Below are 46,674 nucleotides of genomic sequence, written 5' to 3' on the forward strand. Positions count from 1 at the left end.
CCACAGCACGTGCGGATTTTGGCCTCGCGCGAGATCACGGAAAAATTCCGGGTTGCGCGCAGCGGTTTCGTGCGCCCATGCGACATTGGCGACTAGCAGACGTTTCGGACGGTTCATCGAGAGCGGCTCCGTAAGTGGGCGCATCGATTCATGGCCGGATTCACGGCGTGCGGACCACGGCAAGCGCAGTCAGCACCGAATCAATGCTTACGAAAACCTTTCTATCAAAAAATAAATCCGCCGTGCGCGAAATAAAATTCGCTGTCATGCGACATAAATAAAAAAAGCCGCCTGAGGAGGCGGCTTCGCGGATTCATGGGCAATGGGTTCGAGCGGATGCTCAGAACAGGTTGCGGCGATCCGGATCGTGCAGCGGGTCAGGTGTCTTCTGCGTGAGACGCACAATGCCCTGATCGTCGAAATAGAAGCTGTACATCATGTACCAGACGTTGTCTTCCAGATAGCGATACGTCCAGACCTCACGCTTCATCAGCGGGAAGTACGAGGTTTCGACCGGACGGCCGAAGTTCACCAGCACGTCGCTCTTCGTCCACTTGCCGATTTCCGCGCGGTAGAACTCGTTAGGCTGAAGCACCTGGCGTACCGAGACGATCTTGCCGGATGCGTCGATATCGGCAGCGGTGGTGGTTTCGCCCATTGGCTGGGTCGGCCACATCAGCCGCTTGCCGCCGTTGGGCAGGTCGTAGCTTTCACGCGGTGCGCCGAGGCGGGCGATAATGGTCGATGCGTCCGCGCCCTGGGTGTATTGCTGCCAGGGTTGGGCGCACCCGGCGAGCGCAACCGTGAGCGCGAGCGCGCTCAGGCAGACGAGCGCGGCGCGGCGCAGAGGTGTGGCGGACTGCGCTTCGATCGAGGCCGCCGTGAATGGGTGGCGGTTGAACATGAATTCCTCCGATGGCGTTTGATTGGCGGTTTTTATCATCGAGACGCATTATTTTGACACGGGCGAAGGCAAAAGATCTGCGCTTCGTGCGAGGTGTCGCTGGATACACAATAACGAATTCGCCGGCTTGCTTATTCCGTCTGGAACGCCCTATGATCCGCGCTTCGACGAATCAAGCGGGGCAATGACGATGGCGAAGTGGCAACGGGCGGCAGCAGCGGCAGTCGTCGCGCTGGCGGCGATTTCGATGACCGTGGCGGCTCACGCCGCAGGCGAGGCGGCGTCGGGTCCGGCTGGTAAGCCGGTCAATAAGCCCACGGGTACGCCGATCCAGCTGGCGCTGATCGAAGGCATGTCCGGCCCGTTCGCGAATGCAGGCGCGGCGGTGGAGCGCAATCTGCGCTTCGGCGTCGAACAGGTGAATGCGCAAGGTGGCGTGAAACTCGCCGACGGCGCACATCCGCTCGAACTGGTCGTGCTCGACAGCAAAGGCAGCACGGAAGAGGCGCTGGTGCAACTGCGCGCCGCCGCGGACCGGCACATCGGTTACATCATGCAGGGCAACAGTTCAGCCGTGGCGGCCGCGCTGATCGGCGCGATCGACAAGCAGAACAGCCGCGAGCCGGACAACCGCGAACTGTTCCTCAACTATTCCGCCGACGATCCCGCACTGACCAACGCCAATTGCAGTTTCTGGCACTTCCGCTTCGACGCGCACGCGGGCATGCGCATGGATGCGCTGGCCGACGTGATCCAGCGCGACAAGGCTGTGAAGAAAGTCTATCTGCTGAACCAGGACTACAGCTTCGGCCACGATGTCAGCAGTCTGGCGCGATCTGCGCTCGCCGCGAAGCGCCCGGACATCGCCGTGGTCGGTGACGAGTTCCATCCGATTGGCCGCGTGAAGGACTTCGCGCCGTACATCGCGAAGATCCGTGCGAGCGGCGCCGACGCGGTCATCACCGGCAATTGGGGCAACGATCTGACGCTGCTCGTCAAAGCGGCGCGGGAGCAGGGCCTGGACACGCGGTTCTACACGTTCTACGGCAATAGCCTTGGCGCGCCGGCCGCACTGGGCGATGCCGGCGTCAAACATGTGATCGCGGTGGCCGACTGGCATCCGAATGCCGGCGGAGCGGCCTCGGATGCATGGTATGCGGCCTTCCGGGCGCGTTTTCCGGCTGCCCAGGACGACTACCCGGTGCTGCGCATGGTATTGATGATCGAAACGCTCGCCGCGGCAATGAATCGCGCCGGGAGTGCCGACCCGACCGCCGTCGCCCGCGCCCTGGAAGGAATCAAGTTCGACAACGGCTTTCATGCTTCGTGGATGCGGCCCGACGACCATCAGCTGATCCAGCCCCTTTACGTGATGGAGATGGACAAGGCCGGTACGCCGGGCGTCAAGTTCGACAACGAAGGTTCAGGCTACGGTTTCCGCACGGTGCTGGCGTTGCCGCCCGAGCGCACGGTGCCGGCGACCGTCTGCAAGATGAAGCGGCCGTAAGGCGTCCCCGGCCGGCGTGGATTGCCCCGATCCCGCCCGGTACAGCAGGGTTCGCGGCCGGATTGGGCTGTGCTACAATACGGGTCCCGTTGTGAGGCATGCTTGCAAAGATTCTATGAATTGCACGGATTGCACACACGGGTAACCCACGGCACGGCCTTTCTTCCGTGACCGCCTGTCTAGTTCTCAAGGAAATCGACATGTCCGCAGTTGAAACAAGCAAGAAGTCCGACGTCGTTGCGCAATTCGCACGCGCAGCTAACGACACGGGCTCCCCCGAAGTTCAGGTCGCGCTGCTCACGACCCGCATCAACGAACTGACCGTTCACTTCAAGGCTCACACGAAGGATCACCACAGCCGCCGCGGTCTGCTGCGCATGGTGAGCCGCCGTCGTAAGCTGCTCGACTACCTGAAGGGTAAGGACGCGGATCGTTACCGCGCACTGATCGAGAAGCTGGGTCTGCGTAAGTAATCGGCCAGTCGTTCAGCAAGATGCCTGTGTCAGTTCCACTGATACAGGCATTTTGTTTTTGCACGGTGCGCTTCATGTGATGCGCACCGCCTGCCGGCCGCGCCAGCGTGACGATTCATGTGGCGGCTAGCAGGGAAATAGCAGTAAAAAGTAGAAATACGGCCGGGCTTCAGGGCGGAGCTTTGTGTCATTCCAGCGGTTCGCGCGCGTACATCACGTAGAGCGTGGTTCTCTGGAATGGCATAACACTACTCTTCCCATGTGGCGCCGGTCCTGGCGTTGCCGCGCCGCTTCTGGTCCGCGCGGCATAACGATGAGGAAAAGAAATGACTATGTTCAACAAGATCGTCAAAGAATTTAAGTGGGGACAACACAACGTTCGCCTCGAAACGGGCGAAATCGCTCGCCAGGCGAGCGGTGCGGTGATCGTCGACGTCGAAGACACCGTCGTGCTGGCTACCGTGGTCGGCGCCAAGACTGCCAAGCCGGGCCAGGACTTCTTCCCGCTGACCGTCGATTACCTCGAAAAGACCTACGCCGCAGGCAAGATCCCCGGCGGTTTCTTCCGCCGCGAAGGCCGTCCTTCGGAAGGCGAGACGCTGATCTCACGCCTGATCGACCGTCCGCTGCGCCCGCTGTTCCCGGAAGGCTTCTACAACGAAGTTCAGGTCGTGATCCACGTCCTGTCGTTGAACCCCGAAATCCCCGCTGACATCCCCGCGCTGATCGGCGCGTCGGCGGCGCTCGCCGTGTCCGGCCTGCCGTTCAACGGCCCGGTCGGCGCAGCACGCGTGGCCTACATCAACAACGAATACGTGTTGAACCCGACGCGTCCGCAAATGAAGGAATCGGCGCTCGACCTGATCGTCGCCGGTACGGAACGCGCGGTGCTGATGGTGGAATCGGAAGCGCAGCAACTGAGCGAAGAAGTGATGCTCGGCGCCGTGGTGTTTGGCCACGATCAAATGCAGATCGCGATCAACGCGATCCACGAACTGGTCGCCGAAGGCGGCAAGCCGGAATGGGATTGGCAGCCGGCGGCGAAGAACGAGCCGCTGATCGCCCGCGTGACGGAACTGGCGCAAGCCGACCTGCTCGCCGCGTATCAGATTCGCGACAAGCAGGCTCGCTCGGCCAAGCTGAAGGAAGTCTACGCGGCGACGTCGGCCAAGCTGGAAGAAGAAGCGGCGGCAGCCGGCACGGTTGCGGCAGACAAGGCTAGCGTCGGCAATGTGCTGTTCGACATTGAAGCGAAGATCGTCCGTTCGCAGATCCTGAACGGCGAGCCGCGTATCGACGGCCGCGATACGCGCACCGTGCGCCCGATCGAAATCCGTACCGGCGTGCTGCCGCGTACGCACGGCTCGGCGCTGTTCACGCGTGGCGAAACGCAAGCCATGGTGGTCGCAACGCTCGGCACGAAGGGCGACGAGCAGAACATCGACGCGCTCGAAGGCGAGTATCGCGAACGCTTCATGCTCCACTACAACATGCCTCCGTTCGCAACCGGCGAAACGGGCCGCGTCGGTTCGCCGAAGCGCCGTGAAATCGGTCACGGCCGTCTGGCCAAGCGCGCGCTGGCCGCGTGCCTGCCGAGCGCCGACGAATTCGGCTACTCGATCCGCGTCGTGTCGGAAATCACCGAATCGAACGGTTCGTCGTCGATGGCTTCGGTGTGCGGCGGTTGCCTCGCACTGATGGACGCCGGCGTGCCGATGAAGGCGCACGTCGCCGGCATCGCGATGGGCCTGATCCTCGAAGGCAACAAGTTTGCCGTCCTGACCGACATCCTCGGCGACGAAGATCACCTCGGCGACATGGACTTCAAGGTGGCGGGTACCGAGCAGGGCGTGACCGCGCTGCAGATGGACATCAAGATCCAGGGCATCACGAAGGAAATCATGCAGGTCGCCCTCGCGCAAGCGAAGGAAGGCCGTATGCACATCCTCGGCAAGATGACCTCGGCGGTGTCGGGCGCGAACACGGTGTTGTCGGACTACGCACCGCGCATGATCACCATCAAGATCAATCCGGAAAAGATCCGCGACGTGATCGGCAAGGGTGGTTCGGTGATCCGCGCGCTGACGGAAGAAACCGGCACGACGATCGATATTTCGGATGACGGCGTTGTCACCATCGCGAGCACGAGCAGCGAAGGGATGGCCGAAGCGAAGAAGCGTATCGAGAACATCACGCTGGAAGTTGAAGTGGGTCAGGTGTACGAAGGCACCGTGCTCAAGCTGCTCGATTTCGGCGCGATTGTGAACATCCTGCCGGGCAAGGATGGTCTGCTGCACATTTCCGAAATCGCCAACGAGCGTATCAAGGACATCAACGACTACCTGAAGGACGGCCAGCAAGTGAAGGTCAAGGTCATTCAGACGGACGAAAAGGGCCGCGTGCGTCTGTCGGCCAAGGCGTTGCTGAACGACGCCCCGAACGGCGCGCCGCAAGGCGAATCCGCGCCGCAGTAATGCGGTAGCAGGGCGACGGCCGGCAGCGCGAATGCGTGCCGGCCGTTTTTCATGAAGGTTGCAGGGTGGATTGCGTTGCCGGCAGGCACAAGCTGCGCAGGCAGGTGCGAACCGGCGCAAACGGGTACTCTGTCTGGATGAGGCGTTTTGTCTCGATTCAGACGATTTCCGACGGTAGGCAACGCAATCCAATCTTGGAGTTGACGCAGATGAAAGCGATCGAAATCACCGAATTTGGTGCGCCGGAAGTGCTCAAGCTGGCGGAGCGGCCCATGCCGCAGCCGAAAGCGGGCGAGGTGCTGATCAAGGTGGCGGCATCGGGCATCAATCGCCCGGACGTGTTCCAGCGCAAAGGCGGCTATGCACCGCCGCCGGGCGCTTCGGACCTGCCGGGGCTGGAAGTGGCGGGGGAAATCGTCGGCGGGACCATTGACGAGAAGAACAATCCGTTCGGTCTGAAAGTGGGTGACCGCGTGTGCGCGTTGCTTGCAGGCGGCGGCTACGCCGAATACGCGACCGCGCCGCTGTTGCAGTGCCTGCCGGTGCCAGCGGGCTTGTCGGATGTCGAAGCGGCCTCGCTGCCGGAAACATTCTTCACGGTGTGGAGCAATGTGTTCGATCGTGCGCAACTCGGCAAGGGCGAAGGCGCACCGAACGAGACGCTGCTGGTGCAGGGCGGCTCGAGCGGCATTGGTGTGACGGCGATCCAGATCGCGCACGCACTGGGTTTTCGCGTGTTCGCCACGGCCGGATCGGACGAAAAGTGTCGCGCGTGCGAGGCGCTCGGCGCTGAGCGGGCGATCAACTACAAGACTGAAGATTTCGTCGAGGTCATCAAGTCGCTGACGAACGATCGCGGCGTCGACGTGATTCTCGATATGGTGGCGGGCAGCTACGTGCCCCGCGAGCTATCCGCGCTGGCCGACGGCGGCCGCATCGTGCTGATCGCTTTGCTGGGCGGTGCGAAAGCGGAGCTGAATCTGAACGAAGTCCTGCGCCGCCGCTTGACGGTGACGGGGTCGACGTTGCGTCCGCGGCCGATCGAGTTCAAGGCGAAGATCGCGGCGCAATTGAAGGAGCACGTGTGGCCGCACCTCGAAGATGGCCGCATCAAGCCGGTGGTGCACAGAGTATTTCCGGCCGCGCGAGCCGCTGAAGCACACGCGCTGATGGAAAGCAGCACGCACGTCGGCAAGATCGTGCTGACTTGGGGTCAGGACGCTTGACACGGTCGGTTTGACCCGATCCACCCCACGCAGTAAAATTGCGCGTTTTGCGCACGCCGCATGAATCCGAAAGGCGGGCACAGGCGCAAACCAAGTCCGCCGCCAATACAAGACGAGACGATGTCGAAACAACGAGCCAAGCTGGTAGTCGGTAACTGGAAGATGCACGGGCGCCTCGCCGGGAATGCAACGCTGTTGCAGGCCGTGGCGCAGGGTGCGGGCGAATTGCCGGCTGATGTGCGCGTCGGTGTCTGTGTGCCGTGCCCTTATCTCACGCAGACTCAGTCGTTGCTGGAAGGCAGCAGGGTCGTGTGGGGCGTGCAGGACGTCTCCGCATTCACGCATGGGGCCTATACCGGCGAAGTGGCGGCGCAGATGGTGGTGGATTTTGGCGCCACACTTGCGATTGTTGGTCACTCGGAGCGCCGTGCTTACCATCGTGAAAGCTCGGACCTGGTGGCGGTGAAGACGCAACGTTCACTGGAGGCGGGTTTGACCCCGATCGTCTGTGTCGGTGAAACGCTCGAGGAGCGTGACGCCGGTTCGACGGAGCAGGTGGTCGGCGCGCAACTGGATGCGGTGTTGGCAACGCTGTCGGCGGACGATGCGGCACGGATCGTCGTCGCGTACGAGCCGGTTTGGGCAATTGGTACTGGCAAGAGCGCCACGTCGGCGCAGGCGCAGGCGGTGCATGCTTTCTTGCGGGCTCGTCTGGCCGCCAAGGGCGCGGCGGTGGCAGACGTACCGGTGTTGTATGGCGGCAGTGTGAAGCCGGAGAACGCGGAAGAACTGTTCCGCGAGCCGGATATCGACGGTGGCCTGATCGGCGGCGCGTCGTTGAAAGACCAGGATTTCCTGGCGATCTGCAAGGCGGCGGCCGCGACGAGCGTCGCCGGTTAAGCAGGGCGCCTTGGCGAGGATGACCCAATCCCGCGCGGCACAATTTGTGTGGCGCGGTTAAATAAAGACTCAGGTGAGTGTGATGCTGTATTTGAAAACATTGATTATCGTCGTTCAGCTGTTGTCGGCACTTGGGGTGATCGGCCTCGTCTTGCTGCAACACGGCAAAGGCGCCGATATGGGCGCTGCTTTCGGTAGCGGCGCATCGGGCAGTCTGTTCGGCGCGACCGGTTCGGCAAACTTTTTGTCGCGTACCACGGCCGTGCTCGCAGCCGTGTTTTTTGTAACGACATTGACGCTTACCTACCTTGGCGCGTATCGCGCAAAACCGTCGGCAGGCTTGCTGGGCACGGCTGTGACCGCTCCGGTTGCGGCGTCTTCAGTGTCTGCGCCGGCAGGTGGTTCGGCCGTCTTGCCGGCGTCGGCTGCGTCCGTCCCGGCAACCGATGTGCCGAAATAAATTTTTCGTTCAAAGTGCTTTTGTGCGTTGAACAAACTGTTTAGACCAGTTACAATCTAAGTCTTGAAGCGATTCGCGGGTTTTATAAGTTGTTTTCCCGGATTGCAATTAGTGCCGACGTGGTGAAATTGGTAGACACGCTATCTTGAGGGGGTAGTGGCGAAAGCTGTGCGAGTTCGAGTCTCGCCGTCGGCACCAAATGTTATCTAAATGCCAGCCGCTTGCTTCGCTTCGGCTGGCATTTTCACTTCTGACGCATGGCTTGCGTTGGGTGGCGTGTGCATTGCCGAAGTGATTTCGCGTCAAGAGTGCTATGCTCTTGGCGGCATTCAGAACCAACCGATAGAGGATAGTCTTGAACCTCGCAGCCTATTTCCCCGTCTTGTTGTTCCTTATTGTGGGCACCGGTTTAGGCGTAGCACTGGTCAGCATTGGCAAGATCCTCGGTCCCAACAAGCCCGATACCGAGAAAAACGCACCGTACGAGTGCGGCTTCGAAGCATTCGAAGATGCGCGCATGAAGTTCGATGTGCGTTACTACCTCGTCGCCATTCTCTTCATCATTTTCGACCTTGAAACCGCGTTCCTGTTTCCGTGGGGTGTGGCCCTGCGCGACATCGGCTGGACTGGCTTCATGGCGATGATGATTTTCCTGCTCGAATTCCTGCTGGGCTTTGCCTATATCTGGAAGAAGGGCGGCCTCGACTGGGAATGATGGATTAATCGCCGGTTTGCGTGGGTGGCCATGGCTTGCCGCCCCGTCTGGAGTGGAAAGCAAATGAGTATCGAAGGGGTCTTGAAGGAAGGGTTTGTCACCACCACGGCAGACAAACTGATCAACTGGACGCGCACCGGCTCGTTGTGGCCGATGACGTTCGGTCTCGCGTGCTGCGCGGTCGAGATGATGCATGCGGGCGCTGCCCGTTATGACCTTGACCGTTTCGGCGTGGTGTTTCGTCCGAGTCCGCGTCAGTCGGACGTGATGATCGTCGCCGGCACGCTGTGCAACAAGATGGCGCCGGCTTTGCGCAAGGTCTACGACCAGATGGCCGAGCCGCGCTGGGTGATTTCGATGGGCTCGTGCGCGAACGGCGGCGGCTACTACCATTATTCCTATTCGGTGGTGCGCGGCTGCGATCGGATCGTGCCGGTCGACGTCTATGTGCCGGGTTGCCCGCCTACGGCGGAAGCGCTGGTGTATGGCGTGATCCAGCTGCAGGCCAAGATCCGTCGCACCAACACAATCGCCCGTCAATAAGGCCAACGCCTCCCCCACAATATGGCAAGCAAACTCGAGACCCTGAAAGCGAACCTCGAGGCGGCCTTTGGCGGCCTCCTGTTGAGCACCACCGAGGCAATCGGTGAGTTGACGATCGTCGTGAAGGCGAGCGACTACATCAATGTGGCAACGCGTCTGCGCGACGACCGCTCGCTCGGTTTCGAGCAACTGGTCGATCTGTGTGGCGTCGACTATCAAACTTACGCCGACGGCGGCTATGACGGCCCGCGCTTCGCGGCCGTTCTGCATTTGTTGTCGGTGCAGAACAACTGGCGTCTGCGCTTGCGTGTATTCGCGCCGGACGACGAAGTGCCGATCCTCGCGTCAGTCGTCGATGTCTGGAACTCGGCCAACTGGTACGAGCGCGAAGCATTCGACCTGTACGGCATCGTCTTCGAAGGCCACCCGGACTTGCGCCGCATCCTGACCGACTACGGTTTCATTGGTCACCCGTTCCGTAAAGATTTCCCTGTCTCCGGCTATGTCGAAATGCGTTACGACCCGGAAGAGAAGCGCGTCGTCTATCAGCCTGTGACGATCGAGCCGCGGGAAATCACGCCGCGCGTGATCCGCGAGGATCGCTATGGCGGTCTGAAACACTAAGAGAACGCCATGGCAGAGATCAAGAACTACACGCTCAACTTCGGCCCTCAGCATCCGGCGGCACACGGTGTGCTGCGCCTCGTGCTCGAACTCGACGGCGAAGTCATCCAGCGCGCCGATCCGCACATCGGTCTGCTGCATCGCGCGACCGAAAAGCTCGCGGAAACCAAAACCTTCATCCAGTCCGTGCCGTACATGGACCGTCTCGACTACGTGTCGATGATGGTCAACGAACACGGCTACGTGATGGCGATCGAAAAGCTGCTCGGCATTGAAGTGCCGGTGCGTGCGCAGTACATCCGCGTCATGTTCGACGAAATCACACGGGTGTTGAACCACCTGATGTGGATCGGCGCACACGCGCTGGACGTCGGCGCGATGGCGGTGTTTCTGTACGCATTCCGCGAACGCGAAGACCTGATGGACGTGTACGAAGCGGTGTCCGGCGCACGGATGCACGCAGCGTACTACCGTCCGGGTGGCGTGTATCGCGATCTGCCTGACGCCATGCCGCAATACAAGGCGTCGAAGATCCGCAATGCCAAGGCATTGTCGAAGATGAACGAGAACCGCCAGGGTTCGCTGCTCGACTTCATCGACGATTTCTTTACGCGTTTCCCGAAGTGTGTCGACGAATACGAAACGCTGCTGACCGACAACCGGATCTGGAAGCAACGTCTGGTTGGGATTGGCGTGGTCACGCCAGAGCGCGCGCTGAACCTCGGTATGACCGGCGCGATGCTGCGCGGCTCGGGTATCGAGTGGGATCTGCGCAAGAAGCAGCCGTACGAAGTGTACGACAAGCTCGATTTCGACATTCCGGTCGGCGTGAATGGCGACTGTTATGACCGGTACCTGGTGCGCGTCGAAGAAATGCGCCAATCCACGCGGATCGTGAAACAGTGCATTGAGTGGCTGCGTAAGAATCCCGGTCCGGTGATGGTCGACAATCACAAGGTTGCGCCGCCGTCGCGTGTCGGCATGAAGTCGAACATGGAAGATCTGATTCACCACTTTAAGCTCTTCACGGAAGGCTTCCATGTGCCGGAAGGCGAGGCGTACGCCGCCGTCGAACATCCGAAGGGCGAGTTCGGTATCTACCTGATCTCGGACGGCGCGAACAAGCCGTATCGCCTGAAGATTCGCGCGCCGGGCTATGCACACCTGTCCACACTCGATGAAATGGCGCGCGGTCACATGATCGCCGACGCCGTGACGATCATCGGTACGCAGGACATCGTGTTCGGCGAAGTGGATCGCTAGGACGTATTCATCCGCGCGCGTCTTCAGCCTGCACCGAAGCGCGCGTCAAGCAAAGGAACGCCGGGTCTGTCGCAACATGCAACGCGCGACAGGTTTTCGTTCGGTAGGAATTGAAAGAGTCGTGTCTGAAAATGATCTCAGCTGAAGGCCTGAAAGAAATCGATCGTGCGATCGCGAAGTATCCCGCCGATCAGAAACAGTCCGCCGTGATGTCGGCGCTGGCTACTGCTCAGGAAGAGCATGGCTGGCTGTCGCCCGAACTCATGCAGTTCGTCGCGGACTATCTCGGCATGCCGGCGGTCGCGGTGCAGGAGGTGGCTACCTTCTACACGATGTATGAGACCTCGCCGGTCGGCAAGTACAAGATCACGCTCTGCACGAACCTGCCGTGCCAGCTCGGCCCGGACGGCGGCTCGGACAGTGCCGCTGAATATCTGAAGCAGAAGCTCGGCATCGACTTCGGCGAAACCACCCCCGACGGCAAATTCACCCTGAAAGAAGGTGAGTGCATGGGTTCGTGCGGCGACGCACCGGTGATGCTGGTGAACAACCATCGCATGTGCAGCTTCATGAGCCGCGCGAAGATCGACCAGCTGCTCGAGGAACTTTCGAAATGACGTCTTTACACGATCGTCACATCAAACCGCTGATTCTCGCCGGCCTCAACGGCGACAACTGGCATCTCGAAGACTATGTGGCGCGCGGCGGTTACGCCCAGCTGCGCCGCATTCTGGAAGAAAAAATTCCGCCTGAGCAGGTGATTGCCGACGTCAAGGCGTCGGGTTTGCGCGGCCGTGGCGGTGCGGGTTTCCCGACCGGCCTGAAGTGGAGCTTCATGCCGCGTCAGTTCCCGGGTCAGAAATATCTCGTCTGCAATTCGGACGAAGGCGAGCCGGGCACGTTCAAGGATCGCGATATCCTTCGCTTCAACCCGCATTCGCTGATCGAGGGTATGGCCATCGGCGCGTACGCGATGGGCATTACGGTCGGCTACAACTACATCCACGGCGAAATCTGGGAAGTCTACAAGCGCTTCGAACAGGCGCTGGATGAAGCCCGCCGTGCCGGATTCCTCGGCGACAACATCATGGGTTCGGGCTTCTCGTTCGAACTGCATGCGCACCACGGTTACGGCGCCTACATTTGCGGCGAAGAAACCGCGTTGCTCGAATCGCTCGAAGGCAAAAAAGGCCAGCCGCGCTTCAAGCCGCCGTTCCCGGCGAGCTTCGGCGTCTATGGCAAGCCCACTACGATCAACAACACCGAGACGTTTGCGGCGGTGCCGTTCCTGCTCGCGATTGGTCCGCAGAATTACCTCGAGATCGGCAAGCCGAATAACGGCGGCACGAAGATTTTCTCGGTCGCAGGCGACGTCGAGCGTCCGGGCAACTATGAAGTTCCGCTCGGCACGCCGTTCGCGACGCTGATGGAACTCGCCGGCGGCATGCGCGGCGGCAAGAAGATCAAGGCCGTGATTCCTGGCGGCTCGTCGGCGCCGGTGATCCCGGGCGACATCATGATGCAGACCGACATGGACTACGACTCGATCGCCAAGGCTGGCTCGATGCTGGGTTCCGGCGCGGTCATCGTGATGGACGAGACGCGTTGCATGGTGCGCTCACTGCTGCGTCTGTCGTATTTCTATTATGAAGAGTCGTGCGGTCAGTGCACGCCGTGCCGCGAAGGTACCGGCTGGCTGTATCGCGTCGTGCATCGCATCGAACACGGGCAAGGCCGTCCGGAAGATCTGGATCTGCTGAACTCGGTTGCTGAAAACATCATGGGCCGCACGATTTGCGCGCTCGGCGACGCAGCGGCCATGCCGGTTCGCGGCATGCTCAAGCACTACTGGGACGAATTCGAATACCACGTCGCCCATAAGCATTGCCTCGTCGGCGGTCATGCCGGCGCGGCAGCGGCGTCAGAAACAGTGGCTGCCTGAGTACGCCGAATAGCGCACCAGAACACGTCAACCGCGGGATTCGTCGTCCGGAACGGGCGATGAATAGGGCGAACGATTGAGCGGTAACAGGTTAAGGAAGATTGACCATCATGGTTGAACTTGAAATAGACGGCAAGAAAGTAGAGGTGCCTGAAGGCAGCATGGTGATCCAGGCTGCGCATAAGGTCGACACGTACATTCCTCACTTCTGCTATCACAAGAAGCTGTCGATTGCGGCCAACTGCCGGATGTGTCTGGTCGATGTCGAAAAGATGCCGAAGGCCGTGCCCGCATGCGCCACGCCGGTGTCCGCCGGCATGATCGTGCGCACCAAGTCCGAGAAGGCGGTGAAGGGCCAGCAAGCCGTGATGGAATTCCTGCTGATCAACCACCCGCTGGATTGCCCGATCTGCGATCAGGGCGGCGAGTGTCAGTTGCAGGATCTGGCCGTGGGCTACGGTAAGTCGTCGTCGCGTTATAGCGAAGAAAAGCGCGTGGTGTTCCACAAGAACGTCGGCCCGCTGATCTCGATGGAAGAAATGTCGCGCTGCATTCACTGCACGCGTTGCGTCCGCTTCGGCCAGGAAGTCGCCGGCGTGATGGAACTCGGCATGCTGGGCCGCGGCGAGCATTCGGAAATCACGTCGTTCGTCGGCAAGACGGTCGACTCCGAACTGTCGGGCAATATGATCGATCTGTGCCCGGTTGGCGCGCTGACCAGCAAGCCGTTCCGCTACAGCGCCCGCACGTGGGAACTGTCGCGCCGCAAGTCGGTGAGCCCGCACGATTCCGTCGGTGCCAACCTTGTGGTGCAAGTCAAGAACAACCGCGTGATGCGTGTTCTGCCGTTCGAAAACGAATCCATCAACGAGTGCTGGATTTCGGACAAGGACCGCTTCTCGTACGAAGCGCTGAATAGCCCGGAACGTCTCACGCAGCCAATGCTTAAGCAAGGCGGCAAGTGGGTCGAGACCGATTGGCAAACGGCGCTTGAATATGTGGTCAAGGGGCTGAAGGGCATCAAGGGTGACCATGGCGCGAGCGCGCTGGCCGCGCTCGGCAGCGCTCACAGCACCGTCGAAGAACTGTTCCTGTTGAAGCAGCTGGCGCAGGCGGTCGGTACGCCTAACGTCGACTTCCGTCTGCGTCAGTCGGATTTCTCAGCACCCGTCAACGGTGCACCGTGGCTTGGCACGGCGATCGCCGATCTGTCGAACCTGGACTCGGCGCTCGTGATCGGTTCGGACCTGCGCCGCGATCATCCGCTGTTCGCCGCGCGTCTGCGTCAGGCTGCCAAGAGCGGGACGAAGCTCACGCTCGTGCAAGCCACCAATGACGACGCGCTGATTCCGCAAGCGCAACGCGTGGTTGCCGCACCGTCCGCATGGCTCGATGCACTGGCTGGCATCGCCGGTGCGGTGTCGGAAGCGAATGGCGCGGCGCTGCCGGAAGCCTTCGCTGGCACGCAACCTACGGACGCCGACAAGCAAGTCGCGAAGTCGCTCGCTACCGGCGAACATCGCGTGGTGTTGCTCGGCAACGCCGCGGTTCGTCATCCGGACTTCGCCGCGATTCACGCCGCAGCGCAATGGATCGCAGACGCGACCGGCGCTACGCTGGGTTTCCTCACGGAAGCCGCTAACACGGTCGGCGCGCATCTCGTGAACGCATTGCCGGGTGAGGGTGGTCTGAACGCCCGCGAAGTGTTCGAGCAACCGCGCAAGGGTTATGTGCTGTTGAACGTCGAACCCGAGTTCGACACAGCCAATCCGGTGCAGGCTTTGGCCGCGCTGAAGCAGGCTGAAATGGTCGTCGTGATGTCGCCGTTCCAGATTGGCGCCGAGTACGCTGACGTGCTGCTGCCGATCGCGCCGTTCACGGAAACGGCCGGCACGTTCGTCAACGCCGAAGGTACCGTGCAGACGTTCAACGGCGTCGTGCGTCCGCTTGGCGATACGCGTCCGGCGTGGAAGGTCTTGCGCGTGTTGGGCAGCCTGCTGGGCGTCCCGGGTTTCGAATTCGATACATCGGAAGAAGTGCGCACGGCAGCCCTCGGCGACGGCGAGATCAAGTCGCGTCTGTCGAACAAGACGGGCGTCACGGTAGCACGCGGCAACGCAGCGAAAGCAACGGAAGGCAAGTTCGAGCGTATCGCCGATGTGCCGATCTACCACGCCGACGCGCTTGTGCGTCGCGCCGAGTCGTTGCATCTGACGGCGGCGGCGCGCGCTGCAAACTCGGTCGGCCTGCCGGCCGCGCTGTTCGACAAACTGGGTTTGAAGGAAGGCGACGCAGTGCGCGTGCGCCAGGGCGAGCAATCGGTGCAGTTGCCGGCCGTGCGCGACGCAAATCTTGCGGAGACGGTCGTCCGCGTATCGGCGGCTACGCCTGCCGGTGCAGCGCTGGGCAGCCTGTTCGGTGAACTGGTGGTGGAGAAGGCGTAAATGAGCTTGTTCGATACGATCAACTCGGGCGGCACCCAGCTTCTCGGTGTGGCATGGCCCACGGTGTGGGCACTGGTGCGCATCCTGGTGGTGGCCGTTGTGATCCTGCTGTGCGTGGCTTACCTGATTCTCTGGGAACGTAAGCTGATCGGCTGGATGCACGTGCGTCTCGGCCCGAACCGCGTCGGCCCCGCAGGCTTGCTGCAGCCGATCGCCGACGTGCTGAAGCTGTTGCTGAAAGAAGTGATTCAGCCGGCCCAGGCGAGCCGCTGGATTTACATGATCGCGCCGATCATGGTGGTGGTGCCGGCCTTCGCGGTCTGGGCGGTGATTCCGTTCCAGGCCGGTGCGGTTCTCGGCGACATCAACGCCGGTCTGCTTTACGCAATGGCGATCTCGTCCATCGGCGTGTACGGCGTGATTCTGGCGGGCTGGGCGTCGAACTCGAAGTACGCATTCCTCGGCGCCATGCGCGCGGCCGCTCAAATGGTTTCGTACGAAATTTCGATGGGCTTCGCCCTCGTCGTCGTGCTGATGACGTCGGGCAGTCTGAATCTGTCGGACATCGTCGGTTCGCAGGAACGCGGCATTTTCGCCGGTTACGGCCTGAACTTCCTGTCGTGGAACTGGCTGCCGCTCTTGCCGATGTTCGTCGTGTACTTCATCTCGGGCATCGCCGAAACGAACCGTCACCCGTTCGACGTGGTGGAAGGTGAATCGGAAATCGTCGCGGGCCACATGATCGATTACTCGGGGATGGCGTTCGCGCTGTTCTTCCTCGCCGAGTACATCAACATGATCGTGATCTCGGCATTGGCTGCAACGCTGTTCCTCGGCGGCTGGAGCGCACCGTTCGGCTTCCTGTCGTTTATCCCGGGCATCGTTTGGCTCGTCGCCAAGGTTTTCTTCCTGTTGTCGGTATTCATCTGGGCGCGTGCCACGTTCCCGCGCTACCGCTATGACCAGATCATGCGTCTGGGCTGGAAGGTTTTCATTCCGGTTTGCGTGGTGTGGCTCATCGTGGTCGGCTTCTGGATCATGTCGCCGTTGAATATCTGGAAATAAAGGGCGGATGAACCCATGACCGCAATCCAAAACTTTTTCAAGACCTTCTTCCTGACGGAACTGCTCAAAGGCCTCGCGCTGACCGGACGTTACACGTTCCAGCGCAAGATCACAGTGCAGTTCCCGGAAGAGAAGACGCCGATTTCACCGCGTTTCCGCGGCCTGCATGCGCTGCGCCGCTATGAAAACGGCGAAGAACGCTGCATCGCCTGCAAGCTGTGCGAAGCAGTGTGCCCGGCACTCGCCATTACGATCGAATCGGAAACCCGTGCAGACAACACGCGCCGCACGACGCGTTACGACATTGATCTGACCAAGTGCATCTTCTGCGGTTTCTGCGAAGAGAGCTGCCCGGTCGATTCGATTGTCGAGACGCACATTCTCGAATATCACGGCGAAAAACGTGGCGACCTGTATTTCACGAAGGACATGCTGCTGGCCGTTGGCGATCGTTACGAAGCAGAGATCGCCGCGAACAAGGCAGCCGATGCACCGTATCGTTGAAGCGCTTCTTCTGTTGAAGCAGTAAATGCAGCAGTAACACGGCCTGTTGTCGGGCCGAGCGCCGCGGTTTGACCGCCGCGGCACGGCGCACCTGTGCGGCAGTTCTGGCGGTTCGGCCGCTTTTACCCGCCACGTGCCAAAGAACAATGCCTGACGATGGCCTAACGATGAACCGGTAATCATGGAATTCACGACCGTACTGTTCTACATCTTCGCGCTGCTCCTGGTGGTTTCAGGGCTGAAGGTGATCACCTCGCGCAACCCGGTTTCGTCCGCACTTTTTCTGGTGCTGGCGTTCTTCAATGCAGCCGCGATCTGGATGCTGCTGCAGGCCGAGTTCCTCGCGATCCTGCTGGTGCTGGTGTATGTCGGCGCGGTGATGGTGCTGTTCCTGTTCGTCGTGATGATGCTGGACATCAACATCGACGTGCTGCGAAAAGACTTCAAACGCTTCGTGCCAATGGCCACGCTGGTGGGCGCGATCATCGTGATCGAGACCGCACTGATTCTGTGGCACGGTTACGGCGCGACCGCTACGGCGCTGCGCGACACCACGGCTGCCGCGAATGGCATGGGCGACTGGTCGAACACTCGCCTGATCGGCAAGGTCATCTACACCGACTACATCTTCGCGTTCGAAGTCGCCGGCCTCGTGCTGCTGGTGGCGATCATCGCGGCGATCGCGCTGACTACGAGTCACAAGAAAGACAGCAAGCGCCAGAACGTCAGCGAGCAGGTCAAGGTGCGTGCTCAGGACCGCGTGCGCGTCGTGAAGATGGCATCTGAAAAGACCGCGGCAACAGTCGCGGCGGAAGAAGCCGCCGCAGCGGCAGCAGCGGCGGCCGACTCGGCACCCGCTAAAAACAGCTGAGCGGACAGGAGATAGAAATCATGTTGACCCTTGCTCATTACCTTGTCCTCGGCGCGATCCTGTTTGCGATCAGCGTGGTGGGCATTTTCCTGAACCGCCGCAACGTCATCATCATCCTGATGGCGATCGAGCTGATGCTGCTGGCGGTGAACACCAATTTCGTCGCGTTTTCGCACTACCTCGGCGACATCCATGGCCAGATCTTCGTCTTCTTCGTGCTGACGGTTGCAGCAGCGGAAGCAGCGATCGGCCTGGCGATTCTGGTGACCCTGTTCCGTAGCCTCGACACGATCAATGTCGAGGATCTCGATCAGCTCAAAGGTTAATTTCAGGTAAAGCGGTTATGTCAACGATACTCAATGAAAACCTGCTGCTGGCGATCCCGCTGGCACCGCTGGCCGGCTCCCTGATTGCGGGGCTGTTCGGGAAAGCGGTAGGGCGAGCCGGTGCGCACTCGGTTACGATCCTCGGCGTCGCGATCTCGTTCATCCTTTCGGCTGTCGTCTTCTTCCAGGTGATGGACGGCGCGAGCTTCAATGCGACCGTCTATAACTGGATGCAGATCGGCCAGACCAAGTTCGAGATCGGCTTCCTGGTCGACTCGCTGACGGCAATGATGATGTGCGTGGTGACCTTCGTGTCGCTCATGGTGCACATCTATACGATCGGCTACATGGCCGACGACGACGGCTACCAGCGTTTCTTCTCCTACATCTCGCTGTTCACGTTCTCGATGTTGATGCTCGTGATGAGCAACAACTTCCTGCAACTGTTCTTCGGCTGGGAAGCAGTGGGTCTGGTTTCGTACCTGCTGATCGGCTTCTACTTCACGCGCCCGACCGCGATCTACGCCAACATGAAGGCGTTCATCGTGAACCGCGTCGGCGACTTCGGTTTCCTGCTCGGTATCGGCCTGCTGTTCGCGTTCGCCGGTTCGATGAACTACGGCGATGTATTCGCGAAGCGTACTGAACTCGCGGCATTGAGCTTCCCGGGTACCGACTGGGGTCTGCTGACGGTGGCCTGCATCTGTCTGTTCATCGGCGCGATGGGTAAGTCGGCGCAATTCCCGCTGCACGTGTGGCTGCCGGATTCGATGGAAGGCCCGACGCCGATCTCCGCGCTGATTCACGCGGCTACCATGGTGACGGCCGGTATCTTCATGGTCACGCGCATGTCGCCGCTGTTCGAGTTGTCGGATACGGCGCTGTCGTTCGTCATGATCATCGGCGCAATCACCGCGTTGTTCATGGGTTTCCTCGGGATCATCCAGAACGACATCAAGCGCGTGGTCGCTTACTCCACGCTGTCGCAGCTCGGCTACATGACGGTCGCGCTGGGCGCATCGGCCTACTCGGTCGCAGTGTTCCACCTGATGACGCACGCGTTCTTCAAGGCGCTGCTGTTCCTTGGCGCGGGTTCCGTGATTATCGGCATGCACCACGATCAGGACATCCGCAACATGGGCGGCCTGCGCAAGTACATGCCGATTACCTGGATCACATCGCTGGTCGGTTCGCTGGCGCTGATCGGTACGCCGTTCTTCTCAGGCTTCTACTCGAAAGACTCGATCATCGACGCAGTGAAGCTGTCGCATCTGCCGGGTTCGGGCTTCGCCTACTTCGCGGTCGTGGCGAGCGTGTTCGTCACGGCGCTGTATTCGTTCCGTATGTACTTCCTGGTGTTCCACGGCAAGGAGCGCTTCCGCGGTCCGAAGCATCCGGAATCGCCGATGGGTATCGAAGCGGCCGCGCATGCGCATGACGCTCACGGCCATGATGCACACGGCCACGGCCACGACGACCACGCGCACGAGCCACATGAAACGCCGTGGGTGGTGTGGGTGCCGCTGGTGTTGCTGGCAATTCCGTCGATCGTGATTGGTGCGATCGGTGTGGGCCCGATGCTGTTTGGCGACTTCTTCCAGCACGGTGTGGCGTTCGACAAGGTGATTTTCATCGGCGAAAACCATCCGGCGCTGCATGAAATGGCGGAGGAATTCCAGGGCTGGGCTTCGATGGGCCTGCATTCGGTTTCGGGCTTGCCGGTGTGGCTGGCACTCGCGGGTGTGGTGGTCGCGTGGTTCCTGTACCTGGTTCGTCCTGATCTGCCGGCTGTCATCAAGCGCGCGTTCGGTCCGATCTACACGCTGCTCGATAACAAGTACTACATGGACAAGATCAACGAAGTCGTGTTTGCGCGGGGCGCTGTGGCAATTGGCCGTGGTCTCTGGAAGGAAGGCGACGTCGTGGTCATCGACGGTATCGTCAACGGCAGCGCACGCTTTATCGGCTGGTTTGCCGGCGTGATCCGCTTCCTCCAATCCGGCTACATCTACCACTACGCGTTTGCCATGATTATCGGCATGTTGGGGCTCCTGACCCTGTTTGTAACGCTCGGCGGCAAATAAGGCGAGGGACACTAATGCACGCTTATCCGATTCTCAGTATCGCGATCTGGTTACCGATCCTCGTAGGTCTCCTGGTTCTGGCCATTGGCTCCGACCGGAATCCGGCTCCGGCGCGCTGGATCGCGCTGATCGGCTCGGTCGTCAGTTTCCTAGTGACGATCCCGCTGATTACCGGCTTTGATTCGAGCACCGCCGATCTGCAGTTCGTCGAAAAGGCGAACTGGATCGAGCGCTTCAATATTACGTACCACCTGGGTGTCGACGGCATCTCGATGTGGTTCGTCGTGTTGACCGCATTGATTACGGTGATCGTCGTGATCGCCGCGTGGGAAGTCATCACGAAGAACGTCGCGCAGTATCTCGCTGCATTCCTGATTCTGTCCGGCATCATGGTCGGCGTGTTCAGCTCGGCCGACGGCATGCTGTTCTATGTCTTCTTCGAAGCGACGCTGATTCCGATGTACATCATTATCGGCGTGTGGGGTGGGGCGAACCGCGTGTACGCGGCGTTCAAGTTCTTCCTGTACACGCTGATGGGTTCGCTGTTGATGCTGGTTGCGCTGCTGTACCTGTACATCCAGACCGGCACGTTCGATCTGGCTACATGGCAGAACGCGCAAATCGGCATGACCCCGCAGATATTGTTGTTTATAGCGTTCTTCATGGCCTTCGCCGTGAAGGTGCCGATGTGGCCGGTTCACACGTGGTTGCCTGACGCCCACGTGGAAGCGCCGACCGGCGGCTCGGTCGTGCTGGCCGCGATCATGCTGAAGCTGGGCGCCTACGGTTTCCTGCGCTTCTCGCTGCCGATTACGCCGGACGCAAGCCACTTCCTCGCACCGGTCGTCATCACGCTGTCGCTGATCGCTGTGATTTACATCGGTCTGGTCGCGATGGTGCAAGCCGACATGAAGAAGCTGGTCGCGTATTCGTCGATCGCGCACATGGGTTTCGTGACGCTGGGTTTCTTTATCTTCAATCAGCTCGGCGTGGAAGGCGCGATCGTGCAGATGATCTCGCACGGCTTCGTGTCGGGCGCGATGTTCCTGAGCATCGGCGTGCTGTACGACCGTATGCACTCGCGTCAGATCGCCGATTACGGCGGTGTCGTGAACGTGATGCCGAAGTTCGCGGCGTTCGTGATGCTGTTCTCGATGGCCAACTGTGGCCTGCCGGGTACGTCCGGTTTCGTCGGCGAGTTCATGGTGATTCTGGCTGCTGTCCAGTACAACTTCTGGATCGCGGGCGGTGCGGCTGTCACGCTGATCCTCGGCGCGGCCTACACGCTGTGGATGTACAAGCGCGTGTACTTCGGCGCGATCGCCAACGATCACGTGAAGGGCCTCGTCGACATCAACCGCCGCGAGTTTTTCATGCTGGCAGTGCTCGCAGCACTGACGCTGTTCATGGGCCTGTATCCGAAGCCCTTTACCGATGTGATGCACGTATCCGTGGAAAACCTCCTCTCCCACGTCGCGCAGTCCAAGCTGCCGTTGCCACAGTAATGCAGAGCGGAGGAATTTAAAGATCATGCAAAACGCCCCTATGACTGCCCTGTTACCCGACGCACTGGTGATGCTCGCCGTTGTCGTTGCGTGGCTCAACGACACGTTCGTCGGCCAGGCTGGTCGCCGCACCACGTATTTCATCGCGTTCTTCTCGACGCTGATTTCCGGCATCTGGTTCGCGGTGAACGCGTTCGATCCGCAGGTGCACTACTTCTTTGGTCACATGTACGTGGTGGATTCGTTCGCCAGTGTGATGAAGGCAGTGGTCACGCTCGGTTATGCCGTGTCGATCGTCTATTCGCGCCGGTATCTCGAAGATCGCGGGCTGTTCCGCGGCGAGTTTTTCCTGTTGGGCATGTTCTCGTTGCTCGGCCAGCTCGTGATGATCTCCGGCAACAACTTCCTGACGCTGTATCTCGGTCTGGAACTGATGTCGCTGTCGCTGTACGGCGCGATCGCCCTGCGTCGTGATGCGGCGCCTTCGAACGAAGCGGCAATGAAGTACTACGTGCTCGGTGCGTTGGCTTCCGGCTTCCTGTTGTACGGTATTTCCATGCTGTACGGCGCAACCGGCTCGCTCGATCTGAACGAGGTGTTCAAGGCGATCGGCACGAGCCACTACGATCCGAGCGTGTTGCTGTTCGGCGTGATCTTCATCGTGGCGGGCGTGGCGTTCAAGATGGGCGCGGTGCCGTTCCACATGTGGGTGCCTGACGTGTATCAGGGCGCTCCGACGGCGATGACGCTGATGGTGGGTGGTGGTCCGAAGGTGGCTGCGTTCGCCTGGGGCCTGCGCTTCCTCGTGATGGGTCTGCTGCCGCTGGCTGTCGAATGGCAGCAGATGCTGGTGATTCTGGCGGCGCTGTCGTTGATCGTCGGCAACATCACCGGTATCGTGCAGCGCAACGTCAAGCGCATGCTCGCGTATTCGGCGATCTCGAACATGGGCTTCGTGCTGCTTGGCCTGCTGGCCGGCGTGGTGGATCAGAAGACGACCGGCGCGGCCAATGCGTACGGCTCGGCGATGTACTACAGCATCGTCTACCTGATTACGACGATGGGCACCTTCGGCGTCATCATGCTGCTGGCTCGCCGCGATTTTGAGGCGGATACGCTCGAAGACTTCAAGGGTCTGAATCAACGTAGCCCGGTGTTCGCGTTCGTCATGATGGTGATGATGTTCTCGCTCGCTGGCATCCCGCCCGCGGTCGGCTTCTACGCCAAGCTCGCGGTGCTGCAGGCAACCATGAATGCCGGCTTGACCTGGCTGACCGTGTTGGCCGTGATCACGTCGCTGTTCGGTGCGTTCTATTACCTGCGTATCGTCAAGCTGATGTACTTCGACGAACCGCAAGACAAGTCGCCGATCGTTGCCGATACCAGCACGCGTGCTTTGCTCGCACTCAATGGTGTTGCCGTACTGGTGCTCGGTATCGTGCCGGATCCGCTGCTGAAGGCCTGCCTGCAGGCTATCCAGCACACGCTGCTGCTCTGATGTCAGCTGCGGGTTGGTTTATCGTGTTGTTGGCGCTGGTCGGCGCCAACCTGCCGTTTCTGAACCAGCGTCTCTTCGCCGCCGTGCCGTTGAAAGCGGCGAAGAAAAGTGCCTGGATCCGGATTGCCGAACTGATCGTGCTGTACTTTGTGGTCGGTGCGTTCGGTTTTCTGCTGGAAGCGCGCGCGGGTAATCGCTTCGAACAGGGGTGGCAGTTCTACGCGATCACGTTCGCGTTGTTCATCGTGTTCGCTTTTCCCGGCTTTACCTTCCAGTATCTCGTCAAACGTCGCTGACGGTGTCTCGCCGTCGCGCCCCAAGCTGTCCTGAGGTCGCATATGGCTGAACTTCCCAATCACGATGCCGCGCTCACCGAGACCTGTCTCGAGAGCAAAACGATCCATCAAGGGCCGTTCCTGACACTCAAATGCGACACGGTCAGCTTGCCTGATGGGAAGCAGGCCACTCGCGAGTACGTTCAGCATCCGGGCGCCGTGATGGTGATTCCGCTATTCGACGACGGCCGCGTATTGCTGGAAAGCCAGTACCGCTATCCGATGGGTAAGGTCATGGTCGAGTATCCTGCGGGCAAGCTCGATCCGAACGAAGGCGCATTGGCTTGCGCGAAACGCGAGCTGCAGGAAGAGACCGGCTATACGGCGCGCGAGTATGTTTATTTGACGCGCATTCATCCCATCATTTCCTACTCGACCGAATTCATCGATATCTACCTGGCGCGTGGGTTGACTGCCGGCGAGCGCAAACTCGACGACGGTGAGTTTCTTGAACTGTTCACGGCAACTGTTGCCGATGTGTCCGAATGGGTGCGCACCGGCAAGATCACCGACGTGAAAACCGTCATCGGTACATTCTGGCTGGAGAAGGTGCTGTCGGGTGTGTGGCCGATGGCCGCGCCGCAATAGCGAGCCCGGTTCAGAACGCACGGCGGGCGCGAATCGCGCACCGTGCGGGCAATCGGCGAAAAGCCCCTGTTGGTCTATGACCGGCAGGGGCTTTGTCATTGGGGCAGCGTATCGATTCGACGCATTGCATCCGTGCCCGAAGAAGGCTCTTGTCCTATGCCATCCGGCCGTCTCGCCCCACGGCAGTTGCCGTTCTAGTATCGACGTCTGGCAACCAGATTTGCCATCGTACTTATCCTGGATAGCGAAGAGTGTGCGATGGGCTGGATTGCGGACACATACGAGCATGGTTGTCATTTGACAACCATGCTCGTATGCACTAGATTGGAGGGTATAGATGGTTCGTGGAGTCCATTCCAAAAAAGAGATTGAGGCTGCGCTGGCTTATGCGGAAAGCCACGGCTGGCGTATCCGGGGCGGCGGCAAAGGTCATGCGTGGGGAAAGATGTACTGTCCATACAACGACGCGGAATGTCGTTGCGGTGAGTTCTGCATTTCGAGTGTGTGGAGTACGCCGAAGAATCCGGGCAATCACGCAAAGCATCTCAAACGCATCGTCGACAACTGCACGACGCACCGGCAATGAAAATGTTCGAGGGGTAAGCCCGAGACGGAATGAAGGCAGGAGTAGCTTATGGAATATGTATTCACCTTGAAGTATCAGCTTGCTGTGCAAGATTGCGATCTCGACGAGATCGTCGAGCGCCTTGGCGAAGCCGGATGCGACGACGCTACGATCGGCGTTGGGCAACCGGGGCGTATTGCGCTGGTTTTTACCCGCGAAGGCACGTCGGCATTCGAGGCGCTTGTCAGCGCACTCCAGGATATCAAGCAGGCGGTGCCGTCGGCGCGCCTTGTCGAGGCGGGGCCGGATTTCGTCGGCCTCACGGATGTCGCTGAGGTAGCCGGCGTGTCACGGCAAAACATGCGCAAGCTGATGTTGAGCCACGCACTCGACTTTCCGCCACCTGTTCATGAGGGGAGCGCGTCGGTATGGCATCTGTCAGACATACTTGACTGGCTGAATGCGCGTGGCGGGTATGACATCAAGGCGGACATATTCGATGTCGCGAAATCGGCCAAGCAGATCAATCTCGCCAAAGAGGCGCTTCAACTCGAGCGGCGGCTCAACCGCCGGCTCGAATCCCTTGTGGCTTAAGAAGTGCGGGATGGAGGCAGCCTGAGCCCACGAGCGCCATACGATCAGTAAGTCCCGTCATCCATGGATTCAAGGTATGCCGCTCGCGGTTGAATCACCTTCGGCAGCCCGATGCGCAACGCGTTAAAATCGCCCACCACGTTCGATTTGTAGGCGACGCCTGGTGTCGACGCGTCGGCCGTAAAAATTTACGAACGATCGTTCACAAATTTCCATTTTGCGCTAAACTGGCACGCAAGCCCTGATTCCACATGAAGGTCCTCGATTTACAGTGTCCGCATGGCCATCGGTTCGAAGGCTGGTTTGCTTCGGCCGATGACTTCGAGTCGCAGCAGTCCCGCAAGCTCGTCGAATGTCCGATCTGCGGTGCGCATGAAGTGAGCCGGCTGCCGTCGGCGCCCCGGCTGAATCTGTCGGGTGCGACTGACACGAAAGTCCCTGCGGGCGCTGGGGAAATGCAGGCGCGCGTGATGCGCGCATTGCGCGAGGTACTGGAAAAGACGGAGAACGTGGGCGACCGCTTCGCCGAGGAAGCACGGCGCATTCACTACAACGAAGCGCCCGCACGCAACATTCGCGGTGTTACGACACCGGAAGACGCGAAAGCCTTGGTCGAAGAAGGCATCGAAGTGATGCCGCTGCCGGTCCCGGCTGCTTTGAAGGAACCGCTGCAATAGTGCAGTGGCTCTCTGGCAGCGGGCGGTTGCGGCCAGGAGACACTACGCATGAATCTGGACTATTCCCCCGCTGACGACGCGTTCCGCGCCGACATCCGCGCCTGGCTCGAAGCGAATCTGCCTCGCGAGCTGAGCGACAAAGTACTCAACCACAAGCGTCTGAACCGCGAAGACTTCGCAAGCTGGCACAAGCTGCTCGGCACGCGCGGCTGGTCGGTCGTCGCGTGGCCGAAAGAATACGGCGGCCCGGGCTGGGACGCGACCCAGCGGCATATTTGGGACGAAGAGTGTGCGCGTATCGGTGCGCCGTCCGTGCTGCCGTTCGGTGTCTCGATGGTTGCGCCGGTGTTGATGAAGTACGGCAACGAGGCGCAGAAACGCCACTATCTGCCGCGCATTCTCGACGGTACGGACTGGTGGTGCCAAGGGTACTCCGAACCGGGCTCCGGGTCCGACCTGGCCTCGCTGCGCACACGTGCCGAGCGCGTTGGCGATCACTATGTGGTCAATGGTCAGAAGACCTGGACCACGCTGGGCCAGTACGCCGACATGATGTTCTGCCTAGTGCGCACTGACAGCGGCGCGAAAAAGCAGGAAGGCATCTCGTTCCTGCTGATCGACATGAAGACGCCCGGTATTACGGTGCGTCCGATCATCACGCTCGACGAAGACCACGAAGTCAACGAAGTCTTCTTCGAAGACGTGAAGGTGCCGGTCGACAATCTGGTCGGTGAAGAAAATCGTGGCTGGACCTATGCGAAGTACCTGCTCGGGCACGAGCGCACGGGCATTGCGCGCGTCGGGCAATCGAAACGCGAACTCGTATTCCTGAAGCGCCTCGCGCTGGATCAGAAGAAGAACGGCAAGCCGCTGCTGCAAGATCCTGTGTTCGCCGCGAAAGTCGCGAACCTCGAGATCGAACTGATGGCGCTTGAAGTCACCGTGCAACGTGTGGTCGCCAATGAAACGGGGGGGCGTGGGCCGGGACCGGAAGCCTCCATGCTCAAGATCAAGGGCACGGAAGTGCAGCAGGCGTTAACCGAACTGATGTTCGAAGCCATCGGACCACTTGCCGCACCGTTCGACGTGCCTTTCCTCGAAGGTGAGCGCGAGCATAGCCTCGCCGGCGATGATGACGCCGCGCCGCTGGCCGCGTACTACTTCAACTTCCGCAAGACGTCGATTTATGGCGGCTCGAATGAAATTCAAAAGAACATCATCGCGCAGATGATTCTGGGACTTTGAGGAGCGGCGCATGGACTTCACTTTTAACGACGAACAACAGCAATTTGCTGACGCGTTGCGCCGCTACCTTGATAAGAGCTACGGGTTCGAGGCGCGCCAGGCGATCGTGCAATCGGAGAGCGGTGTGTCGGACGCGCATTGGGCGGCCTTCACCGAATTGGGGCTGACCGCGTTGCCGGTGCCGGAAGCGCAAGGGGGCTTTAACGGCAGTCCGATCGATATGCTGGTGGTGATGCAGGAGCTCGGCCGCGCTGTGGTAGTCGAGCCGTATTGGGCGACTGCGGTGGGTGTCGAAGCGCTGCGGCTGGCAGGTAGCGGGCAGGGCGAAGACGCATCGCTGCTCGAACGCGCGGCCCAGGGCGAGATCAAGCTCGCGGTGGCATTTCACGAACCGCATGCACGCTACGACCTGTTCGAAGTCGAGAGCGCCGCGAGCGGTGAGGGCGATCGGCAGACGTTGAGCGGCACCAAATCGGTGGTGTTGCACGGCGCGCAGGCAGATTACTGGATCGTGCCGGCCCGGTTCAATGGCGAGATTGCGCTCTTTGTCGTCGCCCGCGATGCGGCCGGCGTCAAAATCACTGACTATCGCACCATCGACGGTCAGCGCGCCGCGACGCTCAGGTTCGAGGGCACGCCGGCACGCCGGCTCACGGGCAAGCACGCCGGTGCCGCGGCGCTCGAGCATATCGCGGATTACGGGACGGTGCTGCTTTGTGCGGAAGCGGTTGGCGCGCTCGACGCGCTGAACCATGCAACGGTCGAGTACACCAAAACACGCCAGCAGTTCGGTCAGCCGATTGCGCGTTTTCAGGCGTTGCAGCATCGCATGGTCGAGATGCTGATTCACGCCGAGCAGGCGCGTTCGGTCACTTATCTTGCGGCGGTGCGCTATACCAGCGCAGATGCTGACGAACGTCGCCGTGCGGTTTCCGCTGCCAAAGTACGCGTCGGTCAGGCGGCCCGTTTCGTGGGGCAGCAGGCCGTCCAGTTGCACGGCGGCATGGGCGTCACGAACGAAGTCGCAGCGGCACATCTGTTCAAACGCCTTGCTATCATCGAAACCACATTGGGCGATGTCGATCACCATCTTGCGCGGTTCGCTGCGCTGCCCGGTTTTGTCACTGCCGAAGCTTGATCAGCCGGTCGAATCGGATGGGAAGGAGGTGTGGCGATGGGTTTGAGTTTCGAGGACATGGTAGTCGGTACGACTACCGAAATCGGCAAGCACACGTTCACGCGTGAAGAGATTGTCGAGTTCGCGGAGAAGTACGATCCACAACCGTTTCACGTGGACGATGCCGCCGCTGCGGAGTCGCCGTTTCGCGGCCTGGTCGCAAGCGGCTGGCACACCTGCTCGGTCATGATGGGCATGCTGGTGCGTAACGCGATCGCCGGGTCCACGTCGATGGGTTCGCCCGGTATCGACGAGATCCGCTGGTTGAAGCCGGTGCGCGTCGGCGACACGATCACGATGACGAACGCCGTGCTCGACAAGCGTGTTTCGGAGAGCAAACCGGACCGCGGCATCGTGTCGACGCAGTGGGAAGGCATCAATCAGCACGGTGAAACGGTGATTACCGTGCGCTCCAAAGGCTTGTTTGGATTGCGCAATCCGGGAGTTGCGTCGTGACGGGCAGCAGCGCGGCGGCTGCCGCGACGTTCGGCGACGCAGCGGGTTTGCGTGCGCTCATTGGCGCCGAGCCGCTCGTCAGCGACTGGATAACGGTCGATCAGGCGAGCGTCGATCGCTTCGCCGAGGCGACCGGCGATCATCAATGGATTCATGTCGACCCCGAGCGGGCGCGGCGTGAGTCGCCGTTTGGTGGTCCGGTCGCGCATGGGTTCATGACGCTGTCGTTGATTCCGGCGTTGCTTGGCAAGACGGTGGTGCTCGAGCAGCGCATGGGCGTCAATTACGGATTGAATCGTGTGCGGTTCACGTCGCCGGTACTGGTCGGCTCGCAGTTGCGTGCACGGTTTGCCGTGGAATCCGTCACTGACGTCGACAACGCAGGCGTGCAGGTTGAATGGAATGTGACGCTGGAGCGGCAGGGCAGCGAGCGGCCGGTATGTGTCGCGGAGTTCATCACGCGGCACTACTTCTAGGCGTTCATAGCCGGCAGGTTGGCAAAAAGCGCGAGCGGTAGTATTGCCGCTTCGCGCTTTTTTATATCTATGCTTCCAGGGATGGCGATGCCGCAGTTGCATGCGTCTCATCGTCAAACCCAATGAGCGCCGGTGCTATATACCGGCAGCGCGACTACCGCTTGGCGTACTGCGTCGCGCCGAACAGCATCTCTTTGGCTTTGTCATCCATGAGTGGCTTACGGGCCGACGCGAGCACTTCGACGCCGCGCACCACCGCGGGACGTGCGGCAATTTCTTCGTGCCATCGCTTCACATTTGCAAACGCATCCAGTTCGATACCCTGGTTCTGCCACGAGCGTGTCCAGGGAAATGCCGCGATGTCGGCGATAGTGTAGTCATTGCCGGCCAGGTACCGCGTCTTGCCGAGTTGCGTATCCATCACGCCATAAAGACGCCGCGTTTCGTTCGTGTAGCGATTGATCGCGTACTCGATCGGTTCCGGCGCGTAGATGCGGAAATGATGCGTTTGCCCGAGCATCGGACCGATACCGCCCATCTGGAACATCAGCCATTGCAGCGTCGCATAGCGTGCAGCCGGATCGGCGGGCAGAAACTTGCCGGTTTTCTCCGCGAGGTAAACCAGAATCGCGCCTGATTCGAATAGCGCGAACGGTTTGCCGTCGGCATCTTTAGGACCCTCGGAATCGGTGATCGCCGGAATCTTGTTGTTCGGGCTAATCGCGAGGAATTCGGGTTTGAACTGGTCGCCCGCACCGATATCGATGCCATGCGCCGTGTACGCGAGGCCCGTTTCCTCGAGCATGATGTGAACTTTATGGCCGTTCGGGGTTGCCCAGCTATAGACATCGATCATCCTGGCTCCTTCGTTTCGTGAAAGCGGCGCCGCAAAGGGCGCCGCAATTGACAAAAATTAGAGCACAGATCGAGCGATGCTGCTGGCGGCGCCCTCATGTGCCGGGCCCGGACACGCCCTCAAGCGATCAAACGCTCAAACCCGGGTAACCGGCATCTCCATGCGAGCCGCAGCGCCAGCATCCATATAGCGCGCCAGCTCGAGCTTTGCGATCGCGTTGCGGTGCACTTCGTCTGGCCCATCGGCGAAGCGTAACGTCCGCGCGGATGCATACGCATACGCCAGCGGAAAATCGTCGCTGACACCGCCGCCGCCGTGCGCCTGAATTGCCCAGTCGATCACCTGGCATGCCATATTCGGCGCGACCACCTTGATCATGGCGATCTCGCCACGCGCGCCCTTGTTGCCGACCGTATCCATCATATACGCGGTTTTTAGCGTCAGCAGCCGTGCCTGTTCGATCATGCAACGCGCTTCGGCCAGACGTTCCTGCGTGACGCCTTGCGCGGCAACCGGCTTGCCGAAAGCGACGCGTTGAATCGAACGTTTCGCCATGAGTTCGAGCGCGCGCTCGGCGAGACCGATCAAACGCATGCAGTGGTGGATGCGTCCCGGGCCGAGGCGGCCTTGAGCGATTTCGAAGCCGCGCCCTTCGCCGAGCAGCATGTTGCTGGCCGGCACGCGCACGTTCTGCAGCGTGATTTCCATGTGACCGTGCGGCGCGTCGTCGTAGCCGAACACGGTGAGAGGGCGGTGCACGGTGATGCCGGTAGCATCGGCGGGGACCAGGATCATCGACTGCTGCGAATGGCGCGGCGCCTCGGGATCGGTCTTGCCCATCACGATGTAGATCTTGCAGCGCGGATCCCCGGCACCGGATGACCACCACTTGTGGCCGTTGATCACGTAGGTGTCGCCATCGCGCACGATGCTTGTCTGGATATTGGTCGCGTCCGACGACGCCACTTCCGGCTCGGTCATCAGAAATGCCGAGCGGATGTGCCCTTGCAACAGCGGTTCGAGCCACTCGCGCTTGTTGTCGTCGCTACCGTAGCGCTCGATCGTTTCCATGTTGCCGGTGTCGGGCGCGTTGCAGTTGAACACTTCCGGCGCCCAAGGCACCCGGCCCATGATCTCGCAAAGCGGCGCGTACTCGAGATTCGTGAGACCGGCCCCGCGCACTGATTCAGGCAGGAACAGATTCCACAAGCCGGCGTCGCGTGCCTTCTGTTTCAGTTCCTCGATCAGTTCGGTCGGCAGCCATGCGTTGCCGTTCTGACGATTACGCGCGATCTCGGCGTAGAAGGCCTGTTCGTTCGGATAGATGTGCTCGTCGAAGAAGGCGAGCAATTTATCGCGCAGCGCCTGAACCTTCGGGGTGTAATCGAAATTCATGTATGACCTCGCGGATGACGAACGACGTTTGTTCAGGAGCGCAATCAGAAGCGCCGGGTTGCTTAACGTACTTTCTGGGCGTAGCGCCAGGCGAGTTCGGCCATCGGCTTCGCCCGGCGGCCGGCATCGAGCGCCTGAGCGCTGGCTGCAGTGCCGTCGACCACGCGTTTCATGATGCCTTGCAGGATGGCGGCGATGCGGAACATGTTGTACGCCAGATAGAAATTCCAGTCGCCGTGGATCTCGAAGCCCGTGCGCTTGCAGTAGCGCTCGACATATTGCGCTTCGTCGGGAATGCCAAGCGCAGTCCAGTCAAGACCCGCAATGCCGCGAAACTGCGCCGGGTCGACGTGCCACGCCATGCAGTGGTAGGCGAAGTCGGCGAGCGGGTCCCCGAGCGTGGACAGTTCCCAGTCGAGTACGGCCAATACGCGCGGCTCGGTGGGATGGAAGATCAGGTTGTCGAGCCGGTAGTCGCCGTGCACGACCGAGGCGCGCTCGCTCGTTTCCGCCGGCATATGCTGTGGCAGCCATTCGATCAGACGCTGCATCGCGTCGATCGGCTCGGTTTCGGAGGCGACGTACTGTTTGCTCCAACGGCCGATCTGGCGTGCGAAGTAATTGCCCGGTTTGCCGTAGTCGGCAAGACCGATTGCCGTGACGTCGACGCTATGCAGCGCGGCAACCACACGATTCATTTCGTCGTAGATCGCCGTGCGCTCCGCAGGCGTCATGCCTGGCAAAGACTGGTCCCACAGCACGCGGCCTTCGACAAACTCCATTACGTAGAACGCCCGGCCGATCACACTTTCGTCCTCGCACAGCGCGAGCATATTGGCGACCGGCACCCCTGTGCCGGCCAGCGCATGCATCACGCGATATTCGCGTTCGACGGCGTGCGCCGAGGGCAGTAATTTCGCGGCCGGCCCGGGCTTCGCGCGCATCACATACGAGCGCGACGGCGTGACGAGTTTGAAGGTGGGATTCGACTGGCCGCCGGCAAATTGCTCCAGGGTGAGCGGTCCGGAAAATCCATCGACATGCTGGGTTAGCCACGCGGCGAGCGCGTCGCTGTCGAAGCGTTGCCGCTCATTGACCGGACGCGTGCCCTCGAAAGCCGAATAATCCGGTTTGTGTTCTGGTTCGCCGGTCTGTGTGGCTTGCACCATATGTCTCCTCCAGTTCGGGTTCAGCTACGCCGGTATTGAATGAATTGTGCGTAGAGCATTTCCATCGTGGTATTGCGAACGTCGCGATGAAGCGGCGACGGCGGTGAATAATTGATTGTGCGTAGCACCCAGTCGCGTGGCGCGGCTCCGACGTCGAGCGCGTTGATGCAACCGGTGGCCTGCGCCAGATGACCAAAAAAAGTGCGGCCGCCTGCAGTGAGCGCATGCGACAGAATTGCGCGATTCACTCCGCCGTGCAGCACCAGCAGTACGCTGTCCCACGATGTGTCCTCGCGTAGCGCCGACACTGCGGGCAACACGCGGTCGAACAATTCACCGATGGTTTCGCCGTCGAGAAAGCGGGTGCTTTCCGGCACAATCCCGTCGAAGGCGCCGAGAAATGCTGCTTCGATATCCTGCGGTGGAATGTTGCTCAGCTTGCCACCGCGAATTTCCTGCAGCGCGGGTTCGATATCAAGCTCGATCTGCTGACCGGTCTCGGCCAGCACTCGTTGCGCGGTTTCGACCGTGCGCGGCAAACCGCTCACGATCACCCGGTCGAAGCGGATTTGCTGCGCGGCGAAAGCGCGGCCGGCGGCGCTTGCCTGCTCGCGGCCGTTCGCGTTCAACGGCACGGTTTCAGGATCGATCGCACGGCCGGAGTCGTCGAAGTAGGTCACGTCGCCGTGACGCATGAGAAAGATGCGGCGGCGTTTGGGGAGTTGGAAGACAGGCATTGTCTCTTCGTTCACTTAGGTTCGCTCGCGTTCATTTGTAGACCGGCGCACGTTTTTCGAGGAATGCGGAGATCCCTTCGAGTCCGTCGCGATGGTGCAGAGACGCAACGAAGTTGTCGCGTTCGGCGACCAGATGTTCAGCCAGCGGCTGCGCGCCGGCCGCGCCGATGAGCGCCTTGATGCGCGCGATCGAATTCGGCGAAATCTTGCCGAGTTCGTCGGCCCAGGCGACAGCGGTGTCGCGTGCGGAGCCGGCCTTCGCCAGTTTGTTGACGACGCCGAGATCGTGCAGACGTGCGGCGCCAATCGGTTTGCCTTCGATCAGCACTTCGGTCACCAACTGGCGCGGCAACGCGTGTGCGAGAAACCACGAACCGCCGCCATCGGGTGTGAGACCCACGCGCGCGTACGACATCACAAATTTGGCGTCTTCCGCGGCAACGACCAGATCGCACGCGAGCGCGAGCGAAAATCCCGCGCCGGCTGCGGCTCCGTCAACGGCGGCAATCACCGGTTTCGACGATAAACGCAGCGCCGAAATCCATTCGCCGAGCAGGTCGATGCTTTCCGCCTGCACCGACGGATCTTTCGCGCGATTTTCCAGCAGGCGGTTCAGATTGCCGCCGGCGCAGAAGAAATTGTCCGCGCCGTTAATCACGACCGCGCGTATGGACGGATCGCGCTCCACTGATTCAAGCGCTTCGATGCCTGCGGCATACATGTCGGGATGCAGCGCATTGCGCGCGCCGGGGTTCGACAGCGTGAGGACTAACGTCGATTCGCTTTCGGTAGGGCGCGAGGTCAGCAGTTCGGCGCTCATTGTTGGGTCTCCGTTTGAGTATCGGCAGCATCGCGTTGTGTCAGCGACAGGCCAAGTTGTGCGCGCCGTGCAAGCCAGGGCGACGGACGATAGCGTGGATCGCCGAGCACGCTGTGGATATTGCGCAAGATCGTGAGGATCGTGTTCGCGCCGAGCGCATCGCCGAGCGCGAGCGGTCCGCGCGGGTAGCCGAGGCCGAGTGTCACGGCGAGGTCGATGTCCTCCGGCGTCGCGATCTGTTTTTGCGCGATGTCGCAGCCGATGTTGACGATGGTCGCCACGACACGTTGCGCGACGAAGCCGGTCGAATCGCGGATCACGGTGACGGGAACGCCGTCGGCAGCAAAGAGCGCGTGCGCGGCGTCGCGCGCGGCCCGACTGGTGGCCGGTGTCGTCATCAGTGTGCGGCGCGGCGCTATGGCTAGCGGGAATAGGGTATCGATAGCGACAACGCGCGTTGCATCGAGTGCTTCTTCGACGGCGGCGGTGGTCGCGTCATGACCGAACGGCGTTACGACGATCAGCGAGTCCGCTGCGGGCGTGGCGCCTTCGTCGAGCTTGACGCCGGCCTTGGCGATGAGTTGCACGACGGCGGCATGCGCTTGCGGATAGCGCTTGCTGACCCACACGCTATGCGGCAGTTCAGTCGGCGTGGACGCTTCCGCGGGCACTTGCTGCTTGCCGTCTTCATAGCGGTAAAAGCCTTCGCCCGTTTTACGGCCGATCAGTCCGCCCGCGAGCCGCGTGCCCGTGATTGGCGAGGGGGTGAAGCGCGGCTCCTCATAGAACTGGTGATAGATCGATTCCATCACCGGATGCGAAACGTCGAGCGCGGTCAGATCGAGCAGTTCGAACGGGCCGAGGCGAAAGCCTGCTTGCTCGCGCATGATTCGGTCGATGTCGGCGAAACTCGCAACGCCTTCGCCGGCCACCCGCAAACCCTCGGTATTCATGCCGCGGCCGGCGTGATTGACAATGAAACCGGGCATATCTTTCGCGCGCACCGGCGTGTGCCCCATGCGGCGCGCAAGATCCATCAGCGCGTCGCCCACGGCAGGATCGCTGCGCAGGCCGTCGATTACCTCGACGACTTTCATCAGAGGAACCGGATTGAAGAAGTGATAGCCGGCTACCCGCGACGGATTCGTGCAACCCGCGGCAATTGCCGTAATCGACAGCGACGAAGTGTTCGACGCCAGCACGCACCGGCCGCTCACCACTGTTTCGAGCTCGCGGAAGAGCGCCTGCTTCACATCGAGTTTTTCGACGATCGCCTCGACGACCAGATCGCAATCGGCCAGATCGCCGATAACCTGCGCGCCGCTCACGTTCGCGAGCGCGGCGAGCGAGCGGGCCTGGTCGAGCTTGCCTTTGGCGGTTAATTTGGCGAAAGTCTCGGCAACGTAGTCGCGCGCGGCGCCGATCGCGACGGGATTCGTGTCGTAAAGACGCACGGTGAGACCCGCCAGCGCGGCAATCTGAGCGATGCCGCGGCCCATTGCACCGGTTCCGACAATGCCGATAGTCTCGATGCTGAAATTGCGAGAGGTCATTGTGTTGCTCGACTCCATGGTTATTTTAGAATAGCACGATCGTGCAATTTACTGGATGATTGATCGAAGGCCGCTGCGTTGATTTTGGCGGGCGGTCTCAAACAAACTTAAGAAAGGGGACACCCGATGATCAAGCTGTGCGGTTTCGCGCTCTCTAACTATTACAACAAGGTGAAGTTCGTGCTCCTCGAACACGGCATTCCGTTCGAGGAAGTGTTCGTGAAGCCGAGCCAGGAAGAGGCGATGCTCGAGCATTCTCCGCTCGGCAAGGTGCCTTACATTCAGACTGAGCACGGCGATCTGTGCGAATCGCAAGCCATTGTCGAATATCTGGCCGCGCGTTTTCCCGACAAGGCGATTTTCTCCGCTGACCCATGGGAAGCGGCCAAGGAGCGCGAGTTGATCACGTTCGTGGATGTGCATCTCGAACTGACCGTACGCAACCTCTATAAAGAAGCGTTCTTCGGCGGGACCGTGACCGACGCGACCAAAGGGCGTGTCGAGAAGCTGCTCGTGCATCACATTGCCGGGTTCAAGCGGATCGCGAAATTCGGGCCGTATTTGCGCGGCGAGCGTTTCAGTGTCGCCGACGCAGCAGGGTATGTGAGCCTGCCGCTGGTCGGTATGGCGACGCAGATCGTCTATGGTCGCGATTTCCTGCTCGACGCTGGTGTGGACTGGAAAAGCTATGTGAAGGCGATCAACTCCCGGCCGGCCGCGCAGCGCGTGAGCGAGGACCGTAAAGCGGCTGTCGCGGCCTCGCGCCCGGCGTGAAGCGAGGCGATGGCCGCGCGGCGGGCGACACGAACCTGCGCGTGCAACGCACGCGTGAACTGCTGCGCGCGATGGCGAGGAACGTGGCTTCGTTCGCAGCATCGCGCAGGGCACTCTAGAGCCGCACCAGCCGGTCTAGCGCGGTGGCGAGGGTGGCTTCCTGCTTCGCAAAGCAGAAGCGCACCACGCCCGATTCGTGTGCCTCGTGATAGAACGCCGACACTGGAATCGCCGCGACGCCTATTTCGCCGGTCAGCCATTGCGCGAATTCGGCTTCGGGAAGATCGCTGATCGCCGAATAATCGACGCACTGAAAGTAGGTGCCTGTGCAAGGCAACAGCTTGAAGCGTGAATTCGCCAGGCCGGCGCGGAAGAAGTCGCGTTTCTTCTGATAAAACGCGGGTAGGTCCAGATACGGTGCCGGATCCTTCATGTAGTCCGCGAGGCCGACCTGCATCGGCGTGTTGACCGTGAACACGTTGAACTGATGCACTTTGCGAAATTCAGCGGTAAGCGCGGCGGGCGCGGCAACGTAGCCGACTTTCCAGCCGGTGACGTGATAGGTCTTGCCGAAGCTCGACACGACGAAGCTGCGCTGCGCCAGTTCCGGATAGCGGGCCACGCTTTCATGCGGTGCGCCGTCGTACACCATGTGTTCGTACACTTCATCGGAGAGAATCAGCACGTTGGTGCCGCGCACGATTTCTTCGAGCTTGCGCATGTCTTCCGCACGCCAGACCGTACCGGTCGGATTGTGCGGCGTGTTGATCAGCAGGAGGCGCGTTTTCGGCGTAATCGCGGCGGCGAGCTTGTCAAACGGGATCGCGTAGTCGGGCGCTTCGAGCGTAACGAATACCGGCTTGCCGCCGGCCAGTTCGATCGACGGCACGTAGCTGTCATAGTTCGGCTCGATCACGATCACTTCGTCGCCCGGATGCACGGTGCAGAGAATCGCGGTTAGCAGCGCCTGGGTGGCGCCCGCCGTCACGGTGATCTCGCTCGCGGCGTCGTAGCGGCGCCCGTATAGGCTCGCGATCTTGTCCGAAATCGCCTGACGCAGCGGCGCGGCGCCGGCCATCGGCGGATATTGATTGTGGCCGTCGCGCATGGCGTTCGCCACTGCGTCGACAATGCGGGGATCGCAGCCGAAATCGGGAAAACCCTGGCCGAGGTTCACCGCGCCTTTTTCGGCGGCGAGCGCGCTCATCACGGTGAAAATCGTTGTGCCGACGTTCGGCAGACGAGACGGAAACGAGGGACTCATGGGCGTGTCGTGCGGTGCATTCATGGCGCTGTCCGGAGCGTAGTCGAGTGAGTAGGCGAATTAACGGAGGGCTTCGTTTGAAAAGTACGAAGCCTGATTGTAGGGAATCGCCGCGCTACGTGCGCGCGTTCGCCTCAATGCTGGCCATCCGGCCAAGGGTCATAGGGACGCCGTCCCGACTGCCATACACGCGCTGACGAACGGTGCCGGCTGTGCAATCTGGAAACCGAAGTCGCGTGCAATCCGCTTGGCGAGTTTCAGTACCGCGCGGTCTTTCGACACCAGCCAGTCGGCCTGCGCGGCGTGCGCGAGTTCGAGGAATTTCTGGTCGTCGCGGTCTTTGCATTTGGGCAATGGCCTGGCATCTTCCGCAGGGGCGGCGGGTTCGACCAACTGCGCAAGGCGTGCAACGACGGCCAGCGCCGCCGCTTTGTCGACCTTGCGATGCACGAATTGCGGATAGTCGAGCACGTAGGTGAGCTCGGCGAGGCAGCGCGCGTCGATCAGCGCGGCTAGCGCGCCGCTTTCGAGCGCGGCGCGGATCGGCCGCGTGTGCGGATCGTCGAACACGAGAATATCGATCCAGACATTGGAATCGAGGACGACGCGCAAAGCGCCGTGTGAGGCATGGGAACCGGGCATTCGTTACAATCTGGCTTTCGTCTTTGACCGCCAGGCACGGCGTGCCTGCAAGTCCTCTATGATAATCGTTCTGTCACCGGCGAAATCGCTCGACTACGAAACCCCTGCGCATGTCAAAAAGCACACGATCCCCGATTTCGTCGACGATGCGGCCGAATTGATTGGCGGATTGCGCCTTTTGTCGCCGCAGCAAATCGGTTCGTTGATGAGTATTTCGGATCAGCTCGCCCACCTCAATTTTCAGCGTTACGCAGACTGGTCGCCCAGTTTCGGCACGCACAACGCCAAGCAGGCCGTGCTCGCGTTCAACGGCGATGTGTATGAAGGCTTCAACGCCAGGACCTTGTCGTCGGCCGATCTGGATTACGCGCAGAATCACGTGCGGGTGCTTTCCGGCCTGTATGGGCTGCTGCGCCCGCTCGATCTGCTGCAACCGTACCGCCTCGAAATGGGTACGCGTTTTGCCAATACGCGCGGCAAGGATCTGTACGCGTTCTGGGGCGAACGGATCACGCAGGCTTTGAATGCGCAACTGAAGAAGCGCGCTGCCGCTTCACGCGTGCTGGTCAACTGCGCTTCCGGTGAGTACTTCAAGTCCGTCAAACCCAAGGTGCTCGAAGCGCCGATCGTCACCCCCGTGTTTGAAGACTGGAAGGGCGGCCGCTACAAGATCATCAGTTTCCACGCCAAGCGCGCGCGGGGCCTGATGGCGCGCTACGCGGTCGAAAACCGTCTCGACAGGCCCGACCAGTTGAAGGATTTCGACGCCGAAGGCTACGCGTTCAACGCCGAGGCGTCGAACGATTCCACCTACGTATTCCGTCGCCGTATCGCCGACTAGGCGATTGCGGCGTGCACAAGCAGGGAAGAACATCATGACGTTATCGATTACGAGCAACTTCGACGCGGGCGCGATCGAAGTGCTGGCCTGCGAAGACGCTGGCAACATTCGTCTGCGCGTGCGGCCCGACAGTCATGCCGAGTTCGCGCAGTGGTTTTATTTCCGTTTGTCCGGCGCGGCCGGCGAGCGCTGCGTGATGACCTTCGAGAATGCCGCGGCATGCGCTTTCGCCGAAGGCTGGCGCGACTACCAGGCGGTGGCAAGCTATGACCGGGTAAACTGGTTCCGTGTGCCGACCTCTTACGATGGCCGTGTGTTGACGATCGACCATACGCCGGATTTCGACCGCGTCTATTACGCGTATTTCGAGCCGTATAGCGAGGAGCGTCATTCGGAGTTTCTCGGTGCGATCCAGCAGATGCCGCAGGCCACGCTGACGGAGTTGGGCAAGACCGTCGAAGGTCGGCCGATGTCTTTGCTGACGCTTGGCACACCGCAAACCGGCGACACGCCGAAAAAGAAAATCTGGCTGATCGCGCGCCAGCATCCTGGCGAGACGATGGCCGAGTGGTTTATCGAGGGTCTCGTCAAGCGGCTCGCCGGTTGGGGCGATTGGGCGGGCGACCCGGTGGCGCGCAAGCTCTACGATCACGCGGTGTTCTACATCGTGCCGAATATGAATCCGGACGGCAGCGTGCATGGCAATCTGCGCACCAACGCGACCGGTGCGAACCTGAACCGCGAATGGATGGAGCCGGACGCCGCGCGTAGTCCGGAGGTGCTGGTAGTGCGTGACGCGATTCACGCGACCGGTTGCGATCTCTTTTTCGATATCCACGGCGACGAGGCGCTGCCGTACGTCTTCGTAGCCGGCTCCGAAATGCTGCCCGGTTTCACGGAGCGGCAGGGAGAAGAGCAGAAAGCGTTCATTGAAGCATTCAAGCATGCGAGTCCGGATTTCCAGGACAAGTACGGCTATGCTGCGAGCAAGTATCGTGAAGACGCGCTCAAACTGGCTTCAAAGTACATCGGCAACGAATTCGGTTGTTTGTCGTTGACGCTGGAGATGCCGTTCAAGGACAACGCCAACTTGCCGGACGAGCGGGTGGGCTGGAATGGCGAGCGTAGCGCGTCGCTGGGCGCCGCCATGCTGCAGGCGATTTTGCGGCACGTAGAGACGTTTGCCTGACCGGACACCGTATGAAAACGGGGCACACACTTCTGAAGTGTGTGCCCCGTTTTTTTGGGGGTATGACACGCGGCGCAGGTTATTGAAACGGCCGTAGGTCATGCTCGCTATTGAGTCTTATTGAGTCTTATTGAGTCTTTTTCGCCGGGGACTTCTTTGCGGTCGATTTGCTTGAAGACTTGCCAGAAGATTTGCTGGAAGTTGCTCGCGAAGATTTCCCCGAGCTTGCCTTCGACGTCTTTCCGGTCGCTTTTTTGGTGGTTTTGCCACTGGCGGCGTGCTTGCCCTTCACGCTCTTATGCTTGCCGGAGGACGCTCGCGATCCGCCAGAGCCGGAGCTATGCGCCCGGGCGGGCGGCACCGGATCGTTCCAGCTGAACGCGAGCATCTGTGAACCGACGTAGCCGCAGCGGAATTTGAGATCGGCTGGATCGCCACCGCTCTGGGGAATGCCGAGGCCCTCGACGGTAACGATGTTATCTACCTTGACGCGCTGCTTGCCCTCGTCGAACGAATCGTTCCAGGGGGTGACCGACGCATGCGCGCTGTCGAAGGAACTGGGCGGAAATTCGACATGGTCGAAAGCGGTCGATGTACTTGCAACGAAGTTGCCATGAGCGGCGCAATCCGCAACAAGCGGATCCGCATGCATGTCATTGACAAATTTGTTGACGAGATCGTTGTGCTGTTCGAGTTGATCGGCGTATGCGGGAGCAGTGCAAATGAGCGAGAGACTCGCTGCAAATGTTGCTAACCGGCCGACCAGCCGCAGCAATCGGCGCGGTACGTTGGTGCGATCCATCTAGTTCGTTAGACGCTAATGAGACATGAGGCACGTAAGATGCCTGGCGAGAGGGATGAGTTCAATCCTGACACAAATATTTTGTCCTGTCGTGGTGCGTGAACTCAGGCGCCATGTGGGCCGAGATGGCCGATTGTCACGGATAGGTGCTTGATGCCGCACCCGTGTCAGGTGCGTGGGCCACCCAATCGATATCGGCGTACATCATAAGTGGTCACCCACGCGGGTCGGTAGACCGCAATCAATGCCGTCGACATGCCCGTGAACCATGCCTCGCCGATGGCCAGCAGAAGCACGCTGAACGCGTAGCCGGCCGGCACCACGGTCATCGAACCGTCGGCGAGCGCGATGTGGATGCCGAGTGCGGCGGCCGCCGTGAACGATACGGCAATGGCGGGTGAGACGAAACCCTGGCCGAAGATAAACATGAAGAGGTTACGCGGCAGCCACGCGATGCTGGCGCGCTGGATCAAGGTCGAAATGCCGACAGGCAGCGCACCGAACACGAGAAAAGTCACTGCGATGCCCTGCCAGGGAGCGTCGAAGACGACGGCGGCAAGACCGGTGACTATTGCCATGGCGATCAGCGCGAGTCCCCAGTCGAACAACGTGACGACCAGCGTGGCCCCGAGCAGATGCATGACCGTGCCGTCGTCGAGCCAGGCGTTGCTCGCCCACAGCACCGACACGGCGACAATGATCGCGAGCCAGACATGCTGGAGTGTGCCGTCTTGAAGTCGTTTGAAAGGATTTTTCCACAGCGCGAGCGCGACCACTATCGCAGTGGCGATCCAGCCACCGACAGCGACCCAGAACGGAAGCGGTGTGTAGAGGAAACCCATGTATCTCATATTACTCGTTGGACGAGAAAAGGTGTGAGCGGATTCCATGCCAGCCGGCATGAACGCTGCCAGAAAGTGCGTGTTCCGATTCTGGTGCGCGCGCCGGCTGACGTCATGCCGGACCTTGCGTAGCCTGTTCCGATGCCGGTCCGGCGGTCGCGTCGCCGTATTGCGTGTTGGGTTCGGCTGCCATTGGCAGCGCGCCCGCCGTGTCGTTCGCGGGCAACGGATACTGGAAACGCCGTGACGTACGGCGCCGCAACGGCACCACGCCAGCTTGCCCCATGACCGGACGAACCGGACCTTCGTGATCGTTGCGCAGTACTTGCAAATGAGCCGACAGCCAGCCGTTGTAAAGCGCGACCGCGGCGGCGCGGTTAGGCGCTCCGAGTTGCTGGAATATGCTGGTCAGGTGGATCTTGACGGTGCCCTCACTGATACCGAGCGTGCGCGCGATCATCTTGTTGGTGCTGCCCATGTGGACGCAGCGCATGATCTGCTGCTGGCGGGGCGACAGACCGGTGGAAAGTCTGCTCCGGCGCGGTGGTGGATTTTTTTCGTCGAATGGCCGGATGGCGGAATCCGGCGGCAGCGGAGGGTTGAGTGCCAACGCCCCCGGCGGCACATAGTGACCGCCCAGCAGAACCATCTCTAAAGCGCGCACGATCAGGCACGGGTCGGTTTCGCGCGGAATCACGCCGAGCACACCTTCGTCCATGAGGTTTCGCACGACGGCTGGAGAGGCGTCGTCGGTCAGCACGGCAATGCGCAGGTCCGGGTAATGGCTGAGCAGATGACGGGCATCGTCAACCGACATCCAGTCCTGCCAATCGATCACGAGCAGGTCGGGCAGCAGGCGCTTGAGGGTACGTTCAACCTGACGCCAATCCTGTGCTTCGTTAAAGCGCGCCAACCGATCGATCTGCCGCAGTAGTGCCTTGAGCCCGTCGCGTCGTTCCGCGTCTGAGTTGAGTATTGAGAATCGCATGCCATGTCTCCAGATGAATCGGACGAGGTGGCGCGATGCGTGCGGGCCGGCGGGGTGCCGGGAGCATGACGATGCGCCACCGCCACCATGATGACAAATTCCCTTCGTTTTGACGGCCTGTCCAAAAGGCATAGGAGGAATGACATAAAAAAGCCCCGCGCTCGGCGGGGCTTCTTGATGTCGACGCCGCGGCGCAGTGACGCCGGCACCTGTTAATCAGTGGAAATGCGGTTGCGCGGGCTCCGCGTCCTCCGGCATTTCAGCATGGACGATTTCGCCGAGCGGGTCGGCATAGAGGGGGACACCGCAGTCATCGCAATATTCCGGCTCGAAGCGGCCCGCGTGACGGCGCACGTCTGTCACGCCGGTTTCCTTGAGCAAGGCGACGATTTCTTCGAGCGGGTCGTCTGATGCGGCCGTCTCTTGCGGTTCTTCATCAATGCCGGGCTCGCCATTTTCGCGGCCATAAAGTGGCCACACGACGCCGTAGATCACATCATTGCTGCCCTTGCGTGTGAAGCCGACGCGATATTCGTCGATCCGGCGCTCGCCGAAGCCTGCGACAACCGCGCGCAACTCCTGTGGGGCCGTGCCGATTGTGTCGAACAGATAACGCACAGCGGTACGTACCGTGTGAGGGCGCACGCTTTCGTCGGCGTCGCGGCAGGCTGAATAGTAGGCATCCGGCAGCAGGCACTCGAATTCACATCCGGGCAGCACCAGCGACAGATTGGCGCCGCCTTGCGTCGCCCATTGTTCGAGGCATTGACCGCGCTCGATCCGGCTGCCGTTCTCCTCCTCCTGCCAGCGAAATGCTGGCTCGCCTACCGGCGCCGCGACGACGGCCAGCAGAAAACGCGGGTCGGCGAGGATTGGCGAGGTTTCCGGCAGTTCGCCAAAATTAAGTTTGACGTTGCTGCCGGCCATAGCTGCCTGAGCGAGCTGCTGGGCAATACGCCAGGTTTCGACGTGGTGACGCGGCAGTTGGTCGATGCTGTAAAGGAACGGCACCATGGCGACACGCGTATTGGCCGCGAGCACGTGCGCCTGCAGATGCGCGCGCAACGCATCGGCCGCGTCCGTTTTGAGCGGGCCGGAAGGAATCATGTAACGAGTCCAGGCCAGCACCGGCGCAGCAATCAGCAGCGCCTCATAAGGAACACCTTCGTGTTCGAGGACGAACGACTCGCTGTGCGTTTCCGCCATGTCGGCGAGTGCGCCGTAAGCATCAGGATGATTCTGCTGCAGATGATCGAGCGCGGCGTCCAGCGTTGTCTGGTTGGCGTTGCGGATGATCTTGGCCAGCAACACATCGAGCTTCGCTTCCCAGAAGCGATCCTCGGTGCGGCTGCCCGACGCGAAAAGCGCGAGCGAAAGACCGACAAGCTTGTCGGCATCGGGGGGGAGACGTTTGGCGATTCGCGAGCGCATAAATCCAGAATTTGGGGGGCACAGAACCTTATATTCTAGTCTTTTCTATGCCGCCATATTATTTAGCTGACTATGCGGGATGGATTGGGACCTTCTCGCCTTGAAAATAAGGCTGTGGCGAGCGCTGTCAGATGCGTTGCGTGGCATCCTGGCCGGATGATATAAGACATGCCCGGGGGCGGGACTCGCTTCTATACTGACTGCGGTCAGTGGGCGCCTGGCAGGTGCATGTCTACTCGTCGCTGTGGTCTGGCGCAACAGGAGATTCATAGTGAAATCGGACCAACTGATTGAGCGTCTCGCCGCAGTGTTCGCGTTGATCATACTGGTGGGCGGCTCGCTGCTGGTGCTTGCGCCTTTTACGACTGCGCTGCTGTGGGGCGCCATCCTCAGTTATAGCTCGTGGGGCTTGTACCGGCGGCTCACTGCGGCGGTTGGTGGGCGGCGGAAGCTGGCCGCGACATTGATCGTGCTCATCATTCTGATTGTGGTGCTTGGCCCGTTTGTATATGCAGGCTTTGCTTTCGGTGCGCACGTGCATGAGATCGTCGCGGTAGTACAGCGGCTCTTTGAGGCTGGCTTGCCGGATCTGCCGCCGTGGGTGGGGAGAATTCCGCTGGTCGGTTCGAACATCGAGGCGTTTTGGGCGAATGTAACAAGTAGCAACTCCGAACTGATCGCGCAAATGCGTGCGCTTGCGGCGCCGGCCGGTAAGTGGATCCTGGCGGCTGCGATCGCTGTTACGCACGGTCTGGGATTGCTGGCGCTGAGTATCGTGCTCGCGTTTTTCTTTTATACCGGCGGGGAGGGCGCGGCGGCCTGGTTGCGGGCGGGCATGCGGCGTATTGCCGGCGAACGCGCCGATTATCTGTTGACACTGGCTGGCAGCACGGTGAAGGGCGTGGTCTACGGAATCCTCGGCACTGCGCTTGTGCAAGGCATTCTTGCCGGATTCGGATGCTGGATTGCGGGCGTCCCGGCACCGGCGCTGCTTGGGCTGGCGACATTCTTTCTGTCAGTCATACCCGGTGGCCCGGTAATCGTCTGGTTGCCCGCGGCGATCTGGTTGTATCACGGCGGCGCAACGGGTTGGGCAATCTTTCTGGTTGTGTGGGGCGTGCTGGTTGTCGGCATGTCCGACAATGTCATCAAGCCGATTTTGATCGGCAAGAGTAGCGACATGCCGCTGATCCTGGTGATGCTGGGTATCCTGGGCGGTGCGTTTGCTTTTGGTTTCCTTGGTGTTTTCATCGGCCCAACGTTGCTGGCGGTTGCCTATACCGTGCTGCACGATTGGACGATCGGCGCCCCGGCGGCGCACGTCCCGATGTCCGACGTGGAAGTGCCAGTTGTCGATAAGCCCGAGGCACATGGAAAAGGCGCTCTGAAATAAATTCCAGATAACGCTTGCAAGGCGGGGGGGCGGCTCGCTAGAATCTCGCTCTTTCGTGCTCCGGACGCCGGGGCACGGGGAAGTGGGAGAGCCAGTCGTGGCAAGGGTTTGAGCGACGTGAGCGGGTTGAGAAAGTGATAAAAACCTGTTGACGATGTAGCGAAAGTTCTTCATAATCTCGTTCCTCTGCTGCTGATGCAGCGACGCAGAACGAAGCGGTACCAGTGGTTGCGCAGGTGGGCAGCACGGTGCGGATTCGGTAGTGAATGCGGACTCGATCTTTAAAAATTAACAGCCGATAAGTGTGGGCGCTTGATGCGCGACGCGCGGTGGACTCCTCGGGGTCTGCCGGAAGCGAAAGTATCAAGTCTCACACGAGTATTAAAGGAAGGTTTTCCTGTCGGGGTGGATTCACGCCGGCAGGTTAATCATTCGTCAGTACGTTGAGTGAGCGACCGGTTTCGAAAGAGACCGAAAAACAGTAACAGGTTTGAACTGAAGAGTTTGATCCTGGCTCAGATTGAACGCTGGCGGCAT

At 60.7% G+C, this 46,674-nt stretch carries 47 protein-coding genes and 1 tRNA gene (1 of these 48 running past the window's edge); 34 read left to right on the plus strand and 14 right to left on the minus strand.

Translation table 11 applies throughout. The features are described 5' to 3' along the window. Positions 1 to 117, minus strand: partial view of a carbonic anhydrase gene (locus tag AC57B6_RS05375; protein ID WP_030102898.1) — the start only. The gene continues 522 nt to the left of window position 1, outside the view; the window shows 117 of its 639 coding nt (coding positions 1-117); its start codon is at positions 115 to 117; its stop codon lies beyond the left edge, outside the window. Positions 118 to 340: 223 nt separating this feature from the next. Beyond that, positions 341 to 904: a hypothetical protein gene (locus AC57B6_RS05380; RefSeq protein WP_025496083.1), complete on the minus strand. Its 564-nt coding sequence runs from the start codon at positions 902 to 904 to the stop codon at positions 341 to 343. Between the two features lie 184 nt (positions 905 to 1,088). Here AC57B6_RS05380 and AC57B6_RS05385 point away from each other — a divergent pair, with 184 nt between their 5' ends. The 30 genes from AC57B6_RS05385 (at position 1,089) to AC57B6_RS05530 (ending at position 29,441) form a co-directional block, all read left to right on the plus strand. After that, entirely contained in the window at positions 1,089 to 2,411 is a 1,323-nt protein-coding gene (locus tag AC57B6_RS05385) for an ABC transporter substrate-binding protein (RefSeq protein ID WP_491563628.1), read from the plus strand. A gap of 200 nt (positions 2,412 to 2,611) precedes the next feature. Then, a complete protein-coding gene (gene rpsO, locus AC57B6_RS05390; RefSeq protein ID WP_025496081.1) occupies positions 2,612 to 2,884 on the plus strand; it encodes a 30S ribosomal protein S15 in 273 nt (90 codons plus the stop codon). Positions 2,885 to 3,210: 326 nt separating this feature from the next. Further along, complete coding sequence (pnp, locus tag AC57B6_RS05395; RefSeq protein ID WP_200898825.1) at positions 3,211 to 5,358, plus strand: polyribonucleotide nucleotidyltransferase; 2,148 nt, start codon at positions 3,211 to 3,213, stop codon at positions 5,356 to 5,358. Positions 5,359 to 5,567: 209 nt separating this feature from the next. Then, positions 5,568 to 6,584, plus strand: a complete 1,017-nt coding sequence (locus AC57B6_RS05400; RefSeq protein ID WP_025496079.1) for an NAD(P)H-quinone oxidoreductase — start codon at positions 5,568 to 5,570, stop codon at positions 6,582 to 6,584. Positions 6,585 to 6,704: 120 nt separating this feature from the next. Then, positions 6,705 to 7,484 (plus strand): triose-phosphate isomerase, encoded by a 780-nt coding sequence (gene tpiA, locus AC57B6_RS05405; protein ID WP_025496078.1) that lies wholly within the window; start codon positions 6,705 to 6,707, stop codon positions 7,482 to 7,484. A gap of 82 nt (positions 7,485 to 7,566) precedes the next feature. Next, a complete protein-coding gene (gene secG / locus AC57B6_RS05410; RefSeq protein ID WP_496420799.1) occupies positions 7,567 to 7,944 on the plus strand; it encodes a preprotein translocase subunit SecG in 378 nt (125 codons plus the stop codon). Positions 7,945 to 8,057: 113 nt separating this feature from the next. Further along, positions 8,058 to 8,142: transfer RNA gene (locus AC57B6_RS05415), tRNA-Leu, on the plus strand. Positions 8,143 to 8,299: 157 nt separating this feature from the next. Then, the gene (locus AC57B6_RS05420; protein ID WP_025496704.1) at positions 8,300 to 8,659 is read left to right on the plus strand and encodes an NADH-quinone oxidoreductase subunit A; all 360 of its coding nucleotides are present in this window, start codon (positions 8,300 to 8,302) and stop codon (positions 8,657 to 8,659) included. Between the two features lie 63 nt (positions 8,660 to 8,722). Then, entirely contained in the window at positions 8,723 to 9,202 is a 480-nt protein-coding gene (locus AC57B6_RS05425; RefSeq protein ID WP_006052903.1) for a NuoB/complex I 20 kDa subunit family protein, read from the plus strand. A gap of 21 nt (positions 9,203 to 9,223) precedes the next feature. Further along, on the plus strand, positions 9,224 to 9,826 hold the full coding sequence (locus tag AC57B6_RS05430; RefSeq protein ID WP_025496703.1) for an NADH-quinone oxidoreductase subunit C: 603 nt from the start codon (positions 9,224 to 9,226) through the stop codon (positions 9,824 to 9,826). A gap of 9 nt (positions 9,827 to 9,835) precedes the next feature. After that, positions 9,836 to 11,089, plus strand: a complete 1,254-nt coding sequence (locus AC57B6_RS05435) for an NADH-quinone oxidoreductase subunit D (protein ID WP_025496702.1) — start codon at positions 9,836 to 9,838, stop codon at positions 11,087 to 11,089. 131 nt (positions 11,090 to 11,220) lie between these two features. Continuing rightward, on the plus strand, positions 11,221 to 11,706 hold the full coding sequence (nuoE, locus tag AC57B6_RS05440) for an NADH-quinone oxidoreductase subunit NuoE (protein WP_007175612.1): 486 nt from the start codon (positions 11,221 to 11,223) through the stop codon (positions 11,704 to 11,706). Beyond that, positions 11,703 to 13,031 carry an NADH-quinone oxidoreductase subunit NuoF gene (nuoF, locus tag AC57B6_RS05445; protein ID WP_028196944.1) on the plus strand — a complete coding sequence of 443 codons (1,329 nt, stop codon included), beginning with the start codon at positions 11,703 to 11,705 and terminating at the stop codon, positions 13,029 to 13,031. The genes nuoE and nuoF overlap by 4 nt, the downstream gene beginning before the upstream one ends. A gap of 110 nt (positions 13,032 to 13,141) precedes the next feature. Continuing rightward, entirely contained in the window at positions 13,142 to 15,475 is a 2,334-nt protein-coding gene (nuoG, locus tag AC57B6_RS05450; RefSeq protein ID WP_028196945.1) for an NADH-quinone oxidoreductase subunit NuoG, read from the plus strand. Next, a complete protein-coding gene (nuoH, locus tag AC57B6_RS05455) occupies positions 15,476 to 16,540 on the plus strand; it encodes an NADH-quinone oxidoreductase subunit NuoH (protein ID WP_030102893.1) in 1,065 nt (354 codons plus the stop codon). Positions 16,541 to 16,555: 15 nt separating this feature from the next. Further along, entirely contained in the window at positions 16,556 to 17,044 is a 489-nt protein-coding gene (gene nuoI / locus AC57B6_RS05460; RefSeq protein ID WP_012401389.1) for an NADH-quinone oxidoreductase subunit NuoI, read from the plus strand. 181 nt (positions 17,045 to 17,225) lie between these two features. After that, a complete protein-coding gene (locus AC57B6_RS05465) occupies positions 17,226 to 17,915 on the plus strand; it encodes an NADH-quinone oxidoreductase subunit J (protein ID WP_028196947.1) in 690 nt (229 codons plus the stop codon). A gap of 20 nt (positions 17,916 to 17,935) precedes the next feature. Beyond that, positions 17,936 to 18,241 carry an NADH-quinone oxidoreductase subunit NuoK gene (nuoK, locus tag AC57B6_RS05470; RefSeq protein ID WP_028196948.1) on the plus strand — a complete coding sequence of 102 codons (306 nt, stop codon included), beginning with the start codon at positions 17,936 to 17,938 and terminating at the stop codon, positions 18,239 to 18,241. Between the two features lie 17 nt (positions 18,242 to 18,258). Continuing rightward, on the plus strand, positions 18,259 to 20,325 hold the full coding sequence (nuoL, locus tag AC57B6_RS05475) for an NADH-quinone oxidoreductase subunit L (protein WP_030102892.1): 2,067 nt from the start codon (positions 18,259 to 18,261) through the stop codon (positions 20,323 to 20,325). A gap of 14 nt (positions 20,326 to 20,339) precedes the next feature. Then, a complete protein-coding gene (locus AC57B6_RS05480; protein ID WP_028196950.1) occupies positions 20,340 to 21,830 on the plus strand; it encodes an NADH-quinone oxidoreductase subunit M in 1,491 nt (496 codons plus the stop codon). A 25-nt stretch (positions 21,831 to 21,855) separates the two neighbouring features. After that, positions 21,856 to 23,328, plus strand: coding sequence for an NADH-quinone oxidoreductase subunit NuoN (gene nuoN / locus AC57B6_RS05485; protein ID WP_035520589.1), 1,473 nt, complete (start codon positions 21,856 to 21,858; stop codon positions 23,326 to 23,328). Beyond that, positions 23,328 to 23,624 (plus strand): DUF2818 family protein, encoded by a 297-nt coding sequence (locus AC57B6_RS05490; protein ID WP_028196952.1) that lies wholly within the window; start codon positions 23,328 to 23,330, stop codon positions 23,622 to 23,624. Before nuoN ends, AC57B6_RS05490 begins: the two co-directional genes overlap by 1 nt. Positions 23,625 to 23,666: 42 nt before the next feature. Further along, positions 23,667 to 24,251, plus strand: a complete 585-nt coding sequence (locus AC57B6_RS05495; RefSeq protein ID WP_028196953.1) for an NUDIX domain-containing protein — start codon at positions 23,667 to 23,669, stop codon at positions 24,249 to 24,251. A 337-nt stretch (positions 24,252 to 24,588) separates the two neighbouring features. Next, positions 24,589 to 24,837 carry a hypothetical protein gene (locus AC57B6_RS05500; protein WP_030102890.1) on the plus strand — a complete coding sequence of 83 codons (249 nt, stop codon included), beginning with the start codon at positions 24,589 to 24,591 and terminating at the stop codon, positions 24,835 to 24,837. A gap of 48 nt (positions 24,838 to 24,885) precedes the next feature. Continuing rightward, positions 24,886 to 25,410, plus strand: coding sequence for a helix-turn-helix transcriptional regulator (locus AC57B6_RS05505; RefSeq protein WP_028196955.1), 525 nt, complete (start codon positions 24,886 to 24,888; stop codon positions 25,408 to 25,410). Positions 25,411 to 25,661: 251 nt separating this feature from the next. Further along, complete coding sequence (locus tag AC57B6_RS05510) at positions 25,662 to 26,087, plus strand: DUF1178 family protein (protein WP_030102888.1); 426 nt, start codon at positions 25,662 to 25,664, stop codon at positions 26,085 to 26,087. Positions 26,088 to 26,135: 48 nt separating this feature from the next. Next, a complete protein-coding gene (locus AC57B6_RS05515; protein WP_028196957.1) occupies positions 26,136 to 27,332 on the plus strand; it encodes an acyl-CoA dehydrogenase family protein in 1,197 nt (398 codons plus the stop codon). Between the two features lie 10 nt (positions 27,333 to 27,342). After that, a complete protein-coding gene (locus AC57B6_RS05520) occupies positions 27,343 to 28,470 on the plus strand; it encodes an acyl-CoA dehydrogenase family protein (RefSeq protein ID WP_046566123.1) in 1,128 nt (375 codons plus the stop codon). Positions 28,471 to 28,506: 36 nt separating this feature from the next. Then, the gene (locus AC57B6_RS05525) at positions 28,507 to 28,965 is read left to right on the plus strand and encodes a MaoC family dehydratase (RefSeq protein ID WP_496420800.1); all 459 of its coding nucleotides are present in this window, start codon (positions 28,507 to 28,509) and stop codon (positions 28,963 to 28,965) included. Continuing rightward, positions 28,962 to 29,441: a MaoC family dehydratase gene (locus AC57B6_RS05530; protein ID WP_153136510.1), complete on the plus strand. Its 480-nt coding sequence runs from the start codon at positions 28,962 to 28,964 to the stop codon at positions 29,439 to 29,441. Before AC57B6_RS05525 ends, AC57B6_RS05530 begins: the two co-directional genes overlap by 4 nt. A gap of 154 nt (positions 29,442 to 29,595) precedes the next feature. Here AC57B6_RS05530 and AC57B6_RS05535 read toward each other — a convergent pair whose 3' ends face one another. From AC57B6_RS05535 to AC57B6_RS05560, 6 genes are all read right to left on the minus strand, one after another. Further along, positions 29,596 to 30,297, minus strand: coding sequence for a glutathione binding-like protein (locus tag AC57B6_RS05535; protein WP_028196961.1), 702 nt, complete (start codon positions 30,295 to 30,297; stop codon positions 29,596 to 29,598). Between the two features lie 135 nt (positions 30,298 to 30,432). Beyond that, complete coding sequence (locus tag AC57B6_RS05540) at positions 30,433 to 31,692, minus strand: acyl-CoA dehydrogenase family protein (protein WP_496420801.1); 1,260 nt, start codon at positions 31,690 to 31,692, stop codon at positions 30,433 to 30,435. Between the two features lie 62 nt (positions 31,693 to 31,754). Further along, complete coding sequence (locus AC57B6_RS05545; protein ID WP_496420802.1) at positions 31,755 to 32,861, minus strand: phosphotransferase; 1,107 nt, start codon at positions 32,859 to 32,861, stop codon at positions 31,755 to 31,757. 20 nt (positions 32,862 to 32,881) lie between these two features. Continuing rightward, a complete protein-coding gene (locus tag AC57B6_RS05550; protein WP_028196964.1) occupies positions 32,882 to 33,598 on the minus strand; it encodes a histidine phosphatase family protein in 717 nt (238 codons plus the stop codon). A gap of 31 nt (positions 33,599 to 33,629) precedes the next feature. After that, positions 33,630 to 34,418: an oxepin-CoA hydrolase, alternative type gene (locus AC57B6_RS05555; RefSeq protein ID WP_454805249.1), complete on the minus strand. Its 789-nt coding sequence runs from the start codon at positions 34,416 to 34,418 to the stop codon at positions 33,630 to 33,632. After that, positions 34,415 to 35,971, minus strand: coding sequence for a 3-hydroxyacyl-CoA dehydrogenase (locus AC57B6_RS05560; protein WP_474633981.1), 1,557 nt, complete (start codon positions 35,969 to 35,971; stop codon positions 34,415 to 34,417). The genes AC57B6_RS05555 and AC57B6_RS05560 overlap by 4 nt, the downstream gene beginning before the upstream one ends. A gap of 126 nt (positions 35,972 to 36,097) precedes the next feature. On the opposite strand from AC57B6_RS05560, the gene AC57B6_RS05565 reads away from it, so the two are divergent. Further along, complete coding sequence (locus AC57B6_RS05565) at positions 36,098 to 36,745, plus strand: glutathione S-transferase family protein (protein ID WP_106352853.1); 648 nt, start codon at positions 36,098 to 36,100, stop codon at positions 36,743 to 36,745. A 115-nt stretch (positions 36,746 to 36,860) separates the two neighbouring features. Here the strand turns inward: AC57B6_RS05565 and AC57B6_RS05570 are convergent, their stop codons facing one another. Next, a complete protein-coding gene (locus AC57B6_RS05570) occupies positions 36,861 to 38,033 on the minus strand; it encodes a pyridoxal phosphate-dependent aminotransferase (protein ID WP_496420803.1) in 1,173 nt (390 codons plus the stop codon). A 135-nt stretch (positions 38,034 to 38,168) separates the two neighbouring features. Continuing rightward, positions 38,169 to 38,651 carry a putative toxin-antitoxin system toxin component, PIN family gene (locus AC57B6_RS05575; protein WP_106352854.1) on the minus strand — a complete coding sequence of 161 codons (483 nt, stop codon included), beginning with the start codon at positions 38,649 to 38,651 and terminating at the stop codon, positions 38,169 to 38,171. 58 nt (positions 38,652 to 38,709) lie between these two features. Between AC57B6_RS05575 and yaaA the strand changes: the two genes are divergently transcribed. Together yaaA and AC57B6_RS05585 are read left to right on the plus strand one after the other, a co-directional pair. Then, positions 38,710 to 39,492: a peroxide stress protein YaaA gene (yaaA, locus tag AC57B6_RS05580; RefSeq protein ID WP_030102879.1), complete on the plus strand. Its 783-nt coding sequence runs from the start codon at positions 38,710 to 38,712 to the stop codon at positions 39,490 to 39,492. Between the two features lie 34 nt (positions 39,493 to 39,526). Further along, the gene (locus AC57B6_RS05585) at positions 39,527 to 40,681 is read left to right on the plus strand and encodes a M14 family metallopeptidase (RefSeq protein WP_028196970.1); all 1,155 of its coding nucleotides are present in this window, start codon (positions 39,527 to 39,529) and stop codon (positions 40,679 to 40,681) included. A gap of 127 nt (positions 40,682 to 40,808) precedes the next feature. On the opposite strand, the gene AC57B6_RS05590 is transcribed toward AC57B6_RS05585, so the two are convergent. The 4 genes from AC57B6_RS05590 to AC57B6_RS05605 form a co-directional block, all read right to left on the minus strand. Further along, a complete protein-coding gene (locus AC57B6_RS05590; protein WP_030102878.1) occupies positions 40,809 to 41,483 on the minus strand; it encodes a BspC domain-containing protein in 675 nt (224 codons plus the stop codon). Between the two features lie 167 nt (positions 41,484 to 41,650). Beyond that, positions 41,651 to 42,325 carry an energy-coupling factor ABC transporter permease gene (locus AC57B6_RS05595; protein ID WP_025648076.1) on the minus strand — a complete coding sequence of 225 codons (675 nt, stop codon included), beginning with the start codon at positions 42,323 to 42,325 and terminating at the stop codon, positions 41,651 to 41,653. Between the two features lie 112 nt (positions 42,326 to 42,437). Further along, positions 42,438 to 43,313 carry a LuxR C-terminal-related transcriptional regulator gene (locus tag AC57B6_RS05600; RefSeq protein ID WP_496420804.1) on the minus strand — a complete coding sequence of 292 codons (876 nt, stop codon included), beginning with the start codon at positions 43,311 to 43,313 and terminating at the stop codon, positions 42,438 to 42,440. A 216-nt stretch (positions 43,314 to 43,529) separates the two neighbouring features. Then, a complete protein-coding gene (locus tag AC57B6_RS05605; RefSeq protein WP_025648078.1) occupies positions 43,530 to 44,744 on the minus strand; it encodes a DUF2863 family protein in 1,215 nt (404 codons plus the stop codon). A 271-nt stretch (positions 44,745 to 45,015) separates the two neighbouring features. Here AC57B6_RS05605 and AC57B6_RS05610 point away from each other — a divergent pair, with 271 nt between their 5' ends. Continuing rightward, a complete protein-coding gene (locus AC57B6_RS05610) occupies positions 45,016 to 46,137 on the plus strand; it encodes an AI-2E family transporter (protein ID WP_029673861.1) in 1,122 nt (373 codons plus the stop codon). The last annotated feature ends 537 nt before the right edge of the window (positions 46,138 to 46,674 follow it).

It is taken from the genome of Paraburkholderia sp. BGA-UO-ETr-F12 (genome assembly GCF_059567945.1).

Coding starts and splice junctions, on each gene's coding strand:
- AC57B6_RS05505 (WP_028196955.1), top strand. CDS start 24,886: ATGGAATATGTATTCACCTTGAAGTATCAGCTTGCTGTGCAAGATTGC.
- AC57B6_RS05435 (WP_025496702.1), top strand. CDS start 9,836: ATGGCAGAGATCAAGAACTACACGCTCAACTTCGGCCCTCAGCATCCG.
- AC57B6_RS05570 (WP_496420803.1), bottom strand. CDS start 38,033: ATGAATGCACCGCACGACACGCCCATGAGTCCCTCGTTTCCGTCTCGT.
- AC57B6_RS05430 (WP_025496703.1), top strand. CDS start 9,224: ATGGCAAGCAAACTCGAGACCCTGAAAGCGAACCTCGAGGCGGCCTTT.
- secG (WP_496420799.1), top strand. CDS start 7,567: ATGCTGTATTTGAAAACATTGATTATCGTCGTTCAGCTGTTGTCGGCA.
- AC57B6_RS05555 (WP_454805249.1), bottom strand. CDS start 34,418: ATGAGCGCCGAACTGCTGACCTCGCGCCCTACCGAAAGCGAATCGACG.
- AC57B6_RS05550 (WP_028196964.1), bottom strand. CDS start 33,598: ATGCCTGTCTTCCAACTCCCCAAACGCCGCCGCATCTTTCTCATGCGT.
- nuoL (WP_030102892.1), top strand. CDS start 18,259: ATGTCAACGATACTCAATGAAAACCTGCTGCTGGCGATCCCGCTGGCA.
- AC57B6_RS05545 (WP_496420802.1), bottom strand. CDS start 32,861: ATGGTGCAAGCCACACAGACCGGCGAACCAGAACACAAACCGGATTAT.
- AC57B6_RS05380 (WP_025496083.1), bottom strand. CDS start 904: ATGTTCAACCGCCACCCATTCACGGCGGCCTCGATCGAAGCGCAGTCC.
- nuoE (WP_007175612.1), top strand. CDS start 11,221: ATGATCTCAGCTGAAGGCCTGAAAGAAATCGATCGTGCGATCGCGAAG.
- AC57B6_RS05560 (WP_474633981.1), bottom strand. CDS start 35,971: ATGACCTCTCGCAATTTCAGCATCGAGACTATCGGCATTGTCGGAACC.
- AC57B6_RS05575 (WP_106352854.1), bottom strand. CDS start 38,651: ATGCCCGGTTCCCATGCCTCACACGGCGCTTTGCGCGTCGTCCTCGAT.
- AC57B6_RS05540 (WP_496420801.1), bottom strand. CDS start 31,692: ATGAATTTCGATTACACCCCGAAGGTTCAGGCGCTGCGCGATAAATTG.
- tpiA (WP_025496078.1), top strand. CDS start 6,705: ATGTCGAAACAACGAGCCAAGCTGGTAGTCGGTAACTGGAAGATGCAC.
- AC57B6_RS05535 (WP_028196961.1), bottom strand. CDS start 30,297: ATGATCGATGTCTATAGCTGGGCAACCCCGAACGGCCATAAAGTTCAC.
- AC57B6_RS05490 (WP_028196952.1), top strand. CDS start 23,328: ATGTCAGCTGCGGGTTGGTTTATCGTGTTGTTGGCGCTGGTCGGCGCC.
- AC57B6_RS05480 (WP_028196950.1), top strand. CDS start 20,340: ATGCACGCTTATCCGATTCTCAGTATCGCGATCTGGTTACCGATCCTC.
- AC57B6_RS05595 (WP_025648076.1), bottom strand. CDS start 42,325: ATGGGTTTCCTCTACACACCGCTTCCGTTCTGGGTCGCTGTCGGTGGC.
- nuoF (WP_028196944.1), top strand. CDS start 11,703: ATGACGTCTTTACACGATCGTCACATCAAACCGCTGATTCTCGCCGGC.
- AC57B6_RS05510 (WP_030102888.1), top strand. CDS start 25,662: ATGAAGGTCCTCGATTTACAGTGTCCGCATGGCCATCGGTTCGAAGGC.
- AC57B6_RS05465 (WP_028196947.1), top strand. CDS start 17,226: ATGGAATTCACGACCGTACTGTTCTACATCTTCGCGCTGCTCCTGGTG.
- nuoK (WP_028196948.1), top strand. CDS start 17,936: ATGTTGACCCTTGCTCATTACCTTGTCCTCGGCGCGATCCTGTTTGCG.
- nuoH (WP_030102893.1), top strand. CDS start 15,476: ATGAGCTTGTTCGATACGATCAACTCGGGCGGCACCCAGCTTCTCGGT.
- nuoG (WP_028196945.1), top strand. CDS start 13,142: ATGGTTGAACTTGAAATAGACGGCAAGAAAGTAGAGGTGCCTGAAGGC.
- AC57B6_RS05585 (WP_028196970.1), top strand. CDS start 39,527: ATGACGTTATCGATTACGAGCAACTTCGACGCGGGCGCGATCGAAGTG.
- rpsO (WP_025496081.1), top strand. CDS start 2,612: ATGTCCGCAGTTGAAACAAGCAAGAAGTCCGACGTCGTTGCGCAATTC.
- AC57B6_RS05605 (WP_025648078.1), bottom strand. CDS start 44,744: ATGCGCTCGCGAATCGCCAAACGTCTCCCCCCCGATGCCGACAAGCTT.
- AC57B6_RS05525 (WP_496420800.1), top strand. CDS start 28,507: ATGGGTTTGAGTTTCGAGGACATGGTAGTCGGTACGACTACCGAAATC.
- AC57B6_RS05600 (WP_496420804.1), bottom strand. CDS start 43,313: ATGCGATTCTCAATACTCAACTCAGACGCGGAACGACGCGACGGGCTC.
- AC57B6_RS05385 (WP_491563628.1), top strand. CDS start 1,089: ATGACGATGGCGAAGTGGCAACGGGCGGCAGCAGCGGCAGTCGTCGCG.
- AC57B6_RS05515 (WP_028196957.1), top strand. CDS start 26,136: ATGAATCTGGACTATTCCCCCGCTGACGACGCGTTCCGCGCCGACATC.
- nuoI (WP_012401389.1), top strand. CDS start 16,556: ATGACCGCAATCCAAAACTTTTTCAAGACCTTCTTCCTGACGGAACTG.
- AC57B6_RS05520 (WP_046566123.1), top strand. CDS start 27,343: ATGGACTTCACTTTTAACGACGAACAACAGCAATTTGCTGACGCGTTG.
- AC57B6_RS05565 (WP_106352853.1), top strand. CDS start 36,098: ATGATCAAGCTGTGCGGTTTCGCGCTCTCTAACTATTACAACAAGGTG.
- AC57B6_RS05590 (WP_030102878.1), bottom strand. CDS start 41,483: ATGGATCGCACCAACGTACCGCGCCGATTGCTGCGGCTGGTCGGCCGG.
- AC57B6_RS05400 (WP_025496079.1), top strand. CDS start 5,568: ATGAAAGCGATCGAAATCACCGAATTTGGTGCGCCGGAAGTGCTCAAG.
- AC57B6_RS05425 (WP_006052903.1), top strand. CDS start 8,723: ATGAGTATCGAAGGGGTCTTGAAGGAAGGGTTTGTCACCACCACGGCA.
- AC57B6_RS05495 (WP_028196953.1), top strand. CDS start 23,667: ATGGCTGAACTTCCCAATCACGATGCCGCGCTCACCGAGACCTGTCTC.
- pnp (WP_200898825.1), top strand. CDS start 3,211: ATGACTATGTTCAACAAGATCGTCAAAGAATTTAAGTGGGGACAACAC.
- yaaA (WP_030102879.1), top strand. CDS start 38,710: ATGATAATCGTTCTGTCACCGGCGAAATCGCTCGACTACGAAACCCCT.
- nuoN (WP_035520589.1), top strand. CDS start 21,856: ATGCAAAACGCCCCTATGACTGCCCTGTTACCCGACGCACTGGTGATG.
- AC57B6_RS05500 (WP_030102890.1), top strand. CDS start 24,589: ATGGTTCGTGGAGTCCATTCCAAAAAAGAGATTGAGGCTGCGCTGGCT.